The sequence below is a fragment of the Candidatus Thiodictyon syntrophicum genome, assembly GCF_002813775.1.
GTDB lineage: Bacteria > Pseudomonadota > Gammaproteobacteria > Chromatiales > Chromatiaceae > Thiodictyon > Thiodictyon syntrophicum.
Window position 1 is genome coordinate 802,559 of record NZ_CP020370.1, and the last position, 56,882, is coordinate 859,440.

General features: G+C 65.7%; 55 protein-coding genes, 1 tRNA gene and 1 other RNA gene (2 of these 57 running past the window's edge). 40 read left to right on the forward strand and 17 right to left on the reverse strand.

What is annotated here, in order from left to right; genetic code table 11:
• Positions 1–157 carry the final stretch of a hypothetical protein gene (locus THSYN_RS03475; protein WP_100917915.1) on the forward strand. The gene continues 638 nt to the left of window position 1, outside the view, so the window shows 157 of its 795 coding nt (coding positions 639–795); its start codon lies beyond the left edge, outside the window; its stop codon occupies positions 155–157.
• On the opposite strand, the gene THSYN_RS03480 is transcribed toward THSYN_RS03475, so the two are convergent.
• Positions 149–1,192, reverse strand: a complete 1,044-nt coding sequence (locus THSYN_RS03480) for an IS630 family transposase (protein ID WP_100917916.1) — start codon at positions 1,190–1,192, stop codon at positions 149–151. The two genes, THSYN_RS03475 and THSYN_RS03480, sit on opposite strands and share 9 nt — an antisense overlap.
• Positions 1,193–1,400: 208 nt before the next feature.
• Here THSYN_RS03480 and THSYN_RS37165 point away from each other — a divergent pair, with 208 nt between their 5' ends.
• Positions 1,401–1,457: a hypothetical protein gene (locus tag THSYN_RS37165; RefSeq protein ID WP_418219927.1), complete on the forward strand. Its 57-nt coding sequence runs from the start codon at positions 1,401–1,403 to the stop codon at positions 1,455–1,457.
• Positions 1,458–1,625: 168 nt separating this feature from the next.
• Positions 1,626–1,763: a hypothetical protein gene (locus tag THSYN_RS03490; protein ID WP_157817431.1), complete on the forward strand. Its 138-nt coding sequence runs from the start codon at positions 1,626–1,628 to the stop codon at positions 1,761–1,763.
• Between the two features lie 67 nt (positions 1,764–1,830).
• On the opposite strand, the gene THSYN_RS03495 is transcribed toward THSYN_RS03490, so the two are convergent.
• A complete protein-coding gene (locus THSYN_RS03495; RefSeq protein WP_100917917.1) occupies positions 1,831–2,877 on the reverse strand; it encodes an SAM-dependent methyltransferase in 1,047 nt (348 codons plus the stop codon).
• 237 nt (positions 2,878–3,114) lie between these two features.
• Between THSYN_RS03495 and THSYN_RS03500 the strand changes: the two genes are divergently transcribed.
• From THSYN_RS03500 to lpxC, 19 genes are all read left to right on the forward strand, one after another.
• Positions 3,115–3,732 (forward strand): Spy/CpxP family protein refolding chaperone, encoded by a 618-nt coding sequence (locus THSYN_RS03500; protein WP_100917918.1) that lies wholly within the window; start codon positions 3,115–3,117, stop codon positions 3,730–3,732.
• A 263-nt stretch (positions 3,733–3,995) separates the two neighbouring features.
• The gene (locus THSYN_RS03505) at positions 3,996–5,096 is read left to right on the forward strand and encodes an L-dopachrome tautomerase-related protein (RefSeq protein WP_100917919.1); all 1,101 of its coding nucleotides are present in this window, start codon (positions 3,996–3,998) and stop codon (positions 5,094–5,096) included.
• A gap of 166 nt (positions 5,097–5,262) precedes the next feature.
• Positions 5,263–5,645: RNase P RNA component class A (gene rnpB, locus THSYN_RS03510), an RNA gene on the forward strand.
• Between the two features lie 278 nt (positions 5,646–5,923).
• Entirely contained in the window at positions 5,924–6,379 is a 456-nt protein-coding gene (mraZ, locus tag THSYN_RS03515) for a division/cell wall cluster transcriptional repressor MraZ (RefSeq protein ID WP_100917920.1), read from the forward strand.
• A gap of 7 nt (positions 6,380–6,386) precedes the next feature.
• On the forward strand, positions 6,387–7,319 hold the full coding sequence (rsmH, locus tag THSYN_RS03520; RefSeq protein WP_100917921.1) for a 16S rRNA (cytosine(1402)-N(4))-methyltransferase RsmH: 933 nt from the start codon (positions 6,387–6,389) through the stop codon (positions 7,317–7,319).
• Complete coding sequence (gene ftsL / locus THSYN_RS03525; protein WP_100917922.1) at positions 7,316–7,606, forward strand: cell division protein FtsL; 291 nt, start codon at positions 7,316–7,318, stop codon at positions 7,604–7,606. The genes rsmH and ftsL overlap by 4 nt, the downstream gene beginning before the upstream one ends.
• Complete coding sequence (locus THSYN_RS03530) at positions 7,593–9,344, forward strand: peptidoglycan D,D-transpeptidase FtsI family protein (RefSeq protein WP_100917923.1); 1,752 nt, start codon at positions 7,593–7,595, stop codon at positions 9,342–9,344. The genes ftsL and THSYN_RS03530 overlap by 14 nt, the downstream gene beginning before the upstream one ends.
• On the forward strand, positions 9,344–10,702 hold the full coding sequence (locus THSYN_RS03535) for a UDP-N-acetylmuramoyl-tripeptide--D-alanyl-D-alanine ligase (RefSeq protein WP_100917924.1): 1,359 nt from the start codon (positions 9,344–9,346) through the stop codon (positions 10,700–10,702). Before THSYN_RS03530 ends, THSYN_RS03535 begins: the two co-directional genes overlap by 1 nt.
• 187 nt (positions 10,703–10,889) lie before the next feature.
• Positions 10,890–11,972 carry a phospho-N-acetylmuramoyl-pentapeptide-transferase gene (gene mraY, locus THSYN_RS03540; RefSeq protein ID WP_100917925.1) on the forward strand — a complete coding sequence of 361 codons (1,083 nt, stop codon included), beginning with the start codon at positions 10,890–10,892 and terminating at the stop codon, positions 11,970–11,972.
• Entirely contained in the window at positions 11,972–13,351 is a 1,380-nt protein-coding gene (gene murD / locus THSYN_RS03545) for a UDP-N-acetylmuramoyl-L-alanine--D-glutamate ligase (RefSeq protein ID WP_100917926.1), read from the forward strand. Before mraY ends, murD begins: the two co-directional genes overlap by 1 nt.
• Entirely contained in the window at positions 13,348–14,559 is a 1,212-nt protein-coding gene (gene ftsW / locus THSYN_RS03550) for a putative lipid II flippase FtsW (protein WP_100917927.1), read from the forward strand. The genes murD and ftsW overlap by 4 nt, the downstream gene beginning before the upstream one ends.
• Positions 14,544–15,638 (forward strand): undecaprenyldiphospho-muramoylpentapeptide beta-N-acetylglucosaminyltransferase, encoded by a 1,095-nt coding sequence (gene murG, locus THSYN_RS03555; protein ID WP_100917928.1) that lies wholly within the window; start codon positions 14,544–14,546, stop codon positions 15,636–15,638. The genes ftsW and murG overlap by 16 nt, the downstream gene beginning before the upstream one ends.
• A 127-nt stretch (positions 15,639–15,765) precedes the next feature.
• Complete coding sequence (gene murC / locus THSYN_RS03560) at positions 15,766–17,196, forward strand: UDP-N-acetylmuramate--L-alanine ligase (protein WP_100917929.1); 1,431 nt, start codon at positions 15,766–15,768, stop codon at positions 17,194–17,196.
• Positions 17,197–17,355: 159 nt separating this feature from the next.
• Positions 17,356–18,234: a UDP-N-acetylmuramate dehydrogenase gene (gene murB, locus THSYN_RS03565; protein WP_100917930.1), complete on the forward strand. Its 879-nt coding sequence runs from the start codon at positions 17,356–17,358 to the stop codon at positions 18,232–18,234.
• A gap of 280 nt (positions 18,235–18,514) precedes the next feature.
• Positions 18,515–19,453 (forward strand): D-alanine--D-alanine ligase, encoded by a 939-nt coding sequence (locus THSYN_RS03570; RefSeq protein ID WP_100917931.1) that lies wholly within the window; start codon positions 18,515–18,517, stop codon positions 19,451–19,453.
• The gene (locus THSYN_RS03575) at positions 19,446–20,477 is read left to right on the forward strand and encodes a cell division protein FtsQ/DivIB (RefSeq protein ID WP_236848786.1); all 1,032 of its coding nucleotides are present in this window, start codon (positions 19,446–19,448) and stop codon (positions 20,475–20,477) included. Before THSYN_RS03570 ends, THSYN_RS03575 begins: the two co-directional genes overlap by 8 nt.
• Positions 20,478–20,520: 43 nt before the next feature.
• The gene (gene ftsA, locus THSYN_RS03580; protein WP_100917932.1) at positions 20,521–21,756 is read left to right on the forward strand and encodes a cell division protein FtsA; all 1,236 of its coding nucleotides are present in this window, start codon (positions 20,521–20,523) and stop codon (positions 21,754–21,756) included.
• Between the two features lie 162 nt (positions 21,757–21,918).
• Positions 21,919–23,088: a cell division protein FtsZ gene (gene ftsZ / locus THSYN_RS03585; RefSeq protein ID WP_100917933.1), complete on the forward strand. Its 1,170-nt coding sequence runs from the start codon at positions 21,919–21,921 to the stop codon at positions 23,086–23,088.
• Positions 23,089–23,419: 331 nt separating this feature from the next.
• On the forward strand, positions 23,420–24,331 hold the full coding sequence (gene lpxC, locus THSYN_RS03590; protein WP_100922285.1) for a UDP-3-O-acyl-N-acetylglucosamine deacetylase: 912 nt from the start codon (positions 23,420–23,422) through the stop codon (positions 24,329–24,331).
• Between the two features lie 13 nt (positions 24,332–24,344).
• Here the strand turns inward: lpxC and THSYN_RS03595 are convergent, their stop codons facing one another.
• Entirely contained in the window at positions 24,345–24,821 is a 477-nt protein-coding gene (locus tag THSYN_RS03595; protein ID WP_100917934.1) for a DciA family protein, read from the reverse strand.
• Positions 24,822–24,963: 142 nt separating this feature from the next.
• Here THSYN_RS03595 and THSYN_RS03600 point away from each other — a divergent pair, with 142 nt between their 5' ends.
• Complete coding sequence (locus tag THSYN_RS03600; protein WP_100917935.1) at positions 24,964–25,884, forward strand: M23 family metallopeptidase; 921 nt, start codon at positions 24,964–24,966, stop codon at positions 25,882–25,884.
• A gap of 70 nt (positions 25,885–25,954) precedes the next feature.
• Here THSYN_RS03600 and THSYN_RS35160 read toward each other — a convergent pair whose 3' ends face one another.
• A complete protein-coding gene (locus tag THSYN_RS35160; RefSeq protein ID WP_216644670.1) occupies positions 25,955–26,098 on the reverse strand; it encodes a hypothetical protein in 144 nt (47 codons plus the stop codon).
• Between the two features lie 138 nt (positions 26,099–26,236).
• On the opposite strand from THSYN_RS35160, the gene THSYN_RS35630 reads away from it, so the two are divergent.
• Positions 26,237–26,872 carry a hypothetical protein gene (locus tag THSYN_RS35630; protein ID WP_236848787.1) on the forward strand — a complete coding sequence of 212 codons (636 nt, stop codon included), beginning with the start codon at positions 26,237–26,239 and terminating at the stop codon, positions 26,870–26,872.
• On the forward strand, positions 26,767–27,048 hold the full coding sequence (locus tag THSYN_RS37170) for an HNH endonuclease (RefSeq protein ID WP_418219928.1): 282 nt from the start codon (positions 26,767–26,769) through the stop codon (positions 27,046–27,048). Before THSYN_RS35630 ends, THSYN_RS37170 begins: the two co-directional genes overlap by 106 nt.
• 328 nt (positions 27,049–27,376) lie before the next feature.
• Here the strand turns inward: THSYN_RS37170 and THSYN_RS03610 are convergent, their stop codons facing one another.
• Entirely contained in the window at positions 27,377–27,631 is a 255-nt protein-coding gene (locus tag THSYN_RS03610) for a GlsB/YeaQ/YmgE family stress response membrane protein (protein ID WP_100917937.1), read from the reverse strand.
• Positions 27,632–27,952: 321 nt separating this feature from the next.
• On the reverse strand, positions 27,953–28,120 hold the full coding sequence (locus tag THSYN_RS34725) for a PDDEXK family nuclease (protein WP_172965200.1): 168 nt from the start codon (positions 28,118–28,120) through the stop codon (positions 27,953–27,955).
• A 321-nt stretch (positions 28,121–28,441) separates the two neighbouring features.
• Here THSYN_RS34725 and THSYN_RS33395 point away from each other — a divergent pair, with 321 nt between their 5' ends.
• Genes THSYN_RS33395 through THSYN_RS03620 form a run of 3 tightly spaced genes read left to right on the forward strand, consistent with a single transcriptional unit; the run spans position 28,442 to position 31,392 of the window.
• Positions 28,442–28,705 carry an SRPBCC family protein gene (locus THSYN_RS33395; RefSeq protein WP_157817434.1) on the forward strand — a complete coding sequence of 88 codons (264 nt, stop codon included), beginning with the start codon at positions 28,442–28,444 and terminating at the stop codon, positions 28,703–28,705.
• Positions 28,702–29,784: a hypothetical protein gene (locus THSYN_RS03615; protein WP_100917938.1), complete on the forward strand. Its 1,083-nt coding sequence runs from the start codon at positions 28,702–28,704 to the stop codon at positions 29,782–29,784. The genes THSYN_RS33395 and THSYN_RS03615 overlap by 4 nt, the downstream gene beginning before the upstream one ends.
• A gap of 33 nt (positions 29,785–29,817) precedes the next feature.
• Complete coding sequence (locus THSYN_RS03620; protein ID WP_100917939.1) at positions 29,818–31,392, forward strand: phytoene desaturase family protein; 1,575 nt, start codon at positions 29,818–29,820, stop codon at positions 31,390–31,392.
• Positions 31,393–31,793: 401 nt separating this feature from the next.
• On the opposite strand, the gene THSYN_RS03630 is transcribed toward THSYN_RS03620, so the two are convergent.
• Positions 31,794–32,171, reverse strand: a complete 378-nt coding sequence (locus THSYN_RS03630) for a WD40 repeat domain-containing protein (protein WP_157817435.1) — start codon at positions 32,169–32,171, stop codon at positions 31,794–31,796.
• A 51-nt stretch (positions 32,172–32,222) separates the two neighbouring features.
• Here THSYN_RS03630 and THSYN_RS03635 point away from each other — a divergent pair, with 51 nt between their 5' ends.
• Positions 32,223–32,474, forward strand: coding sequence for a hypothetical protein (locus THSYN_RS03635; RefSeq protein ID WP_100917942.1), 252 nt, complete (start codon positions 32,223–32,225; stop codon positions 32,472–32,474).
• On the forward strand, positions 32,474–32,872 hold the full coding sequence (locus THSYN_RS03640) for a type II toxin-antitoxin system VapC family toxin (protein ID WP_216644671.1): 399 nt from the start codon (positions 32,474–32,476) through the stop codon (positions 32,870–32,872). The genes THSYN_RS03635 and THSYN_RS03640 overlap by 1 nt, the downstream gene beginning before the upstream one ends.
• 137 nt (positions 32,873–33,009) lie before the next feature.
• On the opposite strand, the gene THSYN_RS03645 is transcribed toward THSYN_RS03640, so the two are convergent.
• The 3 genes from THSYN_RS03645 to THSYN_RS03655 all read right to left on the reverse strand — a co-directional run bounded on the left by THSYN_RS03645 (position 33,010) and on the right by THSYN_RS03655 (position 36,573).
• The gene (locus THSYN_RS03645) at positions 33,010–35,709 is read right to left on the reverse strand and encodes an nSTAND1 domain-containing NTPase (protein ID WP_100917944.1); all 2,700 of its coding nucleotides are present in this window, start codon (positions 35,707–35,709) and stop codon (positions 33,010–33,012) included.
• 145 nt (positions 35,710–35,854) lie between these two features.
• Positions 35,855–36,244 carry a hypothetical protein gene (locus tag THSYN_RS03650; protein WP_100917945.1) on the reverse strand — a complete coding sequence of 130 codons (390 nt, stop codon included), beginning with the start codon at positions 36,242–36,244 and terminating at the stop codon, positions 35,855–35,857.
• Positions 36,220–36,573, reverse strand: coding sequence for a toll/interleukin-1 receptor domain-containing protein (locus THSYN_RS03655; protein WP_100917946.1), 354 nt, complete (start codon positions 36,571–36,573; stop codon positions 36,220–36,222). The genes THSYN_RS03650 and THSYN_RS03655 overlap by 25 nt, the downstream gene beginning before the upstream one ends.
• Positions 36,574–36,978: 405 nt before the next feature.
• Between THSYN_RS03655 and THSYN_RS33400 the strand changes: the two genes are divergently transcribed.
• Entirely contained in the window at positions 36,979–37,119 is a 141-nt protein-coding gene (locus THSYN_RS33400; protein WP_157817436.1) for a hypothetical protein, read from the forward strand.
• 12 nt (positions 37,120–37,131) lie between these two features.
• On the forward strand, positions 37,132–37,812 hold the full coding sequence (locus tag THSYN_RS03660) for a PEP-CTERM sorting domain-containing protein (protein WP_157817437.1): 681 nt from the start codon (positions 37,132–37,134) through the stop codon (positions 37,810–37,812).
• 207 nt (positions 37,813–38,019) lie between these two features.
• Here the strand turns inward: THSYN_RS03660 and rlmB are convergent, their stop codons facing one another.
• The gene (gene rlmB, locus THSYN_RS03665) at positions 38,020–38,769 is read right to left on the reverse strand and encodes a 23S rRNA (guanosine(2251)-2'-O)-methyltransferase RlmB (protein WP_100917948.1); all 750 of its coding nucleotides are present in this window, start codon (positions 38,767–38,769) and stop codon (positions 38,020–38,022) included.
• A gap of 155 nt (positions 38,770–38,924) precedes the next feature.
• Between rlmB and THSYN_RS03670 the strand changes: the two genes are divergently transcribed.
• The 6 genes from THSYN_RS03670 (at position 38,925) to THSYN_RS03695 (ending at position 47,350) form a co-directional block, all read left to right on the forward strand.
• The gene (locus tag THSYN_RS03670; RefSeq protein ID WP_100917949.1) at positions 38,925–39,947 is read left to right on the forward strand and encodes an SPFH domain-containing protein; all 1,023 of its coding nucleotides are present in this window, start codon (positions 38,925–38,927) and stop codon (positions 39,945–39,947) included.
• A 10-nt stretch (positions 39,948–39,957) separates the two neighbouring features.
• Positions 39,958–40,899, forward strand: coding sequence for a diacylglycerol kinase catalytic domain-containing protein (locus THSYN_RS03675; protein WP_100917950.1), 942 nt, complete (start codon positions 39,958–39,960; stop codon positions 40,897–40,899).
• 144 nt (positions 40,900–41,043) lie between these two features.
• Entirely contained in the window at positions 41,044–43,029 is a 1,986-nt protein-coding gene (locus THSYN_RS03680) for a tetratricopeptide repeat protein (RefSeq protein WP_216644672.1), read from the forward strand.
• 59 nt (positions 43,030–43,088) lie between these two features.
• A complete protein-coding gene (locus tag THSYN_RS03685; protein ID WP_216644673.1) occupies positions 43,089–45,074 on the forward strand; it encodes a tetratricopeptide repeat protein in 1,986 nt (661 codons plus the stop codon).
• A gap of 297 nt (positions 45,075–45,371) precedes the next feature.
• Positions 45,372–46,208: a hypothetical protein gene (locus tag THSYN_RS03690; protein ID WP_157817438.1), complete on the forward strand. Its 837-nt coding sequence runs from the start codon at positions 45,372–45,374 to the stop codon at positions 46,206–46,208.
• On the forward strand, positions 46,208–47,350 hold the full coding sequence (locus THSYN_RS03695; RefSeq protein ID WP_100917952.1) for a DNA cytosine methyltransferase: 1,143 nt from the start codon (positions 46,208–46,210) through the stop codon (positions 47,348–47,350). Before THSYN_RS03690 ends, THSYN_RS03695 begins: the two co-directional genes overlap by 1 nt.
• On the opposite strand, the gene THSYN_RS03700 is transcribed toward THSYN_RS03695, so the two are convergent.
• From THSYN_RS03700 to THSYN_RS33405, 4 genes are all read right to left on the reverse strand, one after another.
• Positions 47,282–48,196, reverse strand: coding sequence for an AAA family ATPase (locus THSYN_RS03700; protein WP_100917953.1), 915 nt, complete (start codon positions 48,194–48,196; stop codon positions 47,282–47,284). The two genes, THSYN_RS03695 and THSYN_RS03700, sit on opposite strands and share 69 nt — an antisense overlap.
• Positions 48,197–48,256: 60 nt before the next feature.
• Positions 48,257–49,720 carry a hypothetical protein gene (locus THSYN_RS03705; protein ID WP_100917954.1) on the reverse strand — a complete coding sequence of 488 codons (1,464 nt, stop codon included), beginning with the start codon at positions 49,718–49,720 and terminating at the stop codon, positions 48,257–48,259.
• Positions 49,717–51,093, reverse strand: coding sequence for a KGGVGR-motif variant AAA ATPase (locus THSYN_RS03710; protein WP_157817439.1), 1,377 nt, complete (start codon positions 51,091–51,093; stop codon positions 49,717–49,719). Before THSYN_RS03710 ends, THSYN_RS03705 begins: the two co-directional genes overlap by 4 nt.
• A gap of 81 nt (positions 51,094–51,174) precedes the next feature.
• Complete coding sequence (locus THSYN_RS33405; protein WP_157817440.1) at positions 51,175–51,315, reverse strand: hypothetical protein; 141 nt, start codon at positions 51,313–51,315, stop codon at positions 51,175–51,177.
• Between the two features lie 331 nt (positions 51,316–51,646).
• On the opposite strand from THSYN_RS33405, the gene THSYN_RS03720 reads away from it, so the two are divergent.
• Positions 51,647–52,657, forward strand: coding sequence for an IS1 family transposase (locus tag THSYN_RS03720; RefSeq protein ID WP_100917404.1), 1,011 nt, complete (start codon positions 51,647–51,649; stop codon positions 52,655–52,657).
• Between the two features lie 451 nt (positions 52,658–53,108).
• Here the strand turns inward: THSYN_RS03720 and rnr are convergent, their stop codons facing one another.
• Positions 53,109–55,580: a ribonuclease R gene (gene rnr, locus THSYN_RS03725; protein WP_236848789.1), complete on the reverse strand. Its 2,472-nt coding sequence runs from the start codon at positions 55,578–55,580 to the stop codon at positions 53,109–53,111.
• A 132-nt stretch (positions 55,581–55,712) separates the two neighbouring features.
• Between rnr and THSYN_RS03730 the strand changes: the two genes are divergently transcribed.
• Positions 55,713–55,797, forward strand: a tRNA-Leu gene (locus THSYN_RS03730).
• Positions 55,798–56,041: 244 nt separating this feature from the next.
• Here the strand turns inward: THSYN_RS03730 and THSYN_RS03735 are convergent.
• Positions 56,042–56,882: the 3' portion of a diguanylate cyclase gene (locus THSYN_RS03735; protein WP_100917957.1), read on the reverse strand. The gene runs 338 nt beyond the window's last position; the window shows 841 of its 1,179 coding nt (coding positions 339–1,179); its start codon lies off the right edge, out of view; the stop codon is at positions 56,042–56,044.

The window sequence follows — 56,882 nt, forward strand, 5'->3', positions numbered from 1 at the left end:
CGGGGGTCACTGGATAACCGCTTATGGTCTGACGTTCGACACCCTGACCAAGGTTGGGTCGCTGAGTTTCATCGATCCGTGGAAGGCGGTCGACCTCACCGGTCTCCTCGAGATCCTGGGTAACGGCAAGATCCAACTGACCTATACTCTAAATTGAAATTATTTGAGATTTTCTAATGCGCTGAAACTTTAAAGAAAACAGGGTCTTCATTTCGCTTTTGCATTGAGCGTTCGCATCGCTCAAGCAGTTTGATATTGCGCTCTTGAATTTCGGAAAATCCTCGTAATATTTTGAATAAAGTGCTTTTTTCTTTACGTATCTCCATAATCTTTCGATCAGATTAAGATTTGGTGAGTAGGGAGGTAGATAAAGCAGATCGATTTTCAGCTCTTGTGCAAGCTCAGCCACAATGCGACATTTTTGGTATTTTGCATTATCTAAAATCAGTGTGATGGCTTCGCCAATGTGACATGCAGCAATCTTACGTAGGAGCGCGCAAACACTGATCGCGTCAATATATGTATCATTGGTGACCGTGACGATATCATGGGTCACAGCATTCAGGGCACCCAAGACATTAAATCGCTTACGGCCAGCAGGCGCTTTGATAAATAGGCGCGTAAATGACCACAGGAAACCCAAAAATGGAGCAAGTACAAAATGGGCGGCATCAACGAAATAGACGTGACGATTCCCGGCTATCGCCTCATTCAGAATTGGTTGTAACTTGTTGTTTATAAATGCTTCCTGTTCGTCGGGATCACCTTTTGCTGGAACCATCCCGACTTTTCTCCGATACATGCCGATAGAAAGCAAGAAGGTGCGAACGCTACCGAGACTACGCTTGATACCGGTTAGTTTTTCAATTTCAGAAGCGGTCTCCTTTAAGCTGCCAGGCGGATGTTCAGAAAAATGTTTCTTTAGGAGATAACGGTGGTCTTGTAATTCGCTTTGAGGGCGATACGGTCGCCGCTTCATAACTTTGTCGAGCCCACCATCTATATAGCTACGAATCGTGGTTATAATCGTATTTCCAGAAGCACTGCTAAGCCGAGCGATTTCATGATTAGAATATCCAAGTGACTTATACCAAAGAATACTCATGCGCTTGCGAATTACCGGAGATGAATCGTAGAGACGAGCCTTCTCAATGATATCCTTATCTCGATTAGGGAACTCGCAATTGTACATGTCATGGCTCCATAAGAATTCAAAGATTGGGAGGGGCTACCTCCCTAGCTTGCTCGGGCAGCAGGGAAAATGCTATTTATAATACCGCAACCTATGCCTATAGCAAGTATACCAGGGCGGGGCGGCGGACCCTGATACGCTCACCAGTACGATCGATATCATCGTTGCCGAGACCGCTGCCGCTATCCCAGAGCCGGCCGTCGTATTCCTGTGTGGCGCGGGGGGGCTGACCCTGCTCGTCGTGCGCAGAAGACGAAAGGTCTGAGGGCGGGAATTTCGGGGCAGTCTGCTGATTTTTGCCAGGTCAGCACGCGCAGCGGCCCGGATCGTGTCGACTCTGACGTCGATCGCGCCTGGCCGCTTTGCGGTGGCGGTGGCTGTCGTTGTCGTTGTCGTTGTCGTAATCGTAATCGGAGAAGCGATGTAACTTGGCGTGCGAGAGAATCCGAGGGGCTACGATAATCTCGACAACGACAACGACAACGACAACGACAACGACAACGACAACGACAACGACAACGACAACGACAACGACAACGACAACGACAACGACGCGGCAAGCGGTCCCTAATGGACTTGTTTGACCTATTACCGGAGGTGGAACTGTTCCCGCGCGGGCGGGACGCCGCGGCTGCTTTTTACGCGGGCCGCTCGAACAGGTAGTGACTGACCCACCACTCCTGTCCGTTGCGATACCCGAAGAGTTCGGCGCAGGCCATGAAGAAGAGCCGCCAGCGCATCCACCAGGCGGCGGCTTGGTCGGTGCCGTAGGTCTGCTCCAGGATGGGCCAGACGCGGGGGCGGGCGGCGTCCATCTGCTCAAGCCAGGTGTTGAGGGTGCGCTCATAGTGGCGGCCGTCCCAGCGCCAGCGCTCCAGCAGGCGCAGCCGGTCCTGGAACAGGAGCGGCAGCTCGTCGCTCGGCATGATGCCGCCGGAGAAGAAATACCTGCTCATCCAGTCGCTTGGGCCTTGGTCCTCGAAGGCGTAGGGGTGGGCGCGGTGGCAGAAGATGTGCATCAGAAAGCGGCCCCCGGGCTTGAGCCAGTCGTGGACCCGGGCGAACAGGGCGCGGTGGTTGCGCATGTGCTCGAACATCTCGATGGAGACGATGCGGTCGTAGCGCCCGGGCGCGGCGAAGGTGTTCATGTCCGCGGTGATCAGTGTCAGGTTGGCGAGGCCGCGCCGCCGTGCCTCGCCTTCGATAAATCCGCGCTGGCTCTGGGAGTTGGAGACGGCGGTGACGCGGCACCGGGGGAAGCGCTCCGCCACATAGAGGCTGAAGGCGCCCCAGCCGCAGCCCAGTTCCAGGACTTCCATCCCGTCGGCGATCCCGGCGCGCTCCGCGGTCACCCGCAGGGACTCGTCTTCCGCCTGGGCCAGGGTCTGGACCCCGGCGGACCAGAGGCACGAACTGTACTTACGCCGGGGTCCCAGGACCTCCACGAAGAATTCGGGGGGCAGTTCATAGTGCTGGGCGTTGGCCAGTTCGGGGACCGCGGCGATTGGGGAGGCGTCCATCATGGCGACGAAGGCGCGGGTTTCTTCGGCAGCGAGCGCGCAGTCCCCTGTGGGCAGCGTGGCCAAGCGTTGGCGCAGCAGGGCGCGGATGCCGGCGCGGGTCATCGCGTCGGGCACCCGGCCCTGTTCCACCCAGCGGATCACGGCGGTGGTGGCGTTGTGCATCTGTCATGCCCCTCTTGTGTCGGTTTATCCTCTGTCGGTCAGGTATTGTCCAAGGCACCCAATGCCAAGGCCCGCTTGCGCGGTTCTTACGCATTGGCTGCACCAGCGCTGCATTCCAGCCCTGTAATCTCTCCTTCCACGGGGCCTCTGCCGGGCCCCCTCGAGACCCATCGCGGGGCAGACCTCACGGTCGGCCCCCGCGTCCGTCGATCATCCCCCCAAACGGAGACTTTACCCATGCGACTGCGCACCCCCAGAACCCTGCTCGCCATCGCCATCGGCCTCGCCGCCGCGCTCGGCACCGGGGCCGCCTTCTGCGGCCCGGGCGGGCCTCACGGCGATCCCGACACGCGGCTCGAGCGGTTGACACGGCGCCTCGATCTGACGCCGCAGCAGCAGGCGCAGGTCAAGACCATCCTCGAGGAAGAACGCACGGCTGCCGACCAGCTGCACGCCCAGGTGCGCCAGCGCATCCAGGGCGTCCTCACGGAGGAGCAGCGCGCGGCGGAAGCGGCGCAGCAGCAGCGGGGGCTGGACCGACAGGTGGAGCGTCTGACCGGACGCCTGCGCCTGAGCCCTGAGCAGGTCACCCAGGTGCGGGCGATCCTCGCCGAGCGTCTGACCAACCCGGCCCTGGCCCGCACCGAGTTGCAGGGGCGCATCGCGGCCGTCCTGACCCCGGAGCAACAGCAACGATTCGCGGCCATGGAGTCGCGCGGTGACCACCGGGGCAAGCGGGGCGATGGTCCGCCCACGGGCGACCCCGCCGACGGACCGCAAGACGGCCGCCGTGACGGCCCGGGTGACGGCCCCGCGGATGGGCCGGAGTATGACAACGGGCGGGACGGCCGCTAGCCGCGGTTAACGCACACCCTCGCGGGGTCGCGGCGAGGCTTCTACCGTCCTGATCGCAATACCGACCGCCGGTCCGCGCCGCGACTCGTCGCGGCCGGGGGGCCGCTCCTACCCTGGGAACGGCCTCCGGCCGTCTCACGCTCGGCGCCGGCAATCATGATCGGGGCCCGTTTCACGGTATGCTTTGGCCTTTGATATCGAGTGGGCCGAGACCCAGGTCCCTGGCCCAGTCCCTGCGAATCACACCAGCGCCGGAGAATCCCATGCGTCCACCGCTCGCCGTCCTGCTGTTTGCCCTGCTGCCCCTCGCCTCGCTCCCCGTCGCCGCGGATGAGCAGTTGATCCCGGGTGCCCTCGAGGTCGTGGCGGAGTTGCCGATCAATCCCGGCAATCTGGCGGTGACCGCCAAGGGGCGGGTCTTCGCCACGGTGCACCAGTTCCGTCGGGGGCCGGCGCAGCTCATCGAGGTGACCGGGCCCAAGAGCTACCGGCCCTGGCCGGACCTTGCCTGGAACGGCGCCTTCGGCTCGGGGCCGGACGTGCTCAACAGCGTGCTCGGCATTCACATCGACGGCCAGGACCGGCTGTGGGTGCTCGACAACGGACTGGGGGAGCCGCCCCAGACGCCGAAGCTCCTGGCCTTCTCGCTCGCCGACGGCAAGCCGGTCCTGCGCTATGACTTCCCGCCGCAGACCGGGCCCCTGGGGAGCTTTCTCAACGATCTGGCGGTGGACGCCGCGCGCGGCTTCGTCTATATCGCCGATCCCGGCGGCAGCCATGAGCCGGCCTTGGTGGTCGTGGACCTGAAGGGCCGCACCTCGCGACGCTTCAGCGCCTCCCCGGCCCTGCAAGCGGAGGATCGGGACCTGGTGGTCGAGGGCCGGGTCATAGGCCCCAAGGGCGAGGACGGCAAGGTCAAGCCCGCGCGCATCGCGGTGAACCCCATCACCCTGTCCGCGGACGGTGAGACCCTCTATTTCGGCGCCATGAACGGTGAGACCTGGTACCGGGTCCCGGCGCGCCTGCTGCGCGAGGGGGCGGACGACGCCGCCATCGCCGCGACCATCACCAAGGCCGGGCCCAAGCCGGTCTCCGACGGGGCCGCCACCGATGCGGCGGGCAATCACTATTTCACCGATCTCGCCCACAACGCCGTTGCCGTCCTGCACCCGGACGGAAAGCTGGAGACCCTGGTCGAGGACGACCGACTCCTGTGGCCGGACTCCTTGAGCTTCGGGGAGCCCGGGTGGCTCTACATCGCCGTCAATCAACTCCACCGCGCCCCGGCCCTGAACGGCGGGGTCGACGGGGGGCTGCTCCCGTACCGCATCATGCGCGTCTACACCCCCGCCGATCCCGATTGAGTCAGTGCCCAGGCGGGCTGGGCCTGACCGTGAAGGCCTCGCATCGCGGCTGAAGCCGCTCCCACCGGGGGGGTTCATCGTCCGGGGCGGCTGGTCGTGCCGCCGCAGCCGTCAGCCGATCCTGCGCCCGCGGGCGCAACCCCGGAATCGGTTAGAATGCGTCCGGGGAGTCGGCCGGACAGTCGCTCTTCCCGCTCGCGGGGAGGGAGGAAAGTCCGGGCTCCAGAGGGCAGGGTGCCAGGTAACGCCTGGGGGGCGCGAGCCCACGGAAAGTGCCACAGAAAATATACCGCCAGTCTTTGTCCGGTTACGGCCGGAACAGGAAAGGTAAGGGTGAAATGGTGCGGTAAGAGCGCACCGCGCCGGTGGCAACATCGGCGGCAGGGTAAACCCCACCCGGAGCAAGACCAAATAGGGGGGCGGGCAGTCCTTGACTGCCGTGCGCGGCCCGCGCGTGCCCCCGGGTAGGTCGCTCGAGGCGCATGGCGACATGCGTCCCAGATGAATGACTGTCCGCGACAGAACCCGGCTTACAGGCCGACTCCCCACCCACTCCCATCCCCTCGCGCCGGCGCGATTCTTGCGTTCGGCGCACCCGCCGCGCACCCTTATCCCAGGTTTCACCCGAATACCTGAGTCTATCCTATTGATCGATAAAGTTTTTACCTATAATCCTAGGATAATTCTCTGGTTCCCCTTTAAGTCGCTGAGCGTCAAGAAAAATCCCGCTAAAGGGTGCTTGACGATGGCGGATAGCCTGACTAATATGAACATGGAGTGGGGAAAAGTGGAAAAAAATGGCAAAATGGGGTGCCACGGGGGGATAAGTGTTTCGTGGGTCCGCGTACCTGAATCTGGATGCCAAGGGGCGTTTCGCGATCCCGACCAAGCAGCGCGAGCGTCTGTTGGCCGTGGGCGACACCAACCTGATCCTGACGGTGGATCGGGCGCGCTGCCTGCTGCTGTTTCCGGTCCAGACCTGGGAACTGATCGAGCGCGACCTCGCCGCCCTCCCCGCCTTTGACGACGCCGCCCGTTCGGTCCAGCGCCTCTACCTGGGCAACGCGGAAGAGCTGGAGATGGACGCCCAGGGGCGCGTCCTGCTGCCCCAGCATCTGCGCGAGTTCGCCTTTTTGGATAAGCGGATCGTCCTGGTCGGACAGGGCGCCAAGTTCGAGATTTGGGACGAGCAGCGCTGGAAGGACAAGACCCTGGCAGACCTGGAAGACCATAACATCGGTCAGTTGGCCATGTCGTCCTCACTCGGCAATTTGAAGTTCTGAGCGCACCGTGAGTGTCGCTCCCCATCGGTCAGTCCTACTGGAGGAAAGTGTGCAGGCGCTGGCGGTCAACCCCAATGGGATCTATGTGGACGGCACCTTCGGCCGGGGCGGCCATGCGCGCGCCATCCTGGCGCGCCTGGGGTCCGCCGGCCGCCTGATCGCCATCGACCGGGACCCGGACGCCGTCGCCGCCGCCCGCGCCCTGGCGGCGCTCGACCCGCGCCTCACCGTCGTGGCGTCGCCGTTCGGCGCCCTGAGCGCGGCCCTGCGCGACGCCGGGGTCAGCGGCCGGGTGCAGGGCATCCTGCTCGACCTGGGGGTCTCCTCGCCGCAACTCGATACCCCGGGGCGCGGCTTCAGCTTCATGGCCGATGGGCCGCTCGACATGCGCATGGACCCGGGCACCGGCGAGTCCGCGGCTGCCTGGCTGGCGCGCGCCGACGCGCAGGCCATTGCGGCCGTGCTCTACGAATTCGGGGAAGAGCGGTTCGGCGGGCGCATTGCCCGTGCCGTCGTGGCGGCACGCGCCGACTCGCCCCTGCGGACCACCCGCGCGCTGGCGGACCTGGTGGCGCGGGTGGTGCCCACCCGCGAGCTGGGCAAACACCCGGCCACCCGCACCTTCCAGGCCCTGCGCATCCAGGTCAACGACGAGTTGGGTGAGCTCAGGCGCGCGCTGGCCGCGGTGTGCGACCTGCTCGACGGCGCCGGGCGCCTGGTGGTGATCAGCTTCCACTCGCTGGAGGACCGCATCGTCAAGCGCTTTATGCGCGACGAGGCGCATGGCCCCCGGTTCCCTAAAGGGCTGCCGGTGACCGCGGCGCAGTCGTGTGGACGGCTGCGGCTGGTGGGCAAGCCGCGGCAGGCGGGGGCGGCGGAGGTGGCGGCCAACCCGCGCTCGCGCAGCGCCGTCCTGCGGGTGGCGGAGCGCCTGCCATGAATCGCGGACGGGTCGCGACGGTGCTGGTGCTGCTGCTGGCGATCACCGCCTCCGGTGTCCTGGTCGTCCACGCCAAGTATCTCACGCGGATGAGTTTCAACCAGTTGCAGGAAATCCGCGGCCAACGTGACGGACTGGACCTGCAATGGAACCACCTGCGCCTGGAGGAGGCCGCGCTGTCCACCGATGTGCGGGTCGAGCGCAAGGCGCGCGACGAGCTGGGCATGTATCTCCCCCGTGTCGGTGACGTGATGCTGATCGAAGAGGCTGACCATGAGTTCCCCTAAACGTCGGATCAGGCGCGCCGATCCCGTGCGCGCCACGCCCAACCCGCGGGTCCGGCGGGCCGTCCTGCTGTGGGGCCTGGCGGCCGCCATGGTGATGGTCGTCTCCGCCGTCTTCTACCGTCAGGTGGTGGAGACCGAGTTCCTGCGCGGGGAGGGTGAGCGCCGCTACCTGCGCCTGGGCGAGATCGCCGCGCGCCGCGGCATGATCCTGGACCGCAATGGGGAGGCCTTGGCGGTGAGTACCCCGGTCGAGACCGTCTGGGCCGATCCGCGCAAACTCGTGGCCCGCCCCGAGGTCCTGCCGGAGTTGGCCCGCAGTCTCGGGCTCAAGCCCGCGGAGCTGCGCGAGCGCGTCCGGGCCAATGCCGAACGGGGCTTCATGTATCTGAAGCGCCGGGTCAGTATCGACGAGGCGGCCGCCGTGCGCGCCCTGATCGCGGCCCGCGGTCTCGACGCGGTGGACTTCGAGAGTGAGTACCGGCGTTTCTACCCTGGGGTGGAGGTCTTCGGCCATGTCCTGGGCTTCACGGACATCGAGGACCACGGCCAGGAGGGCATGGAGGCCGCCTATGACAAGCTGCTGCGTGCCGAGCCCGGCCAGCGCCGGGTCCTGCAGGATGGGCGGCGGCGCATCGTGCAGGAGGTCGAGCAGGTGCGCCCGCCCCGGCCCGGCAAGGACCTGGTGCTGAGCCTGGACCGGCGGCTGCAGTTTCTGGCCTACCGGGAACTCAAGGCCGCGGTGGCGGAGAACAAGGCAGTGGGCGGTACCGCGGTGGTGGTGGACGTGCGCACCGGCGAGGTGCTCGCCATGGTCAATCAGCCCGGCTACAACCCCAACGATCTCAGCGGGCGGGAGGCCGACCGGCGCCGCAATCGCGCCCTCACCGATGTGATGGAGCCCGGCTCCACGGTCAAACCGCTGGTCGTGGCGGCGGTGCTGGAGCGCGGCCTGGTGACGCCCACGACGCGCATCAACACGGCCGGTCCCCTGCATGTGGGGAGCAATACCGTTCAGGACGTGCACAACTACGGCGGCCTGGACGTGACCGGCATCATTACCAAGTCCAGCAACGTGGGCGTGGTCAAGCTCGCCCAGATGATGGACTACGCCGGCCTGTGGAAGCAGTACGACGCGCTCGGCTTCGGGCGCCCGACCGGGGTGGAGTTCCCGGCCGAGTCACGCGGCGTCCTGCGCAATTACACCCACTGGCGGCCCTTTGACCATGCCACCATGGCCTTCGGCTACAGCTTCTCGGTGACCGCGCTCCAGTTGGCCCAGGCCTACGCGATCGTGGCGGCGGACGGGGTCAAGCGCCCGGTCACCCTGGTCAAGCGCGACCAGATCCCGGAGGGGACGCGCGTCATGAGTACCAAGACCGCCCGCGCCGTGCGGATGATGATGGAGACCGTGGTCTCCGACAAGGGGACCGCCAAGCGCGCGTCCATCCCGGGCTATCGGGTCGGGGGCAAGACCGGTACGGCCAAGAAGGCGAGCGGCCGCCACGGCTACGCGGCCGGCCGCTACCAGGCACTCTTCGCCGGGATGGTGCCGGCCGGCAATCCGCGTCTGGTGATGGTGGTCATGATCGACGAGCCGCGCGGGGGCGCCTACTACGGCGGTGTGGTCGCTGCGCCGATCTTCGCGAAGGTCATGGAGGGGGCGCTGCGCCTCTTCAACGTGCCTCCGGATGAGCCGGCGCCGGCCATGTTGCTGGCCGGCGCGCGGGCAGTCCCATGATGTGGAGCCTGAGACCGGCCGCCGAGCGCGTCGGGGGGCGCCTCCTGGGCGCGGACCTGCCCTTCAGCGCCGTCGTGACCGACAGCCGCGCGGACTGCACCGGGGCGCTCTTCGTGGCCCTGCGCGGTGAGCGCTTCGACGGTCACGACTATGTGGCGGGCGCCCGGGCCAAGGGCGCGGCGGCGGCCCTGGTGGACCACGCGCTGCCGCTCGACCTGCCCCAATGGGTGGTCGCGGATACCCGGCTGGCCCTGGGTTCACTGGCCGCGGCCTGGCGCGCGCGCTTCCCGGGCCGGGTGGCCGCGGTCACCGGCAGCAACGGCAAGACGACGGTCAAGGAACTGCTCGCCGCCATCCTCTCCCAGGTCGGGCCGACCCGCGCCACCCAGGGCAACCTGAACAACGACATCGGCATGCCCCTGACCCTGCTGCGCGCCCGGGAAGAGGCCTTCCTGGTGCTGGAGATGGGGGCCAACCATCCGGGTGAGATCGCCTACATGACGGCCATCGGCCAACCGGAGGTGGCGCTCATCACCAATGCCGGGCGCGCCCACCTGGAGGGCTTCGGCAGCCTTGAGGGGGTGGCCCGCGCCAAGGGGGAGATCGCCCAAGGGCTGCCGCCCGACGGGGTCTTCGTGGTGCCCGGCGACTCACCCTACACCCCCCTGTGGCAGGGGCTGGCGGCCGGTCGAGCGGTGCTGACCTTCGCCCTGGATACCCCGGCCGACCTGTGGGCGGCGAGCGGTTCGATTGCGTCGCGCTGGGACGCGGACGGGTTCCGCACCGCCTTCGTGGCGAACCGGGGCAGCACCCTGCTCCCGCTGGAATTGCGCCTCGCCGGTGTCCACAACGTGCGCAACGCGCTCGCCGCCGCCGCCGCCGCACTGGCCCTGGGGGTCGGGGTCGACGCGGTGCGCGCCGGTCTGCTGGCGCTGGCCCCGGTCCCCGGGCGCCTCTGCCCGCGCACCGGCAGCGGGCGGCGGATCATCGACGATACCTACAACGCCAACCCGGACTCGGTGGCCGCCGCCGTGGCGGTGCTGACCGGCCTGCCCGGGCGCCCCTGGCTGGTCCTGGGCGATCTGGGTGAGTTGGGTCCGCGCTCCCTGGACCTGCACCGCGAGGCGGGCAGCCAGGCGCGCGCCGCGGGGATTGAACGCCTGTTCTGTGTCGGCACCCGCAGCGCCGCCGCCGCGGACGCCTTCGGCCCGGGGGCGCAGCACTTCGCCGATCAGGCCGCACTCATCGCACACCTGCGCGCCGCCATGACGCCGGACACCCTGGTCCTGATCAAGGGGTCGCGCGCGGCGCGTATGGAATTGGTGTTGAACGCTTTGTGCGGCAATGATAGTGATTAGGAACAGATCACTAATAAGTTGAACAAGTCCATTAGAGAGTGTTTTTAGCGTCGTTGTCGTTGTCGTAATCGAGGTTATCGTTGTGCCCCGGATTCTCTCGCACCCCAGGTTGCATCGCTTCTCCGATCACGACAACGACAACGACAACGATAACGACCCACTAACCACTAACCACTAACCACTTCCTATGCTGCTTCTACTGACCGAATGGCTGGCGCGCTTCGAGGGCGGATTCACCGTCTTCCGCTACCTTACCCTGCGCGGGATCCTGGGGACCCTGACCGCGCTCGCCATCTCGCTGCTGGTCGGCCGGCCCATGATCCGGCGGCTGCGCGCCTACAAGATCGGCCAGACGGTGCGCGACGACGGCCCGCAGAGCCACCTGAAGAAATCCGGCACGCCTACCATGGGCGGGGCCCTGATCCTGGTGGCGGTCGGCATCAGTACCCTGCTGTGGGCGGACCTGGACAACCGCTATGTCTGGATCGTGCTGCTGACCACCCTGGCCTTCGGTGCCGTCGGCATGGTCGACGACTACAAGAAGCTGGTGCTGAAGAACCCGCGCGGCCTGGCCGCCCGCTGGAAGTATCTGTGGCAGACGCTCTTGGGGCTCATGGCCGCGACGCTCCTCTATGTCACCGCCCAGTCCCCGACCGAGACCGCACTCCTGGTGCCCTATCTTAAGGATGTCTCATTCCAACTCGGTCCCTGGTTCATCCTGTTCACCTATCTCGTCATCGTGGGCGCCAGCAATGCGGTGAACCTGACAGACGGACTGGACGGGCTCGCCATCATGCCCACGGTCCTGGTGGCCGGGGCCCTGGCCGTTTTCGTCTACGCCGCCGGCCATGCCGAGATCGCCAACTATCTGCGCATCCCGCACATCAAGGAGGTGGGCGAACTGGTGATCTTCTGCGGCGCCCTGGTCGGGGCTGGGCTCGGTTTTCTCTGGTTCAACGCCTATCCGGCCCAGGTCTTCATGGGCGATGTCGGCGCCCTGGCCCTGGGCGCCGCCCTGGGCCTGGTGGCGGTGGCCGTGCGCCAGGAACTGGTGCTCTTCATCATGGGCGGGGTCTTCGTCATGGAGACCATCTCGGTCATGTTGCAGGTCCTGTCCTTCAAGCTCACCGGTAAGCGCATCTTCCGCATGGCGCCCCTGCACCATCACTTCGAGCTCAAGGGCTGGCCGGAACCCCGGGTCATCGTCCGCTTCTGGATCGTGACCGTGGTGCTGGTCCTGATCGGGCTCGCGAGCCTGAAGATCCGCTGATGACCGGGATCACCGCCAGGTCGGGGAAGCAAACCCAGTGCAAGACCCTGGTGGTCGGCCTGGGCAAGACCGGTGTCTCGTGCGCCCGCTACCTGCGCTCGCAGGGCGCCTGGGTGGCCGTGACTGACACCCGCGCCGATCCGCCCGGCCTGGAACAGATCCGTCGGGAACTGCCGGAGGTGGCCGTGTTCGTCGGGGGCTTCGACCCCGCGGCCTTCGCCGCCGCGGACCGCTTGGTGGTGAGCCCCGGGGTCCCGGTGGCCACGCCGCTGATCCAAGCGGCACTGGCTCGTGGTGCCGAGGTGATCGGCGATGTGGAGCTGTTCGCCCGGGCGGCACGCGCCCCGATCTGCGCCATCACCGGCTCCAACGGCAAGAGCACCGTCACGACCCTGCTCGGTCTGATGGCGCGCCGCGCCGGGTGCCGGGTCCGTATCGGCGGGAATCTGGGCGAACCGGTGTTGGACCTGCTCGACGACCAGGCCGACCTCTATGTCCTGGAACTGTCGAGTTTTCAACTGGAGACCACCCCGGGGCTGCGGACCCGGGCGGCGGTGGTGCTCAACATCTCACCGGATCACCTGGACCGCTACCCGGACCTGGCCGCCTATAGCGCCGCCAAGGCGCGGGTCTACGACCGCGCGCAGGTCGCTGTCATCAACCGGGACGATCCGGCGGTGGCGGCGATGGCCCGCGCCCCGCAGCGCGAGCTCGGCTTTACCTTGGGCGTGCCGGACCCGGGCGACTATGGACTGGCAGCGAGCGACGGGGACCTGTGGCTGTGCCGGGGCGACGAGCGACTGCTGCGGGCGGCAGAGGTCCAGATCCCCGGCCGGCACAACCTGGCCAACGCCCTGGCCGCCCTGGCCCTGGCGCAGGCCTGTGGTCTGGCGCTCGACCCCTGCCGGGAGGCCCTGCGGACCTTTCCCGGGCTGGACCACCGCAGCCAGTTGGTGCTCGAGCACGTCGGGGTGCGCTGGTATGACGACTCCAAGGGCACCAACCCGGGGGCCACGGTCGCCGCCTTGGACGGCCTGGTGTCGGCGGGGTCGGACGGCCGGGTGGTGCTGATCGCCGGCGGCGACGCCAAGGGCGCGGATTTCGCCCCCCTGGGCCCGGCAGTGGCCCGCGCGGCCCGCGCCGTGGTTCTGATCGGGCGGGATGCCCCCGCAATCGAGCGGGTGCTGCGTGCCCTGGTCCCCCCGGTCCCCCTGATTCCGGCCGCTGATATGGACGAGGCGGTGCGCCGGGCCGCTGTCGCGGCCCGCCCCGGGGACGCGGTACTGCTCTCCCCGGCCTGCGCCAGTTTTGACATGTTCGACAACTACGAGCACCGCGGCCGGGTCTTTGCCGATGCGGTGCGGAGGTTGGTGGCATGAGCGCGGTGGCACCCCAGGCACGCCGTTCGAGTGTCGCGAGCCGGCGCCGCCGCAGCGAGCGACCGGCGGCCTTCGACCTCCCGCTCCTGATGGCGGCCCTGGGGCTCTTGTCATTCGGGTTCGTGATGGTCGCCTCCGCCTCCATGACGATCGGCGACACCTGCTGCAAGGACCCCTTCTTCTTCGTCACGCGCCATACGCTCGCGATGGGTCTGGCCCTGGGCGCCGGTCTGCTGACCTTTACGGTTCCGGTCAGTTGGTGGGAACGCATGGGCGCCTGGTTCTTCCTGGGCACGGCGGGGATGCTGATCCTGGTGCTGATTCCGGGGATCGGTCACAACGTCAATGGGGCGACGCGCTGGATCCCCTTGGGGCCGCTCAATCTGCAGCCCTCGGAGTTCATGAAGCTGTTCGCAGTGATCTATATCGCGGGCTACCTGGTACGCCACGCTGATGATGTGGCCAACAAGCTCTCGGGCTTCATCCGGCCGATGATCCTGATCGGACTGGCCGCCGCCCTGATCCTCAAACAACCGGACTTCGGTACCACCACCGTGATGCTGGCGACCGTGATGGGGCTCTTGTTCCTGGGGGGTGTGAGCGTCATGCCCTTCGCGGTCCTGTTCGGCACCGTGCTGGTCGGACTCACCTTCCTGGTCATGACCTCGGAATACCGCATGCGCCGCATCCTGTCCTTCCTCAACCCCTTCGAGGACCCCTTCAACTCCGGTTACCAGTTGAGCCAGGCCCTGATCGGCTTCGGACGGGGCGAGTGGCTGGGGGTCGGGCTCGGCAACGGCATCCAGAAGCAGTATTTCCTCCCCGAGGCCCACACGGACTTCATCGCCACGGTGATCGCCGAGGAACTGGGCCTGGTGGGGATGCTGGCGATCATCGCCACCTTCGCCTTCATCGCCTGGCGCGCCTTCAGTATCGGTGCGCGCGCCCAGGCGGCCGGGAACCGCTTCGCCGCCTATACCGCCCAGGGGATCGGTCTGTGGCTCGGCCTCCAGGCCTTCGTCAACATCGGGGTCAATTCGGGGATGCTGCCCACCAAGGGGCTGACGCTGCCCTTCCTGAGCTACGGCAGCAACAGTCTGATCGTGGTCTGTATGGCGATCGCCATCCTGCTGCGCATCGATGCCACCATTCGCCAGGACGAGGCGGAGTCCAGAAATCCCCGGGGGCTGCCATGGCTGCGTGCATAGGCGTCATGGCCGGCGGTACCGGCGGTCATGTCTTCCCCGCGCTGGCGGTGGCGCAGGCCCTGCGCGAGCGGGGTGCGCAGGTCTTCTGGATCGGCACGCACCGGGGGCTGGAGTCACGCCTGGTTCCCGAGCACGGGTTCGAGTTGGAGTGGGTGCGGATCGAGGGGCTGCGCGGCAAGGGGATCACCGCGGTCCTGGCCGGACCGGTGCGTCTGCTGCGCGCCCTGTGGCAGGCGCGTGCGATCCTGCGCCGCCGCCGCCCCGCGGTGGTCCTGGGGATGGGCGGGTTCGTCTCCGGCCCCGGCGCACTGGCGGCTCGAGCCTTGGGGATGCCGCTCGTGATCCACGAGCAGAACTCGGTCCCGGGACTGACCAACCAATGGCTCGCACGCATCGCCAGTCGGGTCTTCGAGGCCTTTCCCGGCAGCTTTCCCACAGCGCGGCACGCGGTGGCGACCGGCAACCCGGTGCGTAGCGACATTACACAACTGCCGCCGCCCGCGGAGCGCTTCGCCGGCCGCACCGGGCGGGCGCGGCTGTTGGTGCTCGGCGGTTCCCTGGGCGCCAAGGCGCTCAACGAGACCCTGCCCCTGGCACTGGCCCGACTGCCCGAACCGTTGCGCCCGCAGGTCCGTCACCAGGCCGGTGAGCAGACCCTGGAACTGGCGCGGGCCGCCTATGCGCAGGCCGGAGTCCCGGCCGAGGTCAGCGCCTTCATCAAGGACATGGCGCAGGCCTATGCCTGGGCCGACCTGGTAGTGTGCCGGGCCGGTGCATTGACGGTCTCCGAACTGGCCGCGGCGGGTCTGGGCGCCATCCTGGTCCCCTATCCCCACGCGGTGGATGACCACCAGCGCGGCAACGCCCGTTTCCTGGCAGACCACGGCGCGGCGCACCTGATCATCCAACGCGACCTGACCGCGCCCCTCCTGGCCGACCTGCTCGCCGCCCTGCTCGCCGACCGCGGACGGCTGCTGACCATGGCCCAGGCGGCCCGCGCCCGCGCCAATCCGGATGCGGTCACGCGCATTGCAGACGCCTGCCTGGAACTGGCAACGGGGGGAAAGGATGAGGGATGAAGGATGAAGGATGAGGGATGAAGGAAGGGATTAGGGATTTGAGCATCTTAATACTACACGCCGAGGCTTCGCACTGAGACCAATTTCAACCTGTAACCTTCAACCTTCATCCTTCATCCTTTAGAAAATGAATCCACATCTGAGCCACAGCGCCGCCAACATGGGCCGGGTCCGGCGCCTGCACTTTATCGGTGTGGGCGGGGCCGGGATGAGTGGGATCGCCGAGCTGATGGCCAACCTTGGCTACGAGGTCGCGGGGTCTGACCAGCGCGAGAGTACGACCACCCGGCGCCTGCGCGGCCTGGGGGTGCAGGTCTACATCGGGCACCGCGCCGGTCAGGTAACCGACGCGGATGCGGTCGTGGTATCCACCGCCATCGACGAGGCAAACCCCGAGATCCAAGAGGCCCGGGCGCGGCGAATTCCCGTCGTGCGCCGCGCCGAGATGCTCGCTGAACTGATGCGTTTCTATTATGGGGTCGCGGTCGCCGGGACCCATGGCAAGACCACCACCACCAGCCTGGTGGCGAGTGTGCTCGCGGAGGGCGGGCTCGATCCGACCTTCGTCATCGGCGGCCTGCTCAACAGCGCCGGGGCCAATGCCAAGCTCGGCACGACCAAGTACCTGGTGGCAGAGGCCGACGAGAGCGACGCCTCCTTCCTGTATCTCCAGCCCATGGTATCGATCGTCACCAACATCGACGCCGACCACATGCAGACCTACGGCAACGACTTCCAGCGCCTGCGCAACACCTTCATGGAGTTCATCCACCACCTGCCCTTCTATGGCCTGGCGGTACTGTGTATCGACGACCCGGAGGTGCGCGCCCTGGAGCCGCAGGTGCCGCGACCGGTGCGTACCTACGGCACCCGCCCGGAGGCGGACGTGCGCGCCGTGGACATCCGTCAGGACGGCCTGCGCATGTACTTCGAGGTCCACAGCCGCGAATTGAGTGCGCCCTTGCCCATCGAGCTCAACCTGCCCGGCCGCCACAACGTCCTCAACGCCTTGGCCGCCATTGCGGTAGCCCTGGAGCTTGGGGTGGACGAGGAGGCGATCCGCCGTGCCCTGGCCGGCTTCCAGGGGGTGGGGCGGCGCTTCGTGGTCACACCGGTGCAGGATCAGACCGGCCGTCGGCTGACCCTGGTGGACGACTATGGTCACCACCCCCGGGAACTGGCCGCCACCCTGGAGGCGGCGCGCGGCGGCTGGCCCGGCCGGCGACTGGTGCTGGTCTTTCAGCCCCATCGTTTTACCCGTACCCAGGAGCAGTTCGAGGACTTCGTCCAGGTGCTCTCCACCGTCGACCTGCTGGTGCTCTGCGACGTCTATCCGGCCGGGGAGGCGCCGATCGCCGGTGCCGATGGGCGCTCGCTGAGCCGCGCGATCCGCGCCCGGGGCCTCCTGGACCCGGTGTTCGCCCAGGAGATCAATGAGATACCGGGGCTGCTCGGCAACCTCCTCCAGGATGGGGACCTGGTGCTCCTGTCCGGCGCGGGGGACATCGGCGCCCTGGCGGCGCGCCTGCCGGGGCTGCTCACGGGGGAAAAGACGTGACGACGCCGCTTCTCGTAGTCCCCTTGATCCGGCGGCTGTCGATGGGCTGCGGTGAGCCGCTGCAGGGGTTCCCGCGGCGAGCGGCGGCGTCGGCACGCCCCGCGGGGCCGACGCCGGCGCCCGTGCGCCACGGCCTGCCCCAGCCGCGGGCCTGCCGCCATGGGTGAACTGCGCGGGGAGTTGCGCACGGATGAGCCCCTGGCCCGCCATACCAGTTGGCGGGTCGGGGGCCCGGCGCGGCGGCTCTATCGACCGGCGGACGCGCACGACCTGGCGGAGTTTCTGCGTCGGCTTGACCCGGGCGAGCCGCTGCTCTGGCTCGGGCTCGGCAGCAACCTGCTGGTCCCGGATGCGGGTTTTCCCGGCACCGTGATCCTGACCCATGGGTGCCTGACGGGCCTGGAGCGCCGCGGGTCCGCGGGTGTTTACGCTCAGGCCGGCGCCACCTGCGCCCGGGTGGCCCGCTTTGCCGCCCGCCATGACCTGGTCGGCGTTGAATTCCTGGCGGGTATCCCCGGTACCATGGGCGGGGCCTTGACGATGAACGCCGGGGCCTGGGGCGGGGAGACCTGGACCCACGTCGGCCGGGTGCGCACCATCGATCGGACCGGCCTGGTGCGCGAGCGCACGCCGGCCGACTTCGACATCGGCTACCGGGATGTGCGCGGCACCCCGGGCGAATGGTTTCTCGACGTGGAGCTTGAACTGCAACCGGGGGATGGGGCGGCCGCCATGACGCGGATGCGCGCCCTCCTGGACCAACGTGCCCGCACCCAGCCCACGGGGCTGCCGAGTTGCGGGTCGGTGTTCCGCAACCCGCCGGGGGACTACGCGGCCCGGCTGATCGAGTCGGTCGGACTCAAGGGCTACCGGATCGGCGGGGCTCAGGTCTCGGAAAAGCACGCGAATTTCATTATCAACACGGGCCCGGCCACGGCCCGGGACATCGCCGGGTTGGTGGATCATGTGCGGTGCGAAGTCGAGCGCCACACCGGGGTGCGGCTGAAACCCGAGTACGTCAGTGTCGAAGTACGTTAGTACGGGAGTACGGACGGAGCGACGAGGCCCGTGAGCTACCTCTTAGTAACGAGTCAAGAACAAGTTAAGCGCTATCGTTGTCGTTGTCGTAATCGTAATCGGAGAAGCGATGCACTTCAGGGTGCGAGAGAATCCGGGGCGCTACGATAACCTCGATTACGACAACGACAACGATAACGATAACGACAACGACAACGAAAATGGCGCGATAGGCAGTCCCTAGTGAACCGTTCCTTACCGTACTAACAACATACTAACGTACTTCTTCAAAGCGATTGAAATGACATCACTCATCAATCAAACCCTTCTTGAGCGGTTCGGCAAGGTCGCGGTGCTGTTGGGCGGGCGCGCCGCCGAGCGGGAGGTTTCACTCACGAGCGGCAACGCGGTGCTGCGCGCACTGTGCCGCCAGGGTGTCGATGCCCACCCGCTGGACCCGGACGAGACCGTGCTGGAACAGTTGCGGGCGGGCGGGTTCGATCGGGCCTTCATCATCCTGCACGGCCGCGGTGGTGAGGACGGGGTGATCCAGGGCGCCCTGGAGACCATCGCTATGCCCTATACCGGCTCGGGGGTCCTGGGGTCCGCCCTGGGGATGGATAAGTACCGCACCAAGCTCGCCTGGGCCGGGGCCGGGCTGCCGACGGCCGACTCGGTCCTCCTGCGCGAGGAAGCGGACCTGGCCCTGGCGGCGGCCATCGGCTTTCCGCTGATGGTCAAGCCGGCCCACGAGGGGTCCAGCATCGGGATGGCCCGGGTCGCGGACCCGGCCGCCCTGGCGGCGGCCTGGCGGAGCGCGCGCGAGTACGACCCCTTGGTCATCGCCGAGCGCTGGATCGCCGGCGCCGAGTACACCTGCGCCATCCTGGGGCGTGAGGCCCTGCCCATCATCCGGCTCGAGACCCCCCACGCCTTCTATGACTACGACGCCAAATACCGGGCGGACAGCACCCGTTACCTGTGTCCTTGCGGTCTGTCCGCGGCGGATGAGGCGCGCTTCCGGCAACTGGCCCTGGACGCCTTCGACGCCGTCGGGGCGAGCGGCTGGGGGCGGGTCGACCTGATGGTCGATGCGGCGGGGGCGCCATATTTACTTGAAATCAATACGGTTCCTGGCATGACCGACCACAGTCTGGTGCCCATGGCCGCACGGGCGGCGGGCCTCGACTTCGAGACCCTGGTGCTGCGCATCCTTGAGACGAGCCGCGAGCGTGTCTGAACCAACCACCGCCCCGGCCGAGCCGCCGCTCGATTCGCTGCCGACGCCGCCACCGGCGCCGCGGCGCGCCCGCCTGCGCGCCCTCACCGGACTCACGTTGCTGGGAGCCATGGTGGGAGGCGTCTGGGCCTTCGGCTATTGGGAGCCCCGACTCCTGCCGGTGCGCACCATCGAGGTCCAGGGGGAATTGCACCATCACTCATCCGAACTGCTGCGCGAGACCCTGGGCCAGCGGCTGCAAGGCGGCTTCCTCACCGCCGACCTCAATGACCTGAAGCGGGCCGCGGAGGGCTTGCCCTGGGTCGGCGGGGCCAGCATCCGCCGCGTGTGGCCCGACCGGCTCCAGGTGCGGGTGCTGGAGCATCGGCCGGTGGCACGCTGGAAGGGCGACGGGCTGGTGACCGCCGAGGGCGTCGTGTTTCGCCCCCGCGGCCAGGTCCCGGCCGGGTTGCCGCTGCTCGAGGGCGACGAGGCGCGCGCCCGTGAATTGGTCGAGCGCTACCTCAAGTGGCGCGACGCCCTGATGTTGGCGGGCCAACTCATCGACACCCTGGGCGTCGATGCCCGCGGGGCCTGGCACCTGGACCTGGTCTCCAATACCCGCGTGGAACTGGGCACCAACGATATCGAGCGGCGCCTGATGAGGTTCATCGCGGCCGTCCCCCAACTGGAAGCGGCCGGCCGCGCCCGGGTGGTGGACCTGCGCTACAGCAATGGCTTTGCCGTCAAATGGGCGGGCAGCGCGGTCGCCGCGGCGCCGGAGCCGGTACCGCCCAAGACCGCGCCGCCGACGCATACCAAGGCCCGGAAAAAGGGCGCGACGGCGAACACGGCGACCAAACAGACGCGGACACCGACCCAGGCACAGCGACCGGCGGCGGCGAAAGAGCGCCCGCGCCCGCGAACAGTGGCCGCGCCGACCAAGGCACGGGCCCAGACACCACCGCCGCCGCGGCACCCGCCGCCGGCACCGGTGCGCGCATCGGGGCGTGCACTGACTCAGGCGGTCCCGGGGCGACCCTAGGCGAAACGGCAAGAGCGAACAGGCAAACGGGGGGAGAAACGGAATGGCACGACGCAACGACAAAAATCTATTGGTGGGGCTGGACATCGGCACCTCGAAGATCGCCTGTCTGGTGGGCGAACTGAAAGACGATGACCAGATCGAGATCATCGGCATCGGCACCAGCCCCTCGCGCGGCCTGAAGAAGGGCGTGGTGGTGGACATCGAGTCCACGGTCACCTCCATCCAGCGGGCGGTCGAGGCGGCGGAAGCGATGGCCGGGTGCGACATCCACTCGGTTCACGCGGGGATCGCCGGCAACCATATCAGCAGCCGTCCTTCCAACGGCAGTACCCCCATCAAGGAGCGCGAGGTCAATCAGGCCGACGTGGACCGGGTACTCGACAACGCCCGGGCGGTTGCGATCCCGGCGGACCAGCAAATGCTCCACCTGGTCCCCCAGGAATTCATCATCGACGGCCAGGAGGGTATCCGCCAGCCGATCGGGATGTGCGGGGTACGGCTGGAGGCGCGGGTGCTCATCGTCACGGGCGCGGTGAGCGCGGCCCAGAACATCCGCAAGTGCATCGGCCGCTGTGGGCTGGAGGTGGACTACCTGATGCCCGCGCCGCTGAGCGCCTCTTATTCGGTCTTGGGCGAGGACGAGCAGGAGCTGGGCGTCTGCCTGGTCGACATCGGCGGCGGTACCACCGATATCGCGGTCTTCGCCGACGGGGCCATCCGCCACACGGCGGTGATCCCGATCGCCGGCGATCAGGTCACCAACGACATCGCCTTGGCCCTGCGCACCCCTACTCAGCACGCCGAACAGATCAAGATTCAGCACGCCTGCGCCCTGACGCAGCTCGCCGGCGGCGCCGACAACATCGAGGTCCCCAGCATCGGGGATCGCCCGCTGCGCCGACTGTCGCGCCAGACGCTGGCCGAGGTGGTGGGGCCGCGCTATGAGGAACTGCTCGATCTGGTGCGTAAGGACCTGGATCGCAGCGGATTCAAAGAGCTGGTGGCCGGGGGCGTCGTGCTCACCGGCGGTAGCGCGAAGATGCAGGGCTTGATCGAACTGGCGGAGGAGGTGTTCCACATGCCGGTGCGCCTGGGCGTTCCCCGGTATGTCATCGGCATGGACGAGGTCATGCGCGATCCGGTCTACGCCACCGGCGTCGGGCTCTTGATCTACGCCGGTCAGAACCGTTTTGCCAAGCGTCCTGAACTCACTGCCGGGCGGGGACTCAAGGGCCTCGTGTCACGGACGCGCAGTTGGTTCCAGGGCAACTTCTAGCGAGGCAGAATTCGCGATCCCCTCGGGGATCGATGGGGCCGCAGCCTGCGGCCCCGCGGCATGGGATCGCAGGGTCCGTGCCGTGTCGGGGGGCGGTCCCACCATGGGGCCGTGCGGGGTTTCAGGTTTTCAATCCATAAACAGGTCGGGGGAGAGAGTGCAATGTTTGAAATGATGGATACCCATAGCCAGTCCGCCGTCATCAAGGTGATCGGGGTCGGCGGCGGCGGCGGCAACGCGGTCAATCACATGGTCGACTCCACCATTGAGGGGGTGGACTTCATCTGCGCCAACACCGATGCCCAGGCGCTCAAAGGGTCGCGGGTCAAGACCATCCTGCAACTGGGCTCCGGGATTACCAAGGGCCTGGGTGCGGGTGCCAACCCGGAGGTGGGCAAGCAGGCGGCGCTGGAGGATCGCGAGCGCATCGCCGAGGCCTTGGCCGGGGCGGACATGGTGTTCATCACCGCCGGGATGGGCGGCGGTACCGGCACCGGTGCCGCCCCGGTGGTCGCGGAGGTGGCCAAGGAGTTGGGAATCCTCACGGTCGCGGTGGTGACCAAGCCCTTCCCGTTCGAGGGCAGCAAGCGGCGACGCATCGCCGATGACGGCATTGCCGAGTTGGCCAAGCATGTGGACTCGTTGATCACGATCCCGAACGAGAAGCTGCTGGCGGTGCTCGGCAAGGACATGACCCTGCTCGGGGCCTTCAAGTCGGCGAACGATATTTTGTTGAATGCCACCCGCGGCATCGCCGAGCTGATTACCCGTCCGGGTCTGATCAACGTCGACTTCGCCGACGTGAAGACCGTGATGTCGGAGATGGGGGTCGCCATGATGGGTACCGGGGCCGCCGTCGGCCTCGACCGGGCGCGGGAAGCGGCGGAGGCCGCCATTCGCTGCCCCCTGTTGGAGGATATCGATCTCGCCGGGGCCAAGGGTATCCTGGTCAACATCACCGCGGGCAGCAGCCTGACCATGGGCGAGTTCGACGAGGTCGGCAACACGGTCCGGGATTTCGCCGACGATGACGCCACCGTGGTGCTGGGGACCGTCATCGACCCGGACTTGGAGGATGAACTGCGGGTCACGGTCGTGGCTACCGGCCTGGGGGCGCGCCGAATCTCCCTGACGATGCGTCCGAACCCGGAGGAGCCGCTGATGCGACTGGTCCCGGCGGACGGCGAGTCCGGCCCCGACTATGGGGAGATCGGGCGTCGCCCCGCCATCTACCGCAAGGCGGCAACCGCCGGCGGGAACACCGCCGAGGCGGTGGACAACGATCTCGACTATCTGGACATCCCCGCCTTCCTGCGCCGTCAGGCCGATTGATCGCGGGCGCCATCCGCGGGACCAGGGAGGGTCCCGGCGCCGGACGCGGTGGTTGGCCGCCAGGGGACGGCGCGGCGTGATTCCTAAATAGAGATTATTGGTCCGCAAGGACGCGACCAACAGCGCGGCGCTAGGGAAATCCCTTTAGATATATACTAAGTAAAAACAATACGATATAGATTTCTTGCGCATAGGACTTGATAAAGTTTCGGGAAAACCCTAAGCTTCTACCAAAGCCCGGAATCGTTCGGGCGTCACGCGGCTTTTGCCTTGGTGTCGATGGTCGGCGCCGCGGCTGACCGCTGCGGTCTGGGACTAGGGAGCCCGAATGATGGTCAAGCAACGTACACTAAAGAACGTGATCCGCGCCACCGGCGTCGGCCTTCATACCGGCGACAAGGTGTACCTCACGCTGCGCCCGGCGGCCCCCGACACCGGCATCATCTTCCGGCGGGTGGACCTGGAGCAACCGGTCGAGATTCGCGCCTGCCCGCACAACGTGGGCGATACGCGGCTCTCCACCACCCTGGTCAACGGCGAGGTGCGGGTGTCCACGGTGGAACACCTGCTGTCGGCCTTCGCCGGTCTTGGGATCGACAACGCCTATGTGGACGTGAGCGCCCCGGAGGTGCCGATCATGGACGGCAGCGCCGGACCCTTCGTCTTCCTGATCCAGTCCGCCGGGGTCGAAGAGCAGAACCGCCCCAAACGCTTCATCCGTATCAAGCGCCCGGTCGAGGTGCGCGACGGCGACAAGTACGCCCGGTTCGAGCCCTACGACGGTTTCAGCGTGGAGTTCTCCATCGATTTCGACCACCCGGCCTTTCACGACCGGGCCAAGCGGGCCAGCATGGACTTCTCCACCTCCTCCTTCGTTAAAGAGGTCAGTCGCGCCCGCACCTTCGGCTTCCTGCGCGAGATCGAAGCCCTGCGGCAACAGGGCTTGGCCTTGGGCGGCAGCCTTGACAACGCCGTGGTGGTGGACGAATTCCGGGTGCTGAACGAGGAAGGCCTGCGCTATGAGGACGAGTTCGTCAAGCACAAGATCCTGGATGCGATCGGCGACCTCTACCTCCTGGGCCATACCCTGATCGGTGCCTTCAAGGGCCACAAGTCGGGGCATTCGCTCAACAACCAGCTGTTACGCGCCCTGGTCGCAGACCAGACGGCCTGGGAGGAGGCGGTGTTCGAGGACGCCACGCACGCGCCGATCAGTTACGCCCAGCCGCTCGCGCTTGCCTGATCGCACGCAGCGCCTAGTCGAGTGGCGCGCCGGGGCGCGCCCCCTGGTGTCGGGCCGCCAGGCGTCGGAAGACGTCGGCAAGCCCGGCATCGGCCATGTGCGCGGCCGCTGCCATCAGATGCTCGACCACGGCGGGGGTCAGTCTGGTCAGGTGTTGCGCCGTCTGACGCCGCGCGACGCGCTCGCGCGGGCGGGCCCGCACCTTGACCGCGGTAATCCCGGCTCCCGGGAGCCCCCGGGCCAGTTCCGGGGCCTGATAGCGCAGCCGCGTCGCCCAAGCCGCCGCGTCGACCGTCAACGTCAGAGTTCCGTCGGCGACACTGACCTGGATACAATGCGGCCGGGCGGCGGGGGCGAGCAGATCGCGAACCTGGGCAAGCAAATGATCCTCGCGGCGCTGCAGCGCCAGACACCGGGCCACCGCGGGACTGGCTGTCAGAAGATCCCGCACATGGGCGGCGCTGGTACGACCGGGCCTTTTTTTTGCCATGACTTGAGAGGTACCACTTTTGCCTGATTCACAAAAACTTGATCCAGATCAATTGCCGGACGCTCATGAGCGCTCGCCTCGACCAGGCGGCTGTAGTATAAACAACGCTCTTCTTCGTCCTATCCACCTACAGGGGTCAGCAATGTACCACCTCGACCGTAGAAAGACCGTTCTTGGACAAACCGCCGTCGCACTGTCGGCGGTCATGTTGTGTGCCGCCGCGGGCGGCGGGGCCGGATTCTGGCTGGGGCAGCAGACCAATGCAGCCCAGAGCGACGCCCCCCCCGCCAACCACCCCAGAACCGCGGGCCTCGCGCCCGCCACCGCCCAGCCGCCGGCGCCCCAGATCGATGCCATGGCGTCCAGCCTCGGCGAGATGCAGGCGGAACTCATGCGGCTCAATGCCCTGGGTGAGCGACTGGTGGATATGGGGGGACTCGACCGCCAGGAGTTCGATTTCCGCAACCCACCGCCGCAGGGTGGGCCCGAGGAGGCGGCGGCACGGGATTATACGATCAAGGAGATCGCGAGCGAGCTAGGAAGCGTGGTCAGCCTGCTCAAGGATCGCAAGCGTAAGCTGGAGATCCTCGAAGAGGCGATCAGCGGGAAGGACCTCACCGCCAAGTCCGTGCCCTCGGGCTGGCCGATCCGCACGGGATACATCACCTCCAACTATGGGATGCGCATCCATCCGATCCGCCACCGGGCCATGTTCCATCAGGGCGTCGACTTCGCCGCACCCCAGGGCAGCCCGGTGGTCGCGGTGGCCGACGGCGTCGTGACCTTCAGCGGACGGCGCAGCGGCTACGGCAACCTGATCGAAATCAGTCATGCCAACGGCTACGCCACCCGCTACGGACACAACTCCGTCAACGGGGTGTCAGAGGGGCAGCCGATCCGCAAGGGTCAGGTGATCGGGGCCGTCGGGGCGACGGGGACTGCCACCGGACCTCATGTGCACTTCGAGGTCCGACGCAACGGCGAGGCGCTCAATCCGATGCCGTTTGCCGGCGAGCAGGGCGGCAGCACACTGATGGCGGCCAATTTCGCCAATCTGCGCTGATCCCTGGTCGTAACCACCAACCGAAGGGGCCGGTCTTCCGTGGCGCAGACCGGCCCCTTTGTCATTGGCCTCAGGGTTTTAAACCGCGAGCCGCGAGTTGCGCCCGCAGTTGCGCTAGTTCTCGTTCGGCCTCCTGGAGCGTTTGCGTCTGCGCCTCGGCCCGCAACTCCGCCTCCCGCCATTCGGGGAGCACGAAGTCGGGCTTGCGGATCACGGTCCCGGTCGGCAGGTTGAAGCCTAGCAGAGGGCAGCCTTGGTGGTCCGGTCATCGACCGTGGATTGTCGAAATTGACTTCGCTCTGGTGCGGGTATATAAACCAAGAAACGGCTTAGATGTCCCGGTCGGGGGGTGATGGTGCAAGACCGTTGGCTTTCGCTCGACATCTTCGCGCTCCGTGACTCGGTGGTCGATGAGTACAAGCGCTTCGCGACCTCCTTCACCACCATCCAGGCACCGGACATCAAGTCCCAGGTCGAGGGCATCTACGCCAACGCGCGGTATTGGCCAGAGCCGCTCATCCAGATCAACCCCATCATCTCCGACGCCGGCCACGCGTACGCCACGCTGGCGCCCGCGGGGCAACGCACCATCACTGAGGACGGGCAGCAGTTCCTGCCGGGGCACCCCGACAAGCGCCTGTACCCAGTTCGCTTCTGTCGTGACTGCGGGCACGAGTACCACCCGGTCCGGCTCGCCGACGACGGCGCAGGCCAGGTTCTGCTGGCCCGCAGCATTGATGACGCCCCGCCCGCGGCGGATGAGGAGTTGCATTCGTTACCGCGCCCGCGAGCCGGTAGGCTCGGCCCATGGGATCGCCGAGTTGCACTCGGCGCCGCGATCTCGAGCCTCGTGCCGACCCGCAAGACTTGCGCGCGAGCCACATCAAGCCCTGGGCAGACTGCGACACTGATGCCGAACGGCTGGACGTTTTCAACGGCCTGCTGCTTGCTCCGCAGCTCGACGCGGCCTTCGACCGCGGCTTCGTGACCATCGACGACGCCGGCCGGGTCATCGTCTCGGGCTTGCTCGATCCCGCCTCGCGGCAGGTGCTGGGGCTCGACCGGCCCCTGTGGGTCCAGCGGCTCGTCGATCCGCATCGCGCGTTTCTGGCGTGGCACCGCGAACGCGTCTTTCGCGGTAGGACAACGGTGAGTGGCGAGTAGCGAGTAGCGAGTGGCACCTGGCGAGCAGCCACGCCCGACACACCGGCGCGGTGCTTCATGTCGGCGCTGCTGCGCCGGGTCGTTCCGACCCCGGCTATGCTCTTGGAGGGCCTTCGCACCCTACCGCGGCTGGATGCAGGACCCTCCGCAGGCCCGGGACAGACCAGGGTTTCCTGATTTCGTACCGATCAATCGGCGTTTTTCGCCGGTTGCCGGAAGGAACCCTTGGTCTGTCCCAGGTTTCATGCACGGGCGCGGGAGCAGGCCAACCGCGGGGCGGAGGGCCCTGGCGCGCGAGTCGCCGGCCGGCCCACCCCGCGGAACCGGATCAGGACCGCCGGATCAAAGCGAGCACGAACAGGAGCACGGTGGCACCGATGAGGGCGGCGCCCAGTGTTCCGTGCCAACCAGGGTACTGAGTGGCGAGGTTGAACTGGGCGAAAACCATGCCGCCGTAATAGGCGCCCAGGGCGCCGGTGGCGAGGTTGACGAGTTGGCCGAACGCACGGCGCCCCGTCAGGAGGGCGGCAAGCCATCCGAGCGCGGCGCCGGCCGCGAGATAGCTCAGGCTGATGAAATCCATGGGAGTCTCCGTTTGGTTTAGGGTGGATATCGAGCAAACCTCTGGGGGACGCACGGGCGGGTGTCCCAGGGGCTGCCACGGGTGCGCCAAGCTTAAGCACTGGCGCGTCGGCATTTTACCCCCAATGAGCGCTGTTTAAGAAACGCCGTGATGCCCCGGTGCGCAGCCGCGAGGGAGATCGGCCGTGCAATGGGTGGGTCAGGGCCTGTTCCGCAGGGCGCGATCGACGCGATCTCGACCTCTGACCCGGAGTCCGGGCTTTCCTGCCTGAACCGCAACCCCAGCACCCTGTCTGGAATCACTCGGGGCGACCAACGACTCTCAGGGGGTGAAGAATGCCTGACGCTCGGGCTCCCGGTGCAGGATGTAGTACTCGGGCACCCCCCCGGCGGCATACTCGGCCTTCTTGGTGACCGTGTCGCGCTCGCTGCCGCGGCGTTCCAGGCTATCACTGTCGGCACTGAAGGCCCACGCCGGGGAACCGCTCAAGGTTATCGGGCTGGAGGGCAAAGCCTCTGGAGGGGCGCAACGGGGACCTGGGTGCGGCGCTTCCAGTCGCGGTTGCGGCTTGACATCCCGGCAGTGACGCGGGAGCGTGGGAACGAGGGGCTGGCCGCCGGCTGAAGCCTCGACCTCCCGTCGGGGGCGGCGTGGCGGGTCAGGGCGGCGGGGTCAGACCAGGGGGCGGGTCGGCGTCGGGGAGGCGGTAGAGGGCGAGGCGGCCCATGGTCAGGGGGACGGAGGTGACCTGATCTCCACCAACACTCTAGACTGGGCCCCATCGGCTCAAGCGCACAGTCGAGGCTTGCGATGCTGAAGACGATCGAGGTAGAAAGCGACGATTGGAGAAGGGGGCAATCGACAGCAGGTCACTGGCGTTGTACCAGGCGTCCGGATGCGATGGTCGAGGTTGAATATCAGCTCCACCTCGAGCCGAACGGCGAGGTGCCATCGTGGCTGGCGAACTCGGTGGTCGTGGATGCTCCTTACCAGACCCTGCTGCGGCTTAGAGCCGAGATCATGAAGCCCGAAAATGCACCTGCCACCTATCAGTGGCTGAGGGAGAAACCGTGATATTCACATCAGAACCGGACGCTATCGTCAATAACCATGACCTTCAGAAAAAGGAACTGGCCGACAGCATCGGCAGAAATATCGTGCCGTTTTATGAACACTGGCTGGCGCGCTCACGGTTGCCGCCATTGGTGTTCAGTGTTTTGTTGGGGTTGATATTCCTGCTGATCCATTCTTTTCTGGCTTTCCAATATCAAATCAATATTTTCCGGGACTTCAGCTATCTGCTCGCCATCATGATGATGCTGTGCATGTTCCTTATTTTCCGGGCCACCGATAAATTAAAAGAGTTTGTCGTCGATCTTATCGATTTATCCGGACTCGGCGAGCGGGAGTATGCCGATATATTTGTGCTCAAATTGAGTGAGATCGCTGGATACAAGTTGCTTTTTTTCGGTGTCTGCGTCGGCTTGCTCAATGTTCTGATGGGCATTGCATTCGGCATCTGGTATCGCCACCCGGTGATGATAATTTCGCTGTGCCTGCAGTTTTTCATGATTGGATTGCTGTGCGGAATGGCCTTGCGCGGACTGCTGGTGGTGATCAAGCTGGTGTGGTCCCTGCAACATGACCGGCGCATCGATATAAATTACATGCATCCCGATGACTGCGGTGGTACGCTGATCGTCGGGAAGGTGTTGTTTGTTTTTTCCATGCACACCTTGATAATGGGTTTATTTATTGCGTTCTATATTTATGTCACACCTTGGGAATACCGCGCCACCAGCAGGATCGCCGCATGGTTCATGAATATATGGATGTTGACTCCTTTTGTCGCTTCGTTGATGGTGTTTGTGCTTCCCGTGCTGCGGTTGCATCAGTTGCTTGATCATTACAAACGTCGTGAACACCGCATCATCCGACTCAAGATGGAGGACATCTCTCGTCAGATCGCCCAAATCGATCCGGCGGCAAGTCAACGGATTTCTTTCCTGAATGCCATTCTTGAGCATCTGAAATTTCAGGATGACTATATCGCCCGCATGAATGCCTGGCCGTACAATTCAAGGTATAGCGTGTCCTATCTTATCGCATTCGCTTCGCCGTTGTTGGTAGCCATTATATCCAAGCATGTCTAGGTGCAACGGGTCCGGCAAGGTGACTGGCAGCTGATGAACATCTTTCGACCCCATTGCGCCGCGCGCGGCTTCCTGAAGGATAAGCCGGGGGCGCGTGTCGTGATTATCGGTTCGGGTATCAATGGCTTATGCCTTGGTGGGTTGCTGAGTCAAGCCGGTTACCGCGTTGATATTCTCGAAGCCAGCCCCACTGCCATCGGCGGCCATGCGCGCATCATCCAATCAGGTGGGTTGCGGTTCTCCGCCGGGCCTCAGTACCTGTGGTCCTTCGGCCCGCAGGATCATCCGTACCAGGTTCTTCGTCATCTTCTCCGCGGGTCGCCGGTTACCTTCAGGAAAATGGCCGCGGATGGCTTTGAAGAGATCATGATAGGCGGCGCGCCCGCCGTGTCCATCCCGATGGGATTCGAGCGCTTTCAATCACAGATGATCCGGCTTTTTCCGAATGAGGAGAAAGGGATAAGAACGCTTTTCAGATACCTGTATCATTTATTCGAGTCGGGCAAGGTCATCGATCGGCAAGGCGCTTACGGTGCCGGCATGTTCGCTATGAAGATGGCGGTCTTGCAGTCATCTTTGCCCCTCGCGACCAAGTACTATACCTATCGCTTCGCCGGCTGGTCGTTGGGGAGGATGTTGGATTACTGCCGACTGGGCGAACCGGCCAGGCGGCTCTTGTATGGCCATGCCGGTATCTTTTGTGAAGATGAACAGGATGTCTCCGTCGTGCTGTATGCTGTTGCCACCGGTTATTATCATTCCGGGGCCTATGTTCCGGAGCAGGGTTTCCATGCCTTGATGGCGGCGCTGATAAATGTAATCCAAGCCAATGGCGGCAGGATTCACACGGGTGCCCGTGCAACAAGGATTGCGGTAACTGACCAGCAGGTGCGGCAGGTGATCTGTCGGGACGGCAGGGAGTTTGCCGGTGCTTTGTTCATCAGCACCCTGTCGCCGCGCCTCACCGCACGCCTGACCGATGGGATGCAGGAGGTGGAATTTTCATATCAGCCGTCGAACTCGTTGCATTCGGCATTTGTCGTCGTCAGAGATATGCCTGAGATCCGGGAGAAGCTCTATGACCGCAATATCTGGTGGCAGGCCGGCGACGGGAAAATCAACTTTGCGCCGGACAGGCGCGGCGATGCGATCAAGTTCATGTATGTCGGCTCGAACATCCATGAGCTGACCTCGGCGCAGCAGGCACAGGGGTTAAGCGGCCTGATCCTCTTCAGTCCGGCGACTTTCAGTGAGGCGCAACAGGAGGCGGCGAAGGGCCCCACAAGTTACGATGCCTATAAATCGTCAGTAAAAAACCAGATGCTCGACGTATTGGAACATCATATCTTTCCCGGCATCAGCCGGAAGATAGAGGATTTCAATCTGTTGACCCCTTATGATCTTGCGGTTGACATTCACGCGGAAGCGGGCAGCGTCTATGGCCGTCGGTTGACCTATCAGAACCTGAAGCAGCCCTTTCCCCAGTTCGATCACATCACGAATCTCGCCGTGCTCTGCGCCACCACCACCCTGCCGGGCATTGCCGTCGGATTCAATAATGCGGCATTATTGTTTCGGAAGCTGACAGGTAAGGCGGTGATTGCCTGACAGGGCGCCGACAGGGGAGGTGATCGTGATCTCCACCAACACTTTAGACTGGTACGGCATGATGGAAGTGCCGGACCATTGGCGTAGGGTGCGCCGTGCGCACCTTGAGAGGCTGCGGTTGATCGCCGCGGCCAGGCTTTCGGTTGGCGCCATGGTGCGCACGGCGCACCCTACGGTCGCGGGGTCGGGGAGCGGGAGGGCAAAGCCTCTGGAGCGGCGATCCCGGTCGCCGTTGCGGCTTGACAGCATGGCAGTGACGTGGGAGCGCGGGAACGAGGGGCCAGGCCGCCGGCTGAAGCCTCGACCTCCGGTTGGGGGCGGCGCGGCGGGTCAGGGCGGCGGGGTCAGGCCGGGGGGCGGGTCGGCGTAGGGGAGGCGGTAGAGGGCGAGGCGGCCCATGGTCAGGGGACGGCGATCCAGCAGGCGGATTGGTCGGTGGTGCAGGTCAGGTCGAAGTCCCAGAGGGGACTGGCGTCGCGGTTTGCGGTCGGCAGTTGCAGCCGGAAGAGTGACTGGCCGGTGGTCAGGTCCCAGAGGCGCAGGGTCGTGTCGCCGCTCACGGTCGCGAGTGCCTGGCCGTTCGGGGTGTAGATGGCGCGGTAGACAGTGCTCTCATGGCCGGCCAGGGGCCTGGGTCCGGTCGGCCCGGCGCCGTCGGCGGGTGGGTCGAGGGGGTGGCGGGTGACGACCAACTGGCGTCCGACTGCGGCGGCCTCGCTGTCGTCCGGGCTCAGGGCGGCCCACAGCGGCCGGTCCGGGAGAGGTGACGTGATTTCCACCAACACGTTAGACTAGGCCCCATTGGCTCAAGCGCACAGTCGAGGCTTGCGATGCTGAAGACGATCGAGGTAGAAATTGACGATAGCGGGCGCGTTCATCCGGTTGAGCCGCTTGCATTCATCCTGCGCGGGCGCGCCTATCTGACCATGCTGCCCGACACGGACGCCAGACCCACTGCCACCACCGCCGCGCGGGCACTGGAACTACTCGCCTCACCGCGCTTCGCACAGCGCCCGTCGGCGCTGCCTGACGAAATACAGGGACGTATCGATACGCTGCGATGCGACTGGGATGACCGCTGATGAGGTTGGCTTACCTTGATTCCTGCATCGTCATTTATCTGATCGAAAAGGTCGATCCTTTCAGCGAGCAAACTCGGCGGTTCCTGGCGCGCAACGGCGATGCAGTGCTGTTCGTGTCGCCCCTAGTTCGCCTGGAAGTCATCGTCAAACCGCTACGTGATTCTGCCGCACAACTCGTTGCCGATTATGAGGACTTTCTGGCCGCGCAGAACTGGCTCGGGATTGACGACAGCATCTTCGACCGCGCCTGCCAACTGCGCGCCCGTCACGGCCTGAAAACCCCGGACGCCTTGCACCTGGCAACAGCGCTACATCACGGCTGCACCGAATTCTGGACCAACGACGATCGACTGAGGGTGGCTGCGGGCGGTATGTCAGTCGATGTGCTTTCCGGTTGAACTGGGCGGCACCGATGACTTCCCGTAGCCCGGATGAAGCCTAGCGGAATCCGGGTGCCGCCTCGCAGATACACGAGGTTTCAGCGGACGGCGAGCGGAAACGCAGGATTGCGCTTCGTTTCAGCCAAGCTACGACCTCAATCCTGCGGCGCGCAGACCAGTCCGGCCCCGACATCCGCGACATCGGTTCCGGGCTCCAGCCGCTCCCGCGCGGCCCGCCCCCGAAGCAGCGCCCCGATTGTCGCGATCCGAACCGCACCGGAGTGCCCCAGTTCCCGTTCGGCCCAGAGTGCCGCCAAGCCCGCAACATGGCTGCTCGCCATACTGGTGCCGCTCAGGCGCACAAGTCCGCCGCCCGCCCGGGCCGAGAGCACGCAGACCCCGGGGGCGCAAACCTGCGGGTGACAGTTGGAGAAGGGGGCAATCGACAGCCGGTCATGGGGCGGGCCAGCGGTGTCCAGTGCGCCTACGGAAACGAATCCATCTGCGGACGCCGGGGGCGAGACGGCAACGCGGTACTCCGGTCGCAGATCGCGCCGGCTCTCGTCACCGGCGGCGGTAATCAGCAGTGCGCATGGCCCCCGGCCGGTGCGGGACTGGGCCTGGACCTGGGCCGCGATGAGCGTGGCCAGCGCATCGAAGAGTTGCAGGGTATCGCGATAGTCCTTCAGTGCACGGGAGATCGCAAGTTCCACTGGCATGCCATCGTCGGTACCGCGTCGGACCAGTGCCGGGAAATCGAATCCGAGTGCGAGGCTAATGATGTGGGCGCCGGCGTCCGTCGCCCATTGGATGGCCCGCAGCAGGGTCCCGGTGTCGGCGGATGCGCTCTGGCCGATGACCTTGCCGATCAGCGCCAGGGAGACCCCGGGTGCCACGCCGATCCGCCGGCCGTCAACCGGGCGGCCCAAGATCGTGCCAGCCACATAGGTACCGTGGCCGTTGCGGTCGCCGTTCCCCTCGCCGGTAAAGTCCTGCTGGACCAGTTTCAGGCCCGGGTCTTGAAACGCCTCATGGCCGGAATCGATGCCCGTGTCGAGTACCGCGACGCGGATACCGCGTCCGGTATAAGGGCTCGACAGGGCGCCGATCGCGGCCAAGCCCCAGGTAGAACCCTCGGGGTCCTGCGGACCCGGACCGTCGCACGCCTGAACGACCGCCCGGATGAGCCGGATGGGAATGGGCGGGGCCATGGCCCGCACCTCCGGGTCCCGACTCAGGTCGCGGTAGTCCCGGCCGTTGAGCGTCTCGTGCTCAATGCGGTAGACGGAGGACGCGGGCGGATCGGCCCCGGGCCTCGCGGTTGACGCAGAGGCGTTGCCACTCCGGGTCGTCGAATAACTGGTCACGCCGGGCGGGGCGAAGCCCGCCATCAGACGGCGGAATTCGTCCTGGTCGTGAGCTTTGCGCCCATCCTCGAGAAAGCTCATGGCAAGATCGAAGTCGCCACCGTATCGGGCGGCCCAAAGGGCGGTGGGATGCGCTTGGTCGACCCAATCGAGCGCGATCCCCAAATCCGGCTCGATCCAGAGCGCCCCCTTTCCCTCTTTCCAGCGGCGAGCGGCGGACTCCAGGCGCCGGTACATCTCGGCTTTTTCAGCCTCGTCGATAATCCATGCCTGGAGCTTACGCCATTGGCGGATCAGTGCCTCGTGGGTGATGTCGAGCGGGTCGTCCGGACCCAGGTCCTGCTCCGGCGGCGGCATGAGGAGGCTGCGATCCGCGCGGCGGAAGGGGGCGGCGCAGGCGATCACCTGCTCCGGGGTGCTGCCGGTGAGGTCGGCGACCTCGCGGACCGGCACCGGGCGGCGGGTGTCGCGCTCGCCCTCGGTGCGCTCGGTCAGCGCACGGAACATCGCCTCGGCGATGGCCTGCTGACCGGGTTGCGTGAGTTCCGCCAGGGCCTCCTCGGCGTGGTCGTTCAGGGCGCGTTGCAGGCCGCCCAGGGCCTCGTACCCGGCCTCGTCCAGGAGTCGGGTGCCGTCCGGTGCCGGGGCCGTGCCGTCCCAGAGGCGCATCAGCAGGTGCTGCACCAGGGGTAACTGGTCCTGCTCGCCGCTCGCCTCGGCCAAGAGCCGGTGGACCAGGCCGGGGCTGAGGTCGCCGCCGAACTCGGGCAGCCGGGCGGGGAGCTGGACGGCGTCGGCGAGCTGCTCCGGGGTCAGGCGCGGGGTGAGGAAGAGCCCGGCGTTGATCGCCTCGGGCAGCCCCGGGAAGCGGGCGCAGTCGCCCAGGTACTCCGGGCGCAGGGTGATGACGATGAAGCAGTCCGGGTGGGCGGTGGCGCCCAGCAGCAGCGCGACGAAGGCGGCGGCGTCGGCGGGGTCGGCGCGGCGGTAGCGGAACAGCTCCTCGAACTGGTCGACCAGGATCAGCAGGCGTTCGCCGGGGGGCAGGGGGTGCAGGCCGAGCAGCCAGGGGAGGGCGCGGGGGCCGCGGCGCAGGGCTTGTTCCAGGGGCGCGATGGGGTCGGCGGCGGCGGGGGGCATCGCGGGCTGGAAGCCCGCGCTCCTTTGCAGGGCGGCGGCGAGGCGGCGGAAGGGGTGCTCGCCGGGGCGCAGTTCGGCGATGGACCAGCGGGTGCCGGGGGCGGGGCCTGCGGCGATCGACCGGGTGAGGACGCCGCTGTCGAGCGCCGGCAGGAGCCCGGCGCGGACCAGGGACGACTTGCCGGAGCCCGAGGTCCCGATCACGGCCAGGAAGCGGGTCTCGGCGAGCTTGTCCAGGAGCTGGTCGACCTGGTCGTCGCGGCCGAAGAACAGGTCCGACTCGTCGCGGCGGAAGGGGCGCAGGCCGGGGTAGGGGCGGCGCGGGGTGCGGTTCGCGGGGGCGCTCATGCTGGTGCACCCGCGTTGCGGTGCGCAGTGGCGGTTGGCCGTCCGGCCTTGAGTGTCGCAGCGGCGATCCCGCGATCGGCGCGGTCTTTGGTCCGCTGCGCGGACCGAGCGCCGCGGGGACACTGCGGCGCGGTGCTATCCCCGCTCATGACTCACCCCCGGTCAGGCGCGGAACGAAGGCCCGAACACAGGCATCGGTGCAGGCGCCGACGCCCGGGACCGGATGGACCCGCATCCCCGGGGGGCGGAAGCTGATCGGCTGGGGGCCGGCGTGACACAGGTCGAGGCTTAGGGCCGGGCTGCCCTTGGGCCGGCGGGCGCCGCACTGGAGATACTCGCGCAACTGCTCGTGGACCTGCTCCACCGGGCCGTCGCGAAACAGCATCAGCACGGCGGTACACAGGCGCAGGTTGTCGCGCAGGTCGCGGCGCAGCGCGGACGGCTTGAGCCCGGGGTCGCGGTCGGCCTGGGCCATGAGGGGGATCACGTAACCCAGGCCGTGGCGTTCGCTCAGGCAGGCGGCCAGGTCGCGCACCAGGTCCGCATCGGCACTGCCGCCGTTGACCAGGACCAGTAGGAGGCGAACCAGCCCGGCGAGAGGATCGGCAGCAGCAGGCGGGCGCCGGCGAGTTGGGCGCGGATGGTGGCGGCCAGGGGTTCACCGGCGCGCATCCGCTCATAGTCGATCCAATAGCGCTCGCCCTCGGCGGTGCGGTCCAGGGCGCGCCCCAGGTGTTTGGCCAGGCGGTCGAGGAAGGTGCTCACCCACCCGGCACGGTGCCCGGCCCCCGGCGACGGGTCGGCGAACGGCTGGTCGTCGACCCAGGCGTAGCTGACGAAGAAGTGGTGGCGGGGTTCGTCCATCGTGGGTGCCGGTCGTGGTGAGGGGGGTGATGATACCCCAGGCGTCGCCGGGTGCGAGCAGAACTGATGTGGTGACCGAGATCCCGGGTACGCTGTCGTTGTCGTTGTCGTTGTCGTAATCGAATAATCCGACAACGACAACGACAACGACAACGACAACGACAACGACGCGCGGTCCGTGAGACCGTCCGGTAGCTGTAGGGTACGCGATGCGTACCCTACGGCATGTGCGTTAACACATCAGTTCTCATCGCACCCCGCCTCGCCTGGGGGGAACCGTCCGCGCGGCGGACGCGACGCGTCGCCCGGGGGCGCCTGCAACAGTCGGCGTCGTTTTCCACACAAAAAGGTTCCCCCGCCCCAAGGCTGCGGAGACTAAGATCGCACGGGCTCGGCGCTTGCGCGGTGGACTTCGGCACCAGCGACGGTGCCGCGCGGCGGACCGACACCGGGGAACTCACCGCTTGGGATCTGAGGCTCGACGGCACCGGCAATGCCCGGGTCCGCAGCGGTGAGCGACCCTATTTTCCTGCAACACATGATTGAGAAGACAAGCTCATGCACAGTGCACCAGTTATGCGGCTCATCGCGTTGACCGCTTTCGGTATGGCTTCGGCGGCGCAGGCCAACCTGATGATCGATGTCTACGAGTATGGCACCCTGGGTCAAAGTCGCTGGGTCTTCAGCGGTTCGGCTCAGTATTCCGAAAACGTCGTGGGCGGGAAGTTTGCCGGCGGCGATGTGTCGTTAATCGAGGAATGGAAAGGCGCCGGGGCTGGTTCGGACTACGTCAAGACCGGCGCGTACAACAACTACACACCCTCGCTGATCAGCGGTTCAGTGACTCTCAGCGTCACCCCGTCCGGTGGCAATATCATCCAGGGTTTGATCGACGGCCTGCATATCGACCACGATACGACGACCCCTACCTCAGGGGATGACTTTGGGGTAAGCTTGGCGGCCGTCGACATTGCCTTGTCGGCTGACGCCCTCGTAAGTTGGTCAGGCGAAGCAATCTTCAACGTCGACATCAATAAACTCAACCGCGGTACCTTTTCGTTCCTGAACTATGGGGAGGACCCCAATGTTCCCGGCCGGATCTATGGATCGCTGCCGCTCACCCTTGAGGTCCCTGAACCGGGCACCGCGGTGCTCCTGATGCTCGGCGTGACTGGCTTGGTCCGTTTCGCCGTTCGCCGCGGGACCAATCCGAAATCGCTATTAGGAACGGTCCATTAACAAGTGAAACAAGTCCATTAGGGGATGCTTGTCGGGTCGTTGTCGTTGTCGTTGTCGTAATCGAATAATCCGACAACGACAACGACAACGACAACGACAACGACGCCCGGTCCGTGAGAACGTCCGGTAGCTGTCGCTGTTAGGGTACGCGATGCGTACCCTACGACATGTGCGTTAACACCTCAGTTCTGACCGCACCCCTGCAATTCAGTGCCCCGTCCGCCGCTGCCGCACGGCCTCGAAGAGACAGACCCCCGCCGCCACCGAGACGTTGAGGCTCTCCACGGTCCCGGCCATCGGCAGCCGCACCAGCAGGTCGCAGCGCTCGCGCGTCAGGCGCCGCAGGCCGGTGCCCTCGCTGCCCATCACGAGCCCGATCGGACCCTTGAGATCCGTGCCGTAGAGGTCGCCCGCGGCCTCCCCGGCGGTCCCGATCAGCCAGATGCCGCGTTCTTTGATCTGGTCCATGGTGCGGGCCAGGTTGGTCACCTGGAGATAGGGCACCGTCTGCGCCGCCCCGCTCGCTACCTTGCACACCACCGGGGTCAGACCGACCGCGTTGTCCTTGGGGGCGATCACGGCATGGACCCCGGCGGCGTCCGCGGTGCGCAGACAGGCCCCCAGGTTGTGCGGGTCCTGGACCTCATCCAGGAGCAGCAACAGGGGCGGTCCCGCGATCTGATCCAGGATTCCGTCCAGGTCCCCCGCCAGCCGGGGGGCGGCACTGCGCACCCAGGCGAGCGCGCCCTGGTGGTTGGTGCCCTGGGCCCCCTGATCCAGTGCCGCCCGGTCGGTCTGTTTGACCGGGATGCCGGCCGCGCGGGCGAGGTCGGCCAGCTCCGCCAGCCGCCGGTCGCGTCGGCCGCGCTCCAGCCACAGCTCGCCGACCCCCTCGGCGCCGAATTTGAGCGCGCTACGCACGCTGTGGATGCCGGCGACGGGTGCCAGGTCGTTCACGGTGAATGCTCCGGTAGGAGAAAAGCCTGATCATGGCCTAATCTTAGCCCTGTCGGCCCCCGACGGGTTGGCCGCGGGCTCAGATGGGGTGTTGCCGCCTTGCCCGGACACCCTTTTAGAGGTATCGGCAAGCGCAAGGGCAGGCAGGAGTCAGCATGTTCGGCATTCGCTTCATCAAGGTCGCACCGACCGATTTCGTCATCCAGTTCAGGCGCGGTGAGCGCGTCCGTGAGGGGGCGGGGCTCGCCTTCCTGTATTTTGCGCCGACGACCTCGCTGGTCCTGATCCCGATCGGCAGTATCGAGGTGCCCTTCATCTTCGAGGAGGTGACCGCGGATTTTCAGCAGGTCACGGTCCAGGGGCAGATCACCTACCGGGTGGCGGACCCGCAGCGGCTCGCGCAGTCGATGAACTTCGCCCTGACGCCGAACGGTCGGGACTACGCATCCGAGGACGCAAGGAAGCTGCCCCAGCGGCTGGTCAATCAGGTGCAGGTCCTGACGCGCGTCGCGCTGCAGGCCCTGCCGCTGCGCCAGGCGCTCGGCCGCTCGGACGCCCTGGTCGCGGCCCTGCATCAGGGGTTGCAGGGGGCGGAGGTCGTTGCCGCCCTGGGCGTCGAGGTGCTCGGACTCTCGATCCTGGCGATCCGACCCACGCCGGAGACGGCGCGCGCGCTCGAGGCGGAGGCGCGCGAGCAGGTCCTGCGCCAGGCCGACGAGGCGATCTACGCCCGGCGCAACGCGGCCGTGGAGCAGGAGCGCTCGATCAAGGAAAACGAGCTGAACACCGAGATCGCGGTCGAGAACAAGAAGCGCCAGATCAAGGAGGCGCAGATGGAGGCGGAGAAGTCCGTGGCGCAGAAACGCCGCGAGCTGCGCGAGGCGGAGATGGCGACCCAGATCGCCCTGGAGGAGCAAAAGAAAGACCTGATCGCCCTGTCCACGGTCAACGCCCGCCAGGAGGCGGAGACCCGCGCCTATGGGGTCGCGACCGTCATGCAGGCCCTGTCCCAGACCGATCCGCGCATCCTGGAGGTGCTGACCCAGGCCCGCATGGAGCCGAACCAACTGGTCGCACTGGCCTTCAAGGAGTTGGCGGAGGGGGCGCAGCGGATCGGTCAGCTCAACATCACCCCGGACCTGCTGCGCGAGCTGATGGCGGGCAATCCGGCTGACTGATGCGGCGCTCATGATCGACCGGCTGACCGAAAACAAGATCGTCCTGATCACGCGGCGCACGCGGCTCGCGGAGCTGATCGTGCGCTTCAATACGCTCGACCAGGCGCGTTTCTATGTGGAGCACCTGGGCGCGGACTTCGCCGAATACCAGGCGGAGGACCAGTGCTATCAGGCGGCGGTGCAGGATACGCAGCACCGTCTGGAGCGGCTCGGGCGGGTGCAGGCACTGGAGCGCGCCTATGTCCCGAACTTCCTGTTCGGCGCCCGGGATACGGTCGTGGTGCTGGGGCAGGACGGGCTGGTGGCGAACGTACTCAAATATCTCGACGGACAGGTGCTGATCGGGGTCAATCCGGACCCGGCCAGGATCGAGGGGGTCCTGGTGCCCTTCCGACCCGCGGACCTGGACGCCGTGGTGCCCGCGGTGTTCGCCGACCGGCGCCCGATCCGCCGCGTCACGATGGCCGAGGCCAGACTGAACACCGGCGAGACCCTGTACGGTGTCAACGACCTCTTCATCGGTCCGCGCAGCCATACCTCGGCGCGCTATCGGCTCGGCATCGGCGACCGCGCGGAGGACCAGTCGTCGAGCGGCATCATCGTCTCCACCGGCCTGGGCGCCACGGGTTGGCTGCGTAGTATCATCTGCGGGGCGGGGGGCATCGCGGGTGCCCTGTCCGGGCACCCGCTCAAGCTCGCGTCACCCCGCTCATTCCAGTGGGACGCGGACTATCTGTATTTCTCGGTCCGGGAGCCCTGGCCGAGCCGGACCTCGGCGGCCGAGATCGCCTTCGGCAAGATCACGGCCGCCACCCCGCTGATCCTCGAGTCCCGGATGCCGGAGGGCGGGGTCATCTTCAGCGACGGGATCGAGTCCGACTTCGTGCGCTTCAACGCGGGTGCCTGTGCGACCATTAGGGTCGCCGCCAGGCAGGGGCGGCTGGTGACGTGAAGCCGGAACAGGCCCTTCGCACGCCAGAGCATTAAGCGCAAGAACCTTTTTCAGGGCGGCAGGCGTGTCCGGCGAGTCGCCGGGCGGCACGACATCCCTATCGCTTTGGCGCCCCGCCCAACACCCAACACCGGAGGACCCGCGGTGCCGAAAAAACCGTCCAAGACCACCCAGGCCAGGGGCCAGCAGCCCGAACCGGCACAACTCAAGGGCGTGGAGCGCCTGATCAAGGCCCGCGATTTCGCCTCGGCCAGCGCCCGGGCGCGCGCCCTGGTGCAGCGCTTCCCCGATCACTGCGGCGCCAACCGAATGCTGGTGGATGCCCTGTATCAGGCCGGCGGCCGGGGCGCGGCCACCCTGGCCGCCCACCAGTGGGCGCAGCGCCGGCCCAACAGCCGGGAGGCCCAGGAGGTGCTCTTCCAGCTCGCCATGGAGCGCGACTATGCCCTGCTGGCATCCCGCGCCCTTGAACGCTTGACTGACCTGGGCGCCGCGACGGAACGCTTCCATGCCGAGCCTGCGGCCTTGGCCGAAGTGCTGCAACAGCCCGACGGCTCCCAGGCGACCCTGGCGGACATGGAGCGTTTCGAGATCGGCAAGCTGCACCTGGAGGCCCAGGACTACGCCGGCGCCGCGCGTGAATTGGCCGGCGTCGCCGTGACCCCCGCACGCAACAACCGGGTGCTCGCACTCTTCCATCTGGGGCGCAGCGCGGAGGCGCTGAGCGCCGCGCTCGACGCCTGGCAACTGGACCCGGGCAACCTCTTCGCCCTGGGTTGGGCCCTGCAACTGCGCCTGTATCGGGGCGATGAGGGCGGCGCCCGGGGGCTCGCCGTCCCCCTGGCCCAGGCGTCGGCACGGCGCATCGAGGATGCCCAGGCCCAACTCGGCGCCCTGCTCCTGATCTGGGAGGACCAGGCCGCCTGGGATGCCTTCGAGCGCACCAACCAGGCCACTTGGATCGGTGAGGCGACGGGCACCCCGGAGGCCATGCGCCTCCTGTTCGGCGGAGGCGCCGCCAGCCGCCTTGGTCGCGGCGACCAGGCCCGGACCCTGTGGAAGCGCGCCCTGGACCGGCACCCGGGGCTCGCCTGCGCCGAGGAGAACCTTGCCGCCCTGAAACGCGATGGCGTGCCGCCCGCCTACCCGGCCCTGTTCGACCTGGGCCAGGTGATCCCCATCGGCGTGTTGGACAGGTTGCGCCAGGGCGGCGCCACGGGCCTCGACGCCCGGATCGACCAGTGGGGCATCAACGACGCCTATCTGGAGGCCATCTATCTGACCGGCGACGCGACCGTGCGCACCACCGTGACCTATCTGCTGCAACGCCGACTCGATCACGCGGCCCCGGCCGCCGCGGGGCCGAGCACCCGGCGGGCGGCGACCATCCTGCGCGACCTGGCCCGGCTGCCCATCGGCACCAGTCAGGAGCGTCTTGGCTTCCTCGACGCCCTGCGGAAACGCAAGTTGATCGCCGCGGGCGAGGCCGTCAAGTTCTGGGACGGTACGGCATTGCAGGAGGCCCAGTTGATCTCGACCGAGATTACCCGGGAGCCCGTGCCGAGTGACCTTACCCCGGACCTCATGAGGCTGCATGGTGAGGCAGTGAACCATCTGCGGGCCGGTCGGCTCGAGGCGGCCGAGACCGCCATCAACACCATCCTGGCGCGCGCCCCGGACCAGCAGAGCGTCCTTGGCAACCTGGCGGCGCTGCGTGCCCGTCAGGGCCGGGGTGACGAGTGCCGGGACATCCTGCGCCGCGTGGTCGAGATCCACCCGGACTATCTGTTTGCCCGCTGCAACCTGGCCGGTCTGCTGATCGAAGAGGGCGACCTGGACGCGGCCAAGGCGCTGCTGGAGGGCCTCGCCGAACGGCCGCGGATGCACATCCAGGAGGCGTTTGCACTCTATGGCGTCATGGCCATGTTGAGCCGTGCCCAAGGTAATGATGCGGCCGCCGCCGGCCTCATCGCCAGCCTGGAGCAGATGGTGGAAGACGAGGACGACGAACAACTGCTGGCCATGGCCAAGGAGCGCGTGGCGCGGGCGACCAAGGGCGGGCGGCTCAAGGCGGCCCTCGGGTCCTTGGTCAGGGGTGCGGTGGGGGCGGGGCGGCCGAAGGGGGGGTAGCCTGATTGAAAATGTCGATGCAGCTTGCCCCCGCTCACTGTTAACCCGGAGGACCCGCGGTGCCGAAGAAACCGTCCAAGACCGACCAGGCCAAGGGCCGGCAGCCCGAGTCGGCCCAGCTCAAGGCCGTCGAGCGCCTGCTCGAGGCCAGGGATTTCACGCGGGCCGTTATGCGGGCGCGCGCCCTGGTGCAGCGCTTCCCCGATCACGGCGCCGCCAACCGGATGCTGGTGGAGGCCCTCGATCAGGCCGGGAGCGCGGGGGCGGCGACCCTGGCGGCCTACCAGTGGGCGCACCGTCGGCCCAACAGCCAGGCGGCCCAGGAGGCACTGGTCCAATTCGCCGGCGAGGGCGGATATCCCCTACTGGTAGTCCGGGCCGCCGACCGCTTGGCCGACCTGGGCGCCATCGCAGAACCTATCCCTGCCGACCCCGCAGTCTTGGACGGGCTGATGCAACAACCCGACGGCTCGCACGCGACCCGCGAGGATTTGGAGCGTGTTGAAATCGGGCAGATCTACATGGCTGTCGACGACTTCGCCGCGGCCGTGCGTGAACTGGACGGCGTCGCCACCACCCCCGCCCGTAACAACCGGGCGCTCGCCCTCTTCCATTCGGGGCGCAGCGAAGAGGCACTCGCCGCCACCCTCGACGCCTGGCAACAGGACCCGGGCAACCTCTGCGCCCTCGGTTTGGCCCTGCAACTGCGGTTCTATCGCGGTGATGAGACCGGCGCCCGGGCACTCGCGGTCCCCTTGGCCCAGGCCCAGGCCCGGCGCGCCGAGGATGCCCAGGCCCAGCTCGGCGCCCTGCTCCTGATCCGGGAGGATCAGGCCGCCTGGGACGCCTTCGAGCGCAGCAACCAGGCCGACTGGAGCGATGCGGCGACCGGCGTCCCGGAGGCCATGCGGCTCCTGTTCGGCGCCGGCGCCGCCAGCCGGTTGGGGCGCGGCGACCAGGCCCGGGACCTGTGGCAGCGCGCCCTGGCCCAGCACCCGGGGCTCGCGTCCGCCCGTGAGAACCTTGCCATCCTAGAGCGCGATGGCGTACCGCCGCTCTTCCCGGCCTTGTTCGCGCTGGGCCGGGCCTTCCCCATGGGCGTTATGGGCCGGATTCACGAGACCGGTGCCGCGGCCCTCGAGTCCCGAATCAACCGGCTGGGCATGAGCGATCACTATCTGGAGGCGCTCTACCTGACCGGCGACCTGACGGTAAGGGGACTCGCCGCATATCTTCTGCAACGGCGGCTGGGTCACGCGGTCCGGGCCCCGGCGGGACCGACCACTAGGCCAGCGGCCACCATCCTGCGCGACCTGGCGCGGCTGCCCATCGGCACCATCCAGGAACGCCTCGGGTTCATCAACGCCCTGCGGCAACGCAAGCTGCTCGCAGCCAACGAGGCCGTCGAATGCTGGGACGGCACCGGGCTGCAGGAGGTCACGGTGTTCTCGACCGCGATCCATCGGGAGACGGTGTCGACCGGCCTTCCGACCAAGCTCCAGACCCGGCTCGAGGAATCCATGCTCCAGATGCGGGCGCACCTGTTCGAGGCGGCCGAGGCCAACCTCAACGCCATCCTGGCGCGCGTCCCTGACCACCCGACCGCCTTAGGCAACCTCGCGGCGCTGCGCGGCCAGCAGGGCCGGACCCGGGAGTGCCGTGACCTGCTGCGGCGGGTCATCGCCGCCCACCCGGACTATCTGTTCGCCCGCTGCAACCTGGCCAGTATCCTGATCCCAGCCGGCGAACTGGATGAGGCCCAGGGTTTGCTGGACGGGCTGGCCCAACGGCCGCGGCTGCACCTCCAGGAGGTCTTCGAACTCTATGGTGTCCTGGCGATGCTCAGCCGCGCCCGGGGGGATGAGCGGGCCGCCGCCACCCTCATCGCCAGCCTGGAGCAGTTGGCGGAGCAACCGGGCGACGAGCGGTGGCTGGCCTTGGCCAAGGTCCGTGTGGAGCGGGCTTTACCGCAAGGGCGTATCAACTCAACCGTGAGTGCCTCGACCAAGGGTTCAGCGGGGGCGGGTCGGCCGAAGCGGCGGTAGCCAGTCACCGGGCGGCGGCTTGAGCCGAGGATGGAGGAACCCTGGCGTCGCCGCCGTTCGCCGCTTTCGGCGCGACACTTGATCTTGTTAGCGGAATGTGCGAATTTTCGAGTGACGGTGAAGGAATCCAGCGAGAACGGGATTGGGATGGTAAGCTGTTACCAACCCGATCCAGGCATCTCAGCGGGTCATAAAGTGACGTTGAGTTTGATCTGTATCTCGCCCGTTGTTGTCACGGTTAGGTGCTTCGGCGCTCCGGGCATCTTGGATTTTTACTTTGAATGATTGGGAGCGTTCGTGTCGATCGGAGAGGGGCGTTTACTTCAGTCGCACGGGCTCACTAGCCAAGTCTATGTACCGATCCTGAGAGCAATCTTCCAGGAGAAATACAGTGAAGGCTGCATTGCGATCGACTTCAGTCTCGACGATGTGCGAAGGGCCGCAGAGAAACTTGGGATCACTGCGCGAAACCCAGCCGATGTCGTCTACAGGATGCGCTCACGGACGGTCCTCCCAGCAGAGATCATTGCGTTGGGTTTCTACATCCTTCGTCAGGTTGGGCGTGGAAAATATCGTCTTGAGAAAGCAGTGAGCACGGTCATCGATCTTCCTGACACCAAACCGATTGAGGCGCTTGATCTCACGCCGATACCAGTCCGTCGACTGTTGCCCGAAGACTTGGCGGATGTCGATGAACAGGCACTCCTCACTGTCGCAAGCTATTGCAAGCTCTTCGATCACTTCACGGGACTGCGTATATACAGGCTGCGTTCGCACGTCCGAAAGAGTGTCGTCGGCATAGGCCAGGCAGAACTGGATGAGTTGGACGTGGGCGTGGCGTTTCGCGATGACGAAATACCCGTGGTCGTACCCATTGAGGCGAAGGCCGTGGCGGATCCCGTGAACCGCGTGCAAATATCAGCAATGGTCGCCTTTAGTGGGGATTACTTCCCGGATCACGAAGTCAGACCACTTGCTCTCAAAGTCGATGAACGTGGTCTCATGCATATACTCGAGTTCAATGCTACGACTGAACCGAGCGACCTGATAGTGGTCCGATCAGCCTGCTATCGCTTGGTACTGTCTGAGAAGCAAAGAGAATTCATTCGTCACACACGTCCGGTGGTTCTTTGATGGGTCGCCCCACTGCTATCGAGCTTTTCAGTGGCTGCGGAGGCATGAGCGCCGGGCTTCTCGACGCTGGTTATGACGTTCGTCTCGGCGTCGACCATGACCGGCCTAGTGTTGATGTATTCGAGTATAATCATGCTTATCGCGGCAGTCACTCATTACTCGCTGACGTGGCCGCACTCAGCGGTCATGACTTGCTTTCAAGCGCCGGCATTGCATCCGTGGATCTTCTTGTCGGCGGCCCCCCATGCCAGCCATTTAGTATTGTCGGAAAGCGGCTTGGTCTCGCCGATCCGCGAGCACAGCTCATACAGGAGTATCTTCGCCTGATTTGCCAGACCAACCCGCGGGCCGTGATTTTTGAGAACGTGCCTTCATTAATCAGCGCTCATGATGGTGCGGTTATCGACGACATCGAAGCTCAACTCACCAGCATGGGTTACCGAGTTAAGTACGGAATTCTCAACGCAGCCGATTACGGAGTGCCGCAGAACCGGAAAAGACTGATCCTGGTCGCTATCAAGGGACGCTCGCGGTTCCCGTTCCCACCCGGTCCCACGCACGCAGCTATTCCTGATTTATTTCATGTTCCCTACGTTACATGCCGCGACGCCCTAAGCGATCTGCCCGATGTCGAGGAGCCAGCGGCAGCAGCCATTCCTAATCACGTTCGCACGGAGCACACGCCACGGATGACCGAAGCCTTCGCGCGCCTTGCGCCAGGAAAAAGGGATCCCGGTTCCTATCATGACAGACTACATCCTGACAGACCGGGGTACACGCTTCGCGCGGGAAGTGGTAACTTCTCGCCGCTTCGACCGGTCCACTATCTCTACAACCGTGTTATATCGGTGCGGGAGAGTGCTCGCTTACAGGGCTTCTCTGATTCGTTTATTTGGCCCGATTCAATATCCCGCTTGCAGCAATACCGCCAGGTGGGAAATGCGGTGCCGCCACCGCTGGCTCGCGTTGTAGGTGCATTTATCGCTTACTTGCAGGGTTGGGCGTTGGATCCCGACGCGTCCCTTGGCAACCCCAATGACCGGCCGAACGGGCTGCTTCTCACTCCCGAAGAATTACGGGATCGCCGTATGCGGTACCATCGCGGAGGCGCAAGCTTTGGGAAACGCAAGGCCGAGGTATGAACGAGAACTCTTTGCGAGAAGGATGATCGTCGGAAGCCGCGGCTGGAGCAGCAAGGTGGTCATACAGATGAAACGCAGGGTGCCGTCGGAGAAGTCGCCGGCATCGAAGGTGTCGTCGCAGTCGCGGTGCCGCCAGCGCAACCGGATCTGCCGGGGGTTGTGCGGCTCTGGTTCGAGAACGAAGTCGAGAAAGAACGGCGCCACCCGTTGAATGGTTCTGACAATCAAGGCGTAGGCCGGGGTGTCGCGCAGGGCGCGCAGAAAGGCAGCTAAGTTGTCCGCCTGGGGAAGGAGGGCCGCTGTCTCGTCGATGCGGCCGGGCTGCTTGACTCTTGCGGATTCGCTCGTGTCATGGAAGTGGTAGACCTTCCAATCCCGCAGGTAGCCGACGACATGGCCGCTCGCATCTTTGCTGTGCGGCTGGTCGGGTAGTGCCGATTCTCTGGCGCCGGGAGTTCCCAAGTGATAATTCTTGGTGCCTCCCGAATAGCCGATGGAGTAGCCGAAGAATTTGCATACTTCCTCTTTGAATAGCAGCCCTCCGGCCGCGTCCGGAGCCAATGTGACACTGTAGGCGTTCGGCGTAAAGTGCAGGTCGATCGTCAGTGCACTGGTTCGCTTGCGTCCAAGAAAGAGCAGCTTGTCCGCACCAAGCTGCTGGGCGACATGAAATTGCAGATTCTTGTTCAGTAGTTGGTTGACGAACCTGAACAGCCCGATGAAGTTCGACTTACCGGCGCCGTTGGCGCCGAGGAGGATGTTCAAGGGCTTCAGGCGCAAGTCGAGTCGCTCGATCGACTTGTAGCCTTCGACCTTTATTCGGTCCAGCTTTCCGAGATCGCCCATGGTCAATTCTTCATCTTGGCTATGGCCGCAGTTGCGCGCCGGGGCCGCCGCTTGGCTACCCTACACCGGCGCAATGCCCCCCCTCCTTAACAGCTTCGCCGCGACCCGGAAGAGATCAGGCATGTCGAGACGACCGTCCTTACGTCGGAACATGACACCGATGCGTTCGAGGGCGACGAATAATTCATGCTCGCCCTGTCGCTCGGGGTCGGGGAATGGCGGCAGGTAGTTGTTTTCGGCATCGGCAATGAGCCGCTGCACGGTCAGCGCATTGCTCCAGACGTGATACACATCCTCCTCCACCCGCGGTAACAGCAGACCGGCAAGCGGGGCCAGCACCCCCTTGATCCAGGGAAACTCCTGGTGCAACTGATCCACCCGGGTCTTGGATGCGGCACGCAGCCCGTGACGGATGCCCTCGGGGGTGATGACCCGGTCAACCGGCGGGGTGAGGTGACGGGCGGCAGCGATCATCATGCCGAGAAAACTGCGGGGCGTGACCTCTGCCCTAGCATCGCCCAGGTGCGTCATTGGCCAGTCGTAGGTATTGCCTTTCTTATAGGCATAGGCACCCTGCCCCATGTAGGGTCCAGCGAGTGCCGTCATGAGCGTCTTCTGATCCGTGGGTATGTATGCCAAAGGCCAACGGTGGGTAAGGATAGAATCCCGATTCCCCTGCGGGAGGTTATTCAACTGGAGCAGCGCCGCGAATGCAGTCCTAGCATCGTCGTCCGGGGCCAGCGCCAACCGGGCGAAGAGCAGACCGTAGAGATCCCACGCGGTCCAATCGAGCCGAATGGCGCCGGTGCGCAGCTTCGGCAACTCCACGAAGCGCAGTGCATCGTCGTCGAGTTGATCCGGCCGCAGGAAGAGCTTGAGGCGGATCGCACGGTACGCGCGCATGGCCCACACCACCTCCAGCAGGGTCTCGGTCAGCAGGCGCCTCCTGGGCCAGGTCCGCGCCACGGTATCCAGGGCGTCGTAGACCACCAGCAGGCTCTTACCCGCGGCCCGCAGCCGGTTTTCATGGGCAAGGAGCTGATCTTCGCGGGCCTCGTAATCACGCGCCAGGTCCAAGAAGACGCTCGGTCGCGCGGTCTCATTGCCGGCAGAGCGATCCGCTGCACTCAGGATGGTGGCCCACCAAAACGCCTTTGCGTCGTCGTGGCTACCGTTCGGTGCAACGGCTTTGTCGATGGCATCCACCGACACGCCGTCGGGGCCGCCGATGCCCGTATAGCCAAAACGGACCTCAATCCGGTCCAGCCCGAGCCTGGGATAGGCACGCGCTGCCGCCTCGCGGGTGTCTGACTGGAAGAGCACGCTGGCCCAGAAGCTCTTGCCGCTCCCGCGCGAGCCCAGAACGATGGGTGTCGCCGGGTCCAGGGCCGCGGCGTGGGTCTCCGGGGCATAGATCTCATCGAGTCTTGCCGCATTCGCGCCAACCGCGTCGGCGGAGGCGTCCGGCGGGATCGCGGCGATGGCACTGCGGATGGCCTGGAAGGCGTCGGCGGGGAGGCTCATCCCACGTCCTCATTTTCGGGTGGCTCAGCGTCCGAGCGCCGCAGGGAACCGACTCCGATGCTCGGTGCGCCCGCCAGGACCGAATCCGAATCGACAGGTATCGTAATCGGCAGCGTGTCATGGATTTGGTCCAGCAACTGGCCGAAGGCCGGCCGATAGACCCGCTCAACCAGCAGATCCTGTCGCGCCTGCGGGTCGAAGCCGCGAAACCGGGGGTCATCGGCCACGGCCAGCGGTATCCGCGGTTGCCAATCTTCGTCCGGGAGCACGGCCGCATCTGGTGCCGTGTCGTCCCAGGGTATGTCACTGAAGGCGCCCACCACTGGTAATTCCGGGTCCACCCGCAGCGGGGCTGGCCCGAGTCCGACGTCAGTAAACAGGGTCCGGCAACGCTCGGCGAATGCCGCAGCATCCAGGGTCTTCTGCATCTTGCCCTGGACCAGGGTGAGGCGGTCGAGCCATTCAGGCGCGCCCTGCGCCCGATCGACGAATCGCGCCAAATGGGACAACAGCACCTCGAATCCCTGATACGTCTGCGGTTCATCGAGACCGAACAAGAACACCTCCGCGCCGAGCCCCAGGAGTGCCGCGGCGGTGGTCTCATGCAGCCCGGCGCGCGCGTCCACCAGGATCGCGTCGTAGCGGTGCGGATCGGCGAAGGCATCCACCAGTGCGCGGATCTGGTCGAGCAGCGTGGTCACCTGACCTTCAGGCCCGATGTCTTCTACATAGGCGCGCGCGATCTTGGCGAGCACATCCGCGGGGTGACTCAAGGATCGCCGACCTAGCACTGGAATGACATCGATCCGTCCGCGTCCGCCAGCCAACCCGGAGGGTCCGACCAGATCGGTCAGAAAGGTCGCGTCAAGTGGCGCAAGCCCGTTTTCCACCAAGGCGTCGAGCACGCCGAATTCAGGCAAGGTGCCCTCGTCCAAGAGCATCGGCCCCAGACCGGGTGCTTCCAGGTCTAGGTCGATTGTCAGCACGCGCAGGCCGCGAGCGGCCAAATCCGCGGCCGTGACCGCAAGCGCCGTGGACCGGCCGACCCCGCCCTTCAGGCTCGCGAAGACGAAGCGCGGTGGCGGCGGCGCGGCCGGAAAGGGCGCGCGCAGCCAATCGGCGCCGACTAACCGACGATCCAGGAGTCGGACGCGGTAGGCCCCGGCGGTGACGGTCAGAGCGGCGGGGTCCGCCAGGATCGGCGTGACACCGTAGGCGTCAGCCCCGGCGGCGACCCGATCCGACCGTGCATAGGGCCCGAGGGCCAGGCGAAGCCGGTCCGAAAGGGTCTTGACAGCCGTCTCGTCCAACTCGGAATCGGCGAAAAAGCAGAGGCGCCCGGTCGTGTCGCGCAGAGCGACTCCCGCGGACAATGTCTCTTCGCCAAGCGCTTCCGCCACGACTCTCGCAAGGGTAGGGAGGCTATCGTCGAATCGAATCGTCATGATCGGTCCTCAGGTGCCGATTGCGGCGACGGCATTACGTGCCTGTGTCTGCCAGGCGCTGATCCAGGAATCGTCGATCTCGTTACCTTTGCAATAGCACATATCGGTATGCCAGTGCTCCATAAACGCCTGGTCCTCTATGAATCTCAAGAGTGGGCCGCCGCGGCGCCCCTGCAAACGGTCGCGAACCATGGTGCGTAACCGCGGGAAGTGTTTGTAATATGCGTCGTCTGAGCGCTGTGCTTCAGGAAGCGCTCGCAGTCCCGCCTCGTCCATCATCGCCTTGATGGCACACTCGGCCGCTATTCCGTAGAGGTAACCGGCTACACGCCGACAGGGCTCAGTGAAAAGCGCGTCGGCCGCAGCAAGGTGACGGTAGGGCACTGGTTCAGTTTAATTCCTGTTTACAAGACATTGAAATATATGTAATATATCTAGTTCGGCGCGGGTTTCCGTCACTTTTTGAATAAGTGAGAACTTCTTGAACGGACAATGGACATGCCCTCATTGCAATTCACAGAATTGTCGGCATCACAAGACGTATCAAACCGGTCATAACGGTACGCGTTTGCTGTGGCGATGTCAAAGTTGCAATAGGCTCTTTTCCGAGACCAAAGCCACCCTTATCGAGGGGCTCAGGAAACCGACCAGCTTCATCATTCAAGTGCTCAAAACGCGCACTGAGGGGATCGGCTTGAACGCCGCCTGCCGGGCCTTCGCGATTGCGAAGAATACGTTGCTCCTATGGGAGCGTCGCCTGGCCGATTGCAAGGATGTGCTGGTCATATATGCCCTGACGCACACCTTTATTGAGCAACTGATCGAAGGTGATGAGCTTTATACGAAAGTGAATAGGAATGTCCCCCCGGAGGATTGTGAAGGCTGGACGATCGTACTGATGGAAAGGGCAAGTCGATTTATCTGGGCGCTTCAGTGCGGGAAAAAGGATCGCAGCCTATTTTCATATGCCATACAAATACTTAGAGATGTCATCCTGCGTACTGGCGATGTCACTCTAGTCACCGACGGGGAACGTCGGTATGGCAATCTCCTGTTTGAAATTTGCCACGAAGTATTGCGAACCGGAAAACGCGGCCGCCCACCGAAAGTGCTTCGTCGCGGTGTGAAGGTGCGCCTTAAGAATAAAGGGAAAGGAACTGATAGAACGGGGCACTCGCGTCCCAAATACGAAACCCCTCATCCGGAGCATCCAGAAACCGATCAAGATGTGACGCCAGCCGATATTCATGCTAATCATTTGGAAGCATCGAACGCTTCATTTCGGCGAAAGAATTCTGCTTATCGCCGCCGAACGAATACGTACGCGAAGAGCATTTCTGGTTTGCAAAGAACATTGGATATGTTGTGGATTGTCCATAACTTTATTCGCAGCCACTTCACGACAAAACAGGTTCCTGCGGTGGCTCTGGGGATTCTCCAGCAGGGACTCTCGTGGGATGAGGTCCTTAGAGTTCGACAGCCCAGGTTATAAAAATACTACAAAAACATAAGGATAAGGAAGAACCAAACTGAACCAGTGCCGACGGTAGGCTGAGCTTCGATAATCTGCGGTGTACGTCATGCGAGAGTGCCAGTAAAGACCGATGTTGTCACCTGGAGGCCGGCGGTTGTTGGAAGGTCAGGGGTATAGCTCATCTGCCAGCGACCAGCTACGAGTCAATCCAGGCCGGACGGGGCATTCGCCCCGTCCGAAACGCTTTCTCCGGACCCGCAGACTTGCGGCAGGGTTCAGCGCCGGAATAAACCCTCGGGACGGGGCGGATGCCCCGTCCCGCCCGCAAGAACTGCGACGCCGCGTTTTCCGCCCGGCTCGTCGCGGCTGAAGCCGCTCCCACAGCGTCGCTGCGCGACTCTTGCGATGAGGCCTCGGCCCGCGGTGCGGGATTGTCCCGCGCCGCTGGGAATTGCAGGTCGTCTGCGCGTCAGGCCTTGCGCCGCCGCCGCTTCGCGTCCGGCTTGCCGCCCTCGGCCGGTGCCTCGCCCGGCGCCAGCACGAAGTCGATCTTGCGATCGTCCAGATTGACCGCGGCCACCTGGATGCGCAGCCGGTCGCCCAGGCGGTAGACATTGCCGCTGCGCTCGCCCTGGAGGCGGTGGCCGATGGGGTCGAAGTGGTAGTAGTCGTTGTCGAGCGCGGTGATGTGGACCAGGCCGTCGATGTGGATGGCGTCGAGCTGCACGAAGATGCCGAAGGAGGTGACGCTGGTGATGGTGCCGTCGAATTGCTCGCCGAGCTTGTCCTGCATGAACTCGCATTTGAGCCAGTCGTTGGCGTCGCGGGTCGCCTCGTCGGCGCGCCGCTCGGTGCCGGAGCAGTGCTCGCCGATCTGCTGCAGGTCGGACTTGGAATAGTCGAGATCCGCCGCGGTGCCGTCCGCCAGCAGGTGCTTGATGATGCGATGGACGATCAGATCCGGGTAGCGGCGGATGGGGGAGGTGAAGTGGGTGTAGGCGGGGAAGGCGAGGCCGAAGTGACCCACGTTCTCGGCGCTGTACATGGCCTGCTGCATGGAGCGCAGGAGCACCGTCTGGATCAGGGCGCGGTCGGGCCTGTCTTTGACCTCGCGCAGCAATTGGGCATAGTCGGCCGCGACCGGCTTGTCCCCGCCCGGGAGCTTGAGCGCGAGTTGGCCCAGGAATTCGCGCAGGTCGCTCAACTTCTCCTGGCTCGGCAGGTCGTGGATGCGATAGATGGCCGGGATCTTCTTGCGCTCGAAGTGCCGTGCCGCCGCCACGTTGGCGGCCAACATGCACTCCTCGATCAGGCGGTGGGCGTCGTTGCGTACCACCGGGACCACGGCGCTGATGCGGCCCTGCTCGTTGAACTCGAACTTGGTTTCGGTGCTGTCGAAGTCGATGGCCCCGCGCTCCACCCGGGCGGCGTGCAGCACCAGATAGAGTGCGTGCAGGTCCTGGAGGTGGGGCAGCACCGCTTTATGCTGCTCGCACAGGGCCGGGTCCCGGTCCACGATCATAGCCGCCACCTGGTCATAGGTCAGGCGCGCCTTGGAGCGCATCACCGCCTGGAAGAAGCGGGTGCGGGTGACTTTGCCCTCGGCGTCGATATAGAGTTCCGCGGTCATGCAGAGCCGGTCCACGTCCGGGTTCAGTGAGCACAGTCCGTTGGACAGGACCTCCGGCAGCATGGGGATGACCCGGTCCGGGAAATAGACCGAGTTACCGCGCTCCAGGGCCTCGGTGTCGAGCGCGGTGCCGGGGACCACATAGGAGGAGACATCGGCGATGGAGACCAGGAGCTTCCAGCCCTTGGGCTTGCGCTCGCAATAGACGGCGTCGTCGAAGTCGCGGGCGTCGGCCCCGTCGATGGTGACGAGCGCGAGCTTGCGCAGGTCCGTGCGGCCCGCCTTGGCGGACTCGGGTACCTCCGGGGTGAGCCCGGCGACCTCGGCTGCGACTTCCGGGGGCCACGCGACCGGCAGGTCGTGGGCGCGGATGGCGATGTCGGTCTCCATCCCCGGGGCCATGTGGTCGCCCAGGACCTCGCGGACCCGGCCGATGGGCTGGGTGCGGCCGGTCGGCTGGTCGGTGATCTCGGCCACCACGATCTGGCCGTGGGTGGCGCCGCCCAGGCGGTCACTGGGGATGATGACGTCGTGGGAGAGGCGCTTGTTGTCCGGCGCCACGAAGCCGACGCCGCTCTCCTGATAGAGGCGGCCCACCACGGTGCGGGTGTTGCGCTCCAGCGTCTCCACCAGCGACCCCTCCAGGCGCCCGCGGCGGTCGCGCCCGCTGACCCGTACCACCACACGGTCCCCATGGAACAGCGTCTTCATGTCCTTGGGGTAGAGATAGAGGTCGTCGCCGCCGTCGTCCGGCCGCACGAAGCCGAAGCCGTCGGGGTGACCGATCACCCGCCCGGCGATCAGGTCCTTGTGGTTGACGATGCAGAAGGCGTCCTTGCGGTTGCGCAGGAGTTGCCCGTCCCGAACCATGGCGCCCAAGCGTCGCTCCAGGGCGGTGAGGTCGGGCTCGGTGGTCAGTTCCAGGGTCGCCGCGATCTCGGCGAAGGCGAGCGGGGCGCCGTGGGCGGTCAGGGTGTCGAGGATGAACTCCCGGCTCGGGATGGGGTTCTCGTATTTCTTCGCCTCGCGCTGGCGGTTGGGGTCCTTGTCCCGGGCGCCGGTCTCCCGCGTGCCCTTGGCGGCGGGCTTGGGGGTGGACCTGGGGGCGCGCTTTGGCGCAGTTGCGGCGACGCCGGGCGCCTCAATGGGCAGGGTATCCGCCCGGGGGGCCTCTTGGGTCGCCTTGGCTGCGGGCTTGCGGCGGGGCTTCTTAGGCGGCGACGGGGCGGTCGGCGCGGAATCTGGGGGGACGGCCTGCGGATCCGCGGCCTGGCCTTCGGTCTGGTTGTCGGTAGTTTTGCGTCTGGTCACGTGGTGTTACTGAGTATGTCTTTGGTCTGCGGCTAAGACCGTGTAGTGTATCGTTGACAAGCCCGCCCTGTCTCACTAACATGCCCGCTCCCGTCAGGCCGTCTCCCCCGTGAGTCGCCCCGATCCGGAAAAGCCGAGATGGCGGAATTGGTAGACGCGCTAGTTTCAGGTATTAGTGGGGCAACCCGTGGAGGTTCGAGTCCTCTTCTCGGCACCAACTCCTGATCAGCCGACATGCTGATCAAAAGACAAATAAAGCACTGTGAAAACAGTGCTTTTTTTTTGGGCTTGCTCCTGGGGCCGGGCGGCGGCGCTTGGTCCGCACAGCGGACCCTACAGTTACAGCTACCGGACGTTCTCTCGGACCGGGCGGCGTTGTCGTTGTCGTTGTCGTAATCGTGGTCGGATTATTCGATTACGACAACGACAACGACAACGTACCCGGGATCTCGGTCACCACATCAGTTCTGATCGCACCCCGTGCCCATCACCCGGTTGCGCCCCCCATGCTTGGCCGCGTACATCGCCTGATCGGCACGGCGCAGCAGGTCGTCCACGGTGTCGTCCGGGGTGAAGCCGGCCACGCCGATGCTGACCGTGACTGAAATCGCCCGCTCGCCGACGATGACCCACTGTTCGGCGATGCTCGCGCGCAGCTTCTCGGCGATCGGCAGCGCGCCCTCATAGGGGCAGTCGGGCAGCAATACCACGAACTCCTCGCCGCCCCAGCGTCCGGCCCCATCGCCGCGGCGCCGGTCGCGTTGGATCGCGGCGGCGACCGTCGCCAACACCGCATCACCGGTTTCGTGGCCGTAGGTGTCGTTGACGTGCTTGAAGTGGTCGACGTCCAGGGACAGTAAGGCGAGCGGGCGGTGTTCGATCCGGGCCCGCCGGACCTCCACCTCCAGCCAGGTCTTCATGGCCTGCCGGCTGGTGAGACCAGTCAATACATCGGTGCTCGCCAGATGCTCCAGGCGCAGGTTGCTGTCCTGGAGTTGCTCCTGAAAGCGGTCGCTGATGAGGACCAACTTGTTCAGCCGGCGCAGGAGCTTCTCATAGCGCTCCGCCAGGTCCGCCAGCGGCGCGGCCAGCGGCGAGCCCGCGTGCGCCGGGTCGGACAGGGTCGCGTGCACCCGGTTGAGCGCGCTGTCGGATACCGGCGCGCCGACCGGGCGCGGCCCGGCGGGCGTCGGCAGCGGCGCCCGGACCCGTCCGCCGTAACGCTCCTCGAGACAGCCCGCGCAGACCCCGCGGGCGAGCCCCAGGTCAGCATGGTGCTTCAGGAACTCCCCGACCCGGGAC

Coding starts and splice junctions, on each gene's coding strand:
- THSYN_RS03480 (WP_100917916.1), bottom strand. CDS start 1,192: ATGTACAATTGCGAGTTCCCTAATCGAGATAAGGATATCATTGAGAAG.
- THSYN_RS03495 (WP_100917917.1), bottom strand. CDS start 2,877: ATGCACAACGCCACCACCGCCGTGATCCGCTGGGTGGAACAGGGCCGG.
- THSYN_RS03500 (WP_100917918.1), top strand. CDS start 3,115: ATGCGACTGCGCACCCCCAGAACCCTGCTCGCCATCGCCATCGGCCTC.
- THSYN_RS03505 (WP_100917919.1), top strand. CDS start 3,996: ATGCGTCCACCGCTCGCCGTCCTGCTGTTTGCCCTGCTGCCCCTCGCC.
- ftsL (WP_100917922.1), top strand. CDS start 7,316: ATGAATCGCGGACGGGTCGCGACGGTGCTGGTGCTGCTGCTGGCGATC.
- THSYN_RS03530 (WP_100917923.1), top strand. CDS start 7,593: ATGAGTTCCCCTAAACGTCGGATCAGGCGCGCCGATCCCGTGCGCGCC.
- THSYN_RS03535 (WP_100917924.1), top strand. CDS start 9,344: ATGTGGAGCCTGAGACCGGCCGCCGAGCGCGTCGGGGGGCGCCTCCTG.
- mraY (WP_100917925.1), top strand. CDS start 10,890: ATGCTGCTTCTACTGACCGAATGGCTGGCGCGCTTCGAGGGCGGATTC.
- murD (WP_100917926.1), top strand. CDS start 11,972: ATGACCGGGATCACCGCCAGGTCGGGGAAGCAAACCCAGTGCAAGACC.
- ftsW (WP_100917927.1), top strand. CDS start 13,348: ATGAGCGCGGTGGCACCCCAGGCACGCCGTTCGAGTGTCGCGAGCCGG.
- murG (WP_100917928.1), top strand. CDS start 14,544: ATGGCTGCGTGCATAGGCGTCATGGCCGGCGGTACCGGCGGTCATGTC.
- murC (WP_100917929.1), top strand. CDS start 15,766: ATGAATCCACATCTGAGCCACAGCGCCGCCAACATGGGCCGGGTCCGG.
- murB (WP_100917930.1), top strand. CDS start 17,356: ATGGGTGAACTGCGCGGGGAGTTGCGCACGGATGAGCCCCTGGCCCGC.
- THSYN_RS03570 (WP_100917931.1), top strand. CDS start 18,515: ATGACATCACTCATCAATCAAACCCTTCTTGAGCGGTTCGGCAAGGTC.
- ftsA (WP_100917932.1), top strand. CDS start 20,521: ATGGCACGACGCAACGACAAAAATCTATTGGTGGGGCTGGACATCGGC.
- ftsZ (WP_100917933.1), top strand. CDS start 21,919: ATGTTTGAAATGATGGATACCCATAGCCAGTCCGCCGTCATCAAGGTG.
- lpxC (WP_100922285.1), top strand. CDS start 23,420: ATGGTCAAGCAACGTACACTAAAGAACGTGATCCGCGCCACCGGCGTC.
- THSYN_RS03595 (WP_100917934.1), bottom strand. CDS start 24,821: ATGGCAAAAAAAAGGCCCGGTCGTACCAGCGCCGCCCATGTGCGGGAT.
- THSYN_RS03600 (WP_100917935.1), top strand. CDS start 24,964: ATGTACCACCTCGACCGTAGAAAGACCGTTCTTGGACAAACCGCCGTC.
- THSYN_RS35630 (WP_236848787.1), top strand. CDS start 26,237: ATGGTGCAAGACCGTTGGCTTTCGCTCGACATCTTCGCGCTCCGTGAC.
- THSYN_RS03610 (WP_100917937.1), bottom strand. CDS start 27,631: ATGGATTTCATCAGCCTGAGCTATCTCGCGGCCGGCGCCGCGCTCGGA.
- THSYN_RS33395 (WP_157817434.1), top strand. CDS start 28,442: ATGCTGAAGACGATCGAGGTAGAAAGCGACGATTGGAGAAGGGGGCAA.
- THSYN_RS03620 (WP_100917939.1), top strand. CDS start 29,818: ATGAACATCTTTCGACCCCATTGCGCCGCGCGCGGCTTCCTGAAGGAT.
- THSYN_RS03635 (WP_100917942.1), top strand. CDS start 32,223: ATGCTGAAGACGATCGAGGTAGAAATTGACGATAGCGGGCGCGTTCAT.
- THSYN_RS03640 (WP_216644671.1), top strand. CDS start 32,474: ATGAGGTTGGCTTACCTTGATTCCTGCATCGTCATTTATCTGATCGAA.
- THSYN_RS03645 (WP_100917944.1), bottom strand. CDS start 35,709: ATGAGCGCCCCCGCGAACCGCACCCCGCGCCGCCCCTACCCCGGCCTG.
- THSYN_RS03655 (WP_100917946.1), bottom strand. CDS start 36,573: ATGGACGAACCCCGCCACCACTTCTTCGTCAGCTACGCCTGGGTCGAC.
- THSYN_RS03660 (WP_157817437.1), top strand. CDS start 37,132: ATGCACAGTGCACCAGTTATGCGGCTCATCGCGTTGACCGCTTTCGGT.
- THSYN_RS03670 (WP_100917949.1), top strand. CDS start 38,925: ATGTTCGGCATTCGCTTCATCAAGGTCGCACCGACCGATTTCGTCATC.
- THSYN_RS03675 (WP_100917950.1), top strand. CDS start 39,958: ATGATCGACCGGCTGACCGAAAACAAGATCGTCCTGATCACGCGGCGC.
- THSYN_RS03695 (WP_100917952.1), top strand. CDS start 46,208: ATGGGTCGCCCCACTGCTATCGAGCTTTTCAGTGGCTGCGGAGGCATG.
- THSYN_RS03700 (WP_100917953.1), bottom strand. CDS start 48,196: ATGGGCGATCTCGGAAAGCTGGACCGAATAAAGGTCGAAGGCTACAAG.
- THSYN_RS03705 (WP_100917954.1), bottom strand. CDS start 49,720: ATGAGCCTCCCCGCCGACGCCTTCCAGGCCATCCGCAGTGCCATCGCC.